General features: G+C 29.7%; 54 protein-coding genes (1 of these 54 running past the window's edge). 41 read left to right on the top strand and 13 right to left on the bottom strand.

Annotated elements, in window-relative coordinates; all coding sequences use genetic code 11:
- Window positions 1–40 carry the end of a C4-dicarboxylate transporter DcuC gene (dcuC, locus tag L8W64_RS01080; protein WP_263672667.1) on the top strand. 1,253 nt of this gene lie to the left of the window's left edge, so 40 of the gene's 1,293 nt are visible here — the last part of the coding sequence; its start codon lies off the left edge, out of view; it ends in the stop codon at window positions 38–40.
- 24 nt (window positions 41–64) lie between these two features.
- Here dcuC and pepT read toward each other — a convergent pair whose 3' ends face one another.
- On the bottom strand, window positions 65–1,291 hold the full coding sequence (pepT, locus tag L8W64_RS01075) for a peptidase T (protein WP_133319528.1): 1,227 nt from the start codon (window positions 1,289–1,291) through the stop codon (window positions 65–67).
- Window positions 1,292–1,447: 156 nt separating this feature from the next.
- On the opposite strand from pepT, the gene L8W64_RS01070 reads away from it, so the two are divergent.
- The 33 genes from L8W64_RS01070 (at window position 1,448) to serC (ending at window position 37,603) form a co-directional block, all read left to right on the top strand.
- Complete coding sequence (locus L8W64_RS01070) at window positions 1,448–2,254, top strand: cytolethal distending toxin subunit A/C (protein ID WP_133319529.1); 807 nt, start codon at window positions 1,448–1,450, stop codon at window positions 2,252–2,254.
- 2 nt (window positions 2,255–2,256) lie between these two features.
- The gene (locus L8W64_RS01065) at window positions 2,257–3,060 is read left to right on the top strand and encodes a cytolethal distending toxin subunit B family protein (protein WP_263672666.1); all 804 of its coding nucleotides are present in this window, start codon (window positions 2,257–2,259) and stop codon (window positions 3,058–3,060) included.
- Window positions 3,061–3,069: 9 nt separating this feature from the next.
- The gene (locus L8W64_RS01060) at window positions 3,070–3,642 is read left to right on the top strand and encodes a cytolethal distending toxin subunit A (RefSeq protein WP_133319530.1); all 573 of its coding nucleotides are present in this window, start codon (window positions 3,070–3,072) and stop codon (window positions 3,640–3,642) included.
- 108 nt (window positions 3,643–3,750) lie between these two features.
- Window positions 3,751–6,060 carry a site-specific DNA-methyltransferase gene (locus tag L8W64_RS01055; RefSeq protein WP_263672665.1) on the top strand — a complete coding sequence of 770 codons (2,310 nt, stop codon included), beginning with the start codon at window positions 3,751–3,753 and terminating at the stop codon, window positions 6,058–6,060.
- 96 nt (window positions 6,061–6,156) lie between these two features.
- The gene (locus L8W64_RS01050) at window positions 6,157–6,990 is read left to right on the top strand and encodes a hypothetical protein (RefSeq protein ID WP_263672663.1); all 834 of its coding nucleotides are present in this window, start codon (window positions 6,157–6,159) and stop codon (window positions 6,988–6,990) included.
- Window positions 6,971–7,207 (top strand): ABC-three component system middle component 6, encoded by a 237-nt coding sequence (locus L8W64_RS01045; protein WP_052797873.1) that lies wholly within the window; start codon window positions 6,971–6,973, stop codon window positions 7,205–7,207. The genes L8W64_RS01050 and L8W64_RS01045 overlap by 20 nt, the downstream gene beginning before the upstream one ends.
- Window positions 7,204–8,874 carry a DUF2326 domain-containing protein gene (locus L8W64_RS01040; protein WP_052797874.1) on the top strand — a complete coding sequence of 557 codons (1,671 nt, stop codon included), beginning with the start codon at window positions 7,204–7,206 and terminating at the stop codon, window positions 8,872–8,874. Before L8W64_RS01045 ends, L8W64_RS01040 begins: the two co-directional genes overlap by 4 nt.
- A gap of 123 nt (window positions 8,875–8,997) precedes the next feature.
- Window positions 8,998–11,844 carry a DEAD/DEAH box helicase family protein gene (locus L8W64_RS01035; RefSeq protein ID WP_263672662.1) on the top strand — a complete coding sequence of 949 codons (2,847 nt, stop codon included), beginning with the start codon at window positions 8,998–9,000 and terminating at the stop codon, window positions 11,842–11,844.
- Window positions 11,841–12,938, top strand: coding sequence for a lipid-A-disaccharide synthase (gene lpxB / locus L8W64_RS01030; protein WP_263672661.1), 1,098 nt, complete (start codon window positions 11,841–11,843; stop codon window positions 12,936–12,938). Before L8W64_RS01035 ends, lpxB begins: the two co-directional genes overlap by 4 nt.
- Before the next feature lie 9 nt (window positions 12,939–12,947).
- Complete coding sequence (gene greA / locus L8W64_RS01025; RefSeq protein ID WP_039619215.1) at window positions 12,948–13,433, top strand: transcription elongation factor GreA; 486 nt, start codon at window positions 12,948–12,950, stop codon at window positions 13,431–13,433.
- Window positions 13,433–15,169, top strand: a complete 1,737-nt coding sequence (locus tag L8W64_RS01020) for a phosphoethanolamine transferase (protein WP_263672659.1) — start codon at window positions 13,433–13,435, stop codon at window positions 15,167–15,169. Before greA ends, L8W64_RS01020 begins: the two co-directional genes overlap by 1 nt.
- Window positions 15,166–15,888: a UDP-2,3-diacylglucosamine diphosphatase gene (locus tag L8W64_RS01015; protein ID WP_263672657.1), complete on the top strand. Its 723-nt coding sequence runs from the start codon at window positions 15,166–15,168 to the stop codon at window positions 15,886–15,888. Before L8W64_RS01020 ends, L8W64_RS01015 begins: the two co-directional genes overlap by 4 nt.
- Entirely contained in the window at window positions 15,888–16,841 is a 954-nt protein-coding gene (locus L8W64_RS01010) for a chemotaxis protein (protein WP_133319535.1), read from the top strand. Before L8W64_RS01015 ends, L8W64_RS01010 begins: the two co-directional genes overlap by 1 nt.
- A gap of 2 nt (window positions 16,842–16,843) precedes the next feature.
- Window positions 16,844–19,150, top strand: coding sequence for a chemotaxis protein CheW (locus L8W64_RS01005; protein WP_220566582.1), 2,307 nt, complete (start codon window positions 16,844–16,846; stop codon window positions 19,148–19,150).
- A 4-nt stretch (window positions 19,151–19,154) separates the two neighbouring features.
- Window positions 19,155–19,673, top strand: coding sequence for a chemotaxis protein CheW (locus L8W64_RS01000; RefSeq protein ID WP_133319537.1), 519 nt, complete (start codon window positions 19,155–19,157; stop codon window positions 19,671–19,673).
- Window positions 19,673–20,299, top strand: coding sequence for a phosphoserine phosphatase SerB (gene serB / locus L8W64_RS00995; RefSeq protein WP_133319538.1), 627 nt, complete (start codon window positions 19,673–19,675; stop codon window positions 20,297–20,299). Before L8W64_RS01000 ends, serB begins: the two co-directional genes overlap by 1 nt.
- Window positions 20,296–21,267 carry a transaldolase gene (locus L8W64_RS00990; protein WP_263672655.1) on the top strand — a complete coding sequence of 324 codons (972 nt, stop codon included), beginning with the start codon at window positions 20,296–20,298 and terminating at the stop codon, window positions 21,265–21,267. Before serB ends, L8W64_RS00990 begins: the two co-directional genes overlap by 4 nt.
- A 46-nt stretch (window positions 21,268–21,313) precedes the next feature.
- Window positions 21,314–21,850 carry a 50S ribosomal protein L25/general stress protein Ctc gene (locus tag L8W64_RS00985; protein WP_133319540.1) on the top strand — a complete coding sequence of 179 codons (537 nt, stop codon included), beginning with the start codon at window positions 21,314–21,316 and terminating at the stop codon, window positions 21,848–21,850.
- A 1-nt stretch (window position 21,851) separates the two neighbouring features.
- Entirely contained in the window at window positions 21,852–22,391 is a 540-nt protein-coding gene (pth, locus tag L8W64_RS00980) for an aminoacyl-tRNA hydrolase (RefSeq protein ID WP_263665473.1), read from the top strand.
- Window positions 22,392–22,394: 3 nt separating this feature from the next.
- On the top strand, window positions 22,395–23,456 hold the full coding sequence (locus tag L8W64_RS00975) for an LptF/LptG family permease (protein WP_263659768.1): 1,062 nt from the start codon (window positions 22,395–22,397) through the stop codon (window positions 23,454–23,456).
- 17 nt (window positions 23,457–23,473) lie between these two features.
- Window positions 23,474–24,679 (top strand): diaminopimelate decarboxylase, encoded by a 1,206-nt coding sequence (gene lysA, locus L8W64_RS00970; RefSeq protein WP_263672653.1) that lies wholly within the window; start codon window positions 23,474–23,476, stop codon window positions 24,677–24,679.
- Window position 24,680: 1 nt separating this feature from the next.
- Window positions 24,681–25,442, top strand: coding sequence for an HAD-IIA family hydrolase (locus tag L8W64_RS00965; protein ID WP_263672652.1), 762 nt, complete (start codon window positions 24,681–24,683; stop codon window positions 25,440–25,442).
- Window positions 25,439–26,512 carry a prephenate dehydratase gene (gene pheA / locus L8W64_RS00960; protein WP_263659771.1) on the top strand — a complete coding sequence of 358 codons (1,074 nt, stop codon included), beginning with the start codon at window positions 25,439–25,441 and terminating at the stop codon, window positions 26,510–26,512. Before L8W64_RS00965 ends, pheA begins: the two co-directional genes overlap by 4 nt.
- A complete protein-coding gene (gene hisC / locus L8W64_RS00955; protein ID WP_263672650.1) occupies window positions 26,502–27,593 on the top strand; it encodes a histidinol-phosphate transaminase in 1,092 nt (363 codons plus the stop codon). Before pheA ends, hisC begins: the two co-directional genes overlap by 11 nt.
- 14 nt (window positions 27,594–27,607) lie before the next feature.
- On the top strand, window positions 27,608–29,293 hold the full coding sequence (gene fliF / locus L8W64_RS00950) for a flagellar basal-body MS-ring/collar protein FliF (protein ID WP_263672648.1): 1,686 nt from the start codon (window positions 27,608–27,610) through the stop codon (window positions 29,291–29,293).
- Window positions 29,293–30,321, top strand: a complete 1,029-nt coding sequence (gene fliG / locus L8W64_RS00945) for a flagellar motor switch protein FliG (RefSeq protein ID WP_039619192.1) — start codon at window positions 29,293–29,295, stop codon at window positions 30,319–30,321. The genes fliF and fliG overlap by 1 nt, the downstream gene beginning before the upstream one ends.
- Before the next feature lie 4 nt (window positions 30,322–30,325).
- Complete coding sequence (gene fliH / locus L8W64_RS00940; protein WP_220566592.1) at window positions 30,326–31,138, top strand: flagellar assembly protein FliH; 813 nt, start codon at window positions 30,326–30,328, stop codon at window positions 31,136–31,138.
- The gene (gene dxs / locus L8W64_RS00935) at window positions 31,135–32,964 is read left to right on the top strand and encodes a 1-deoxy-D-xylulose-5-phosphate synthase (RefSeq protein WP_220566593.1); all 1,830 of its coding nucleotides are present in this window, start codon (window positions 31,135–31,137) and stop codon (window positions 32,962–32,964) included. Before fliH ends, dxs begins: the two co-directional genes overlap by 4 nt.
- Window positions 32,965–33,045: 81 nt before the next feature.
- Window positions 33,046–33,459 (top strand): peroxide-responsive transcriptional repressor PerR, encoded by a 414-nt coding sequence (gene perR / locus L8W64_RS00930; protein ID WP_133319550.1) that lies wholly within the window; start codon window positions 33,046–33,048, stop codon window positions 33,457–33,459.
- A 1-nt stretch (window position 33,460) separates the two neighbouring features.
- Window positions 33,461–34,645: a hypothetical protein gene (locus L8W64_RS00925; protein ID WP_263672645.1), complete on the top strand. Its 1,185-nt coding sequence runs from the start codon at window positions 33,461–33,463 to the stop codon at window positions 34,643–34,645.
- 7 nt (window positions 34,646–34,652) lie between these two features.
- Window positions 34,653–35,354: a bifunctional demethylmenaquinone methyltransferase/2-methoxy-6-polyprenyl-1,4-benzoquinol methylase UbiE gene (gene ubiE / locus L8W64_RS00920; protein ID WP_263672643.1), complete on the top strand. Its 702-nt coding sequence runs from the start codon at window positions 34,653–34,655 to the stop codon at window positions 35,352–35,354.
- Window positions 35,351–36,514 carry an exodeoxyribonuclease VII large subunit gene (xseA, locus tag L8W64_RS00915; RefSeq protein ID WP_263672642.1) on the top strand — a complete coding sequence of 388 codons (1,164 nt, stop codon included), beginning with the start codon at window positions 35,351–35,353 and terminating at the stop codon, window positions 36,512–36,514. Before ubiE ends, xseA begins: the two co-directional genes overlap by 4 nt.
- 12 nt (window positions 36,515–36,526) lie before the next feature.
- Window positions 36,527–37,603, top strand: a complete 1,077-nt coding sequence (gene serC / locus L8W64_RS00910; protein ID WP_263672641.1) for a phosphoserine transaminase — start codon at window positions 36,527–36,529, stop codon at window positions 37,601–37,603.
- A gap of 60 nt (window positions 37,604–37,663) precedes the next feature.
- On the opposite strand, the gene kcuS is transcribed toward serC, so the two are convergent.
- From kcuS to L8W64_RS00895, 3 genes are all read right to left on the bottom strand, one after another.
- Window positions 37,664–37,855, bottom strand: a complete 192-nt coding sequence (gene kcuS / locus L8W64_RS00905; protein ID WP_133319555.1) for a KCU-star family selenoprotein — start codon at window positions 37,853–37,855, stop codon at window positions 37,664–37,666.
- Window positions 37,852–39,957, bottom strand: coding sequence for a carbon starvation CstA family protein (locus L8W64_RS00900; RefSeq protein WP_263672639.1), 2,106 nt, complete (start codon window positions 39,955–39,957; stop codon window positions 37,852–37,854). Before L8W64_RS00900 ends, kcuS begins: the two co-directional genes overlap by 4 nt.
- A gap of 146 nt (window positions 39,958–40,103) precedes the next feature.
- Window positions 40,104–40,817: a DUF4198 domain-containing protein gene (locus tag L8W64_RS00895; RefSeq protein ID WP_220566597.1), complete on the bottom strand. Its 714-nt coding sequence runs from the start codon at window positions 40,815–40,817 to the stop codon at window positions 40,104–40,106.
- Between the two features lie 158 nt (window positions 40,818–40,975).
- Here L8W64_RS00895 and uvrA point away from each other — a divergent pair, with 158 nt between their 5' ends.
- A complete protein-coding gene (gene uvrA, locus L8W64_RS00890; protein WP_263672637.1) occupies window positions 40,976–43,798 on the top strand; it encodes an excinuclease ABC subunit UvrA in 2,823 nt (940 codons plus the stop codon).
- A gap of 18 nt (window positions 43,799–43,816) precedes the next feature.
- Here uvrA and trpB read toward each other — a convergent pair whose 3' ends face one another.
- Window positions 43,817–44,992, bottom strand: coding sequence for a tryptophan synthase subunit beta (gene trpB, locus L8W64_RS00885; RefSeq protein WP_263661469.1), 1,176 nt, complete (start codon window positions 44,990–44,992; stop codon window positions 43,817–43,819).
- 275 nt (window positions 44,993–45,267) lie between these two features.
- Between trpB and L8W64_RS00880 the strand changes: the two genes are divergently transcribed.
- The gene (locus tag L8W64_RS00880) at window positions 45,268–45,711 is read left to right on the top strand and encodes a YqaA family protein (protein WP_263659782.1); all 444 of its coding nucleotides are present in this window, start codon (window positions 45,268–45,270) and stop codon (window positions 45,709–45,711) included.
- Here the strand turns inward: L8W64_RS00880 and L8W64_RS00875 are convergent.
- Both L8W64_RS00875 and L8W64_RS00870 read right to left on the bottom strand, forming a co-directional pair.
- Window positions 45,667–46,671 (bottom strand): nucleoside hydrolase, encoded by a 1,005-nt coding sequence (locus L8W64_RS00875; RefSeq protein ID WP_263672697.1) that lies wholly within the window; start codon window positions 46,669–46,671, stop codon window positions 45,667–45,669. The two genes, L8W64_RS00880 and L8W64_RS00875, sit on opposite strands and share 45 nt — an antisense overlap.
- On the bottom strand, window positions 46,671–48,026 hold the full coding sequence (locus L8W64_RS00870; RefSeq protein WP_087685416.1) for an MFS transporter: 1,356 nt from the start codon (window positions 48,024–48,026) through the stop codon (window positions 46,671–46,673). Before L8W64_RS00870 ends, L8W64_RS00875 begins: the two co-directional genes overlap by 1 nt.
- Window positions 48,027–48,153: 127 nt before the next feature.
- On the opposite strand from L8W64_RS00870, the gene polA reads away from it, so the two are divergent.
- Genes polA through motB form a run of 3 tightly spaced genes read left to right on the top strand, consistent with a single transcriptional unit; the run spans window position 48,154 to window position 52,323 of the window.
- Window positions 48,154–50,793 (top strand): DNA polymerase I, encoded by a 2,640-nt coding sequence (polA, locus tag L8W64_RS00865; RefSeq protein WP_263672636.1) that lies wholly within the window; start codon window positions 48,154–48,156, stop codon window positions 50,791–50,793.
- Window positions 50,794–50,805: 12 nt separating this feature from the next.
- Window positions 50,806–51,579: a flagellar motor stator protein MotA gene (motA, locus tag L8W64_RS00860; RefSeq protein WP_133319563.1), complete on the top strand. Its 774-nt coding sequence runs from the start codon at window positions 50,806–50,808 to the stop codon at window positions 51,577–51,579.
- Window positions 51,580–51,588: 9 nt separating this feature from the next.
- A complete protein-coding gene (gene motB, locus L8W64_RS00855; RefSeq protein WP_220566602.1) occupies window positions 51,589–52,323 on the top strand; it encodes a flagellar motor protein MotB in 735 nt (244 codons plus the stop codon).
- A gap of 18 nt (window positions 52,324–52,341) precedes the next feature.
- Here motB and L8W64_RS00850 read toward each other — a convergent pair whose 3' ends face one another.
- The 6 genes from L8W64_RS00850 to L8W64_RS00825 form a co-directional block, all read right to left on the bottom strand.
- Entirely contained in the window at window positions 52,342–53,325 is a 984-nt protein-coding gene (locus tag L8W64_RS00850; protein WP_263672634.1) for a beta-ketoacyl-ACP synthase III, read from the bottom strand.
- Window positions 53,312–54,301: a phosphate acyltransferase PlsX gene (gene plsX, locus L8W64_RS00845; RefSeq protein WP_263672632.1), complete on the bottom strand. Its 990-nt coding sequence runs from the start codon at window positions 54,299–54,301 to the stop codon at window positions 53,312–53,314. Before plsX ends, L8W64_RS00850 begins: the two co-directional genes overlap by 14 nt.
- A 5-nt stretch (window positions 54,302–54,306) precedes the next feature.
- Window positions 54,307–54,453, bottom strand: coding sequence for a 50S ribosomal protein L32 (rpmF, locus tag L8W64_RS00840; protein WP_012662034.1), 147 nt, complete (start codon window positions 54,451–54,453; stop codon window positions 54,307–54,309).
- A gap of 14 nt (window positions 54,454–54,467) precedes the next feature.
- A complete protein-coding gene (locus tag L8W64_RS00835) occupies window positions 54,468–54,821 on the bottom strand; it encodes a hypothetical protein (RefSeq protein ID WP_087699608.1) in 354 nt (117 codons plus the stop codon).
- A complete protein-coding gene (gene ndk, locus L8W64_RS00830; RefSeq protein WP_039642239.1) occupies window positions 54,821–55,234 on the bottom strand; it encodes a nucleoside-diphosphate kinase in 414 nt (137 codons plus the stop codon). Before ndk ends, L8W64_RS00835 begins: the two co-directional genes overlap by 1 nt.
- A gap of 156 nt (window positions 55,235–55,390) precedes the next feature.
- Window positions 55,391–55,675 carry a ferredoxin, 4Fe-4S gene (locus L8W64_RS00825; protein WP_039619165.1) on the bottom strand — a complete coding sequence of 95 codons (285 nt, stop codon included), beginning with the start codon at window positions 55,673–55,675 and terminating at the stop codon, window positions 55,391–55,393.
- A 186-nt stretch (window positions 55,676–55,861) separates the two neighbouring features.
- On the opposite strand from L8W64_RS00825, the gene L8W64_RS00820 reads away from it, so the two are divergent.
- Window positions 55,862–56,458, top strand: a complete 597-nt coding sequence (locus L8W64_RS00820; protein WP_133319569.1) for a peroxiredoxin — start codon at window positions 55,862–55,864, stop codon at window positions 56,456–56,458.
- A gap of 244 nt (window positions 56,459–56,702) precedes the next feature.
- On the top strand, window positions 56,703–57,671 hold a 969-nt coding region (locus L8W64_RS00815; protein ID WP_263672631.1), incomplete at its 3' end, for a cache domain-containing protein.

The following is a 57,671-nucleotide window of genomic DNA, read 5'->3' as shown; positions in this document are numbered from 1 at the left end:
TGTTGTTTCGGTGGTTGTAATTGCTTTTGTGTTATTATAAATTTAAGCCTTAAAAGGCTTAAATTTATTTTGCGGCTAGGATGATGATTTCTTGTATAACTTTGCTTGCCGCTTTTAAAGATTTAACAGGTAAATACTCATAAATAGAGTGAAAATTATGTGCTCCAGTAAAGATATTTGGACAAGGCAGGCCTTTTTCCGAAAGCACCGCTCCATCGTATCCTCCACGCATAGGAATGATTTTAGTTTTGATATTTAAATTTTCATAAGCTTGTAAAGCAAGTTTAATAGGCAAAGATTTGGTTGTTTTTAGACTATTAAAGACATTTTTATAACGATCGTTAAGCTTAATGTTAATTCTTTCTTCTCCATATAGCTTTTTAAAACTATCGTTTAAATCTTGTAAAAATTGCATTCTTTGTTTGTATTTTTCATCATCAAATTCTCTAATATCTATTTTTAAAATAGTTTTAGCGCTATTTCCCTTGAGTTCTTTAACCCAAAAATATCCTTCTTTATTTTCTGTGTATTCAGGTGCTTCTCCATTTGGAAGCATAGAGATAAATTTATGTGCTAAAAGTAAAGAATTAACTAATTTTCCTTTAGCACTCATAGGATGAGCAGATTTTCCTATAAATTCTACTTCACAATCTCCTGCATTCCAATTTTCATAAATAAACTCTCCTATCTCACAACAATCTAAACAATATCCAAAGTCAGCATTAATTTCTTTTATATCAAAAGCTTTTGCCCCTCTTAAACCTTGTTCTTCATCAGGTAAAAAGCAAGCATAAATATCACCATGCTTAATATCAGGATTTTTAACAAAAAATTCAAGCATATCCATAATAGCTGCAATAGCTGCTTTATCATCAGCTCCAAGCAAGCTTGTGCCATCAGTGTGGATAATATCATCTCCTATGTAGTTTTTAAGCTCTTTAAATTCACTTTCTTTCAAATAAAGATCTAAGTTTTTATTTAAGCATATATCCCCACCTTGATACTTAGTGATTTGTGCTTTGGTGTCATTAGTTTGTTCCATACTTGTATCTAAATGCGCAAAAAAGGCTATTTTAGGAGCATTTGGAGTGTTTGCTGGTAAAAGAGCTGTGGTGATGGTGTTTTCTCTTCTTTTGATATCTTTTAAACCTAGTTCTTGTAATTCTTTTTCAAGTAATTTTGCAAGCTCCATTTGATTAGGACTTGATGGCATAATGCCTTTGGCGCCATTTTCTCTACTTGTAGTGGTATTAATCTTAGTGTAATTTATAAATCTTTGTACAATATCCATAATTTTTCCTTTTTAGATTAAAATTAATAAAATTATAACAATTCATTTTTAAAATATTTGATCAATCTAAGAAGATTTTATTAAATGATATTTTCTATCAAAATTTATTTAAAATTATGATAATATATTTAAATTTATATTTTTTAAGGAGAGAATATGCAAAAACTTAGATTTATGATGATATTGAGCGTATTTATAACTTTTTTTGTTGGATGTTCTTCTAAAGAAATCAATCCTTTAGGGCGTTCTTTTGGAGAATTTAGCGATGGAGATCCTTTGAAAATAGGTAAAAATCCAACTCCACCGGCTAAACAAAAAACACCAACTTTAGTGGAAGGTAAGAAAATCCCAGCTATACCGCTTGAGCCACCTCTTATGAAAGTCAATACTTTTAAAGGAGATAATGCTGTAAAAGGACCATTACCAAGGCTTACATCAAGCAATGGATTTACTTCAAATGCTTTGTATGAAAATATAGGATTTGTAAGCGATTTTGTAACTATTATGAACCCAAATGGAGCTGCATTAACGGTTTGGGCTTTAAATCCAGGCAATTGGATATGGGGGTATAATTTATTTGATAGTAAATCTTTTGGTGATGCAAGAGTGTGGCAACTCATTGAATTTCCAAATAATACTGTGATGATTAAAAATGCAAAAACTTTAACTTGCTTAAATGCTTATGGTAATGGTATAGTACATTATCCTTGCGATCAGACAAATTTTGCACAATTTTGGAGATTATATCCTATGAGCAATGGTGCTTATCAAATTCAAAATTTTGCAACACAACAATGTATACAAACGACAGTTGGAAATGTAATGGAGGAATTTTATTTTGACTATTATAGTATTTATTTGACACCTTGTTTGAAATCAAAAGAAAAAAATTTAGATAGACAATGGAGCATTAGTGCGCCTGCTTTTCAAACAAGATCGCCTTATGCTTATACGGGAGAGTGATGATGAAAAAGATAGTATTTTTGATTTTTAGTTTTAATTTATTATTTGCTGCTTTGGAAAATTATAATAGTGGTACTTGGAATTTACAAGGTGCATCAGCTTCTACTGAAAGTAAGTGGAATATTAGTATAAGACAGCTTGTAACCGGTGCTAATCCTATGGATATTTTGGCTGTTCAAGAAGCAGGAGTTTTACCAAGCACTGCTATAATGACGCCAAGACAAGTTCAACCCGTGGGAGTTGGCATTCCTATTCATGAGTATGAGTGGAATTTGGGCTCATCAAGTCGTCCAAATTCAGTTTATATATACTACTCAAGAGTTGATGTTGGGGCAAATCGTGTAAATATGGCTATTGTGAGTAGAATGCAAGCTGATGAGGTAATAGTTTTACCACCTCCAACCGTTGCTTCAAGGCCTATTATAGGAATTCGTATAGGAAATGATGCGTTTTTTAGCATACACGCTTTATCAAGAGGTGGTAATGATGCAGGGGCTATTATAAGTGCTGTGGATATGCACTTTAGGAATATGCCACAGGTTAATTGGATGATTTTAGGGGATTTCAACAGACCTCCTGGGACTATTGTAAATTTAATTGATCCGGATTTAAGATCTCGCATTAATATAGTCGCACCTCCTTCTTTTACACAAACAGGTGGCAATACAATTGATTATGCGATTACGGGAAATTCAAGCACTACATCTTTATATAGTCCGCCTAGAATTCTTGCAATCTTAGCTGTAGCAGGACTTAGGACTTTTTTAGCTTCGGATCATTTTCCTGTAAATTTTAGAAGACCTTAGGAGAAGATGATGAGAAAAATTTGTATTTTATTTTGCTTTATTTTAAGTTTTTTAAAAGCTGAAGTTTTATTTGATGATTTAGAAGATTTTACACCTATGTTCGCGATAAGATCTTTAGAAACAGGAATTTCACTTAGTCCTTTTAGATATAGCTCTGAAAAACTAGAAGAGCAAAATTGGTTTTTAAAAGAGATAATTCTTAGCGATGCGTTAAAACAAAAAGATAGATATGCCGTGCAACGCCCTTTTGGCTATGTGCAGTTTATAAACCCTAGAGGTGCTGATGTGTGTTTAGCTGTCTTAAGTGAAAAATCTTTTGGAGTGAAATCTTGCAAGCAAGATTTACAAGATGGGCAAATGCAAACGGTTTTTTCTATCATGCCTACTACAAGTTCAGCTGTACAAATTAGATCTTTAACTCATGGCGGGGTAAAATGCATGAGTACCTTTTATGAAGCGCGCGTACCTATAGAAAATCGTTTTGGCTTAGATGATTGCACTGTAAATCCTTCTGTGCCGATAGAGTTAAAAGAGTTATTTTTCTTTGCTCCTGCTATTGTTGAAGCAACTCCGATTTATTAAATTTACTTGCTATTTTAGCAAGTAAATTTTACTTTTCTACGCAATATCTATTCATTTTTTTAAGTCAAAAAAAGATATTATTTTAACTTACAAATTTAAAGGTAAAGTATGGATTATAAAAAAGCATTTTATTCAAAATTAGAAGATTGTTATTTAGGTGCGAAAATCAAAAACTCGCAAAATCAAGCTAAAAATGGTTTTACAAATTTACTCGTTATAAAAGAAAAATATTTTCAAAAAATCAAAGACTATTTAGACACACAAAATCTTTATACAGATACTTATAATAAACTTTATAATTTTTTTAGCACTTATTTAAACGAAACAGGAACGCCGTTTTTTTACGATACACCTATGTATAAAAATATCTATGCAAGGGTATATTCAAACTCAAAAGACACAAGTCTTTTTTATAAAACACAAAATTTATACTATGTAAAATCAGATACTATTTACAATCCTTTAAGCTTGCAAAGTGAAGATAAAAAATATACTTTAAATTTTCTTACCGATGAGTATGAGCAAAATGCTGATAATAATAAAAGTAAAATCAATTTTTATTTGCAAAATATACAAGATGATAATATAAATATAAAAGTGATAAATTCTAAAAATAATGATGGCGCAAATGTATTTAAACAAAACTCAAGTGAATTTAGCGATGTTTTTTTAAAGACTTTAAAAAATGCACAAATAAACATAAAAGAAGAAGAGCTAAAAAAGCTTTTTAAAACTTATAAAAAACAAAATGAAGTAGATTTTTTTATCCATAAAAATGCGAAAGAATTTCTAAAAGAACAATTTGATTTGTGGTTGTTTTCTTATGTGAATGATAGCATTACTGATTGGACTAAAGAAAAGATAGATGAGATCAACACTTTAAAACAAATTGCTTTTGCTATTATCGACTTGATAGCTGACTTTGAAAACGAGTTAAAAGCTATATGGTTAAAGCCAAAATTTGCTAAAAATGCTCACTATGTATTTAGCTTAGATACTATTAAATCACACTCAAACAACGCTGATGAAATTTTAAACTCCATATATAAAGATGTAAATTTTAATGAGCAAATCGCAGAATGGAAAGAATTAAATTTCATAAATGATGAGTTTGATATAAAGTTTATAAACGATGAAAAATACAAATTCTTACCGCTCGATACAAAGTATTTAAGCGAGGAAAATTATTATAAACTTTTGCAAAGTTTTGAAAATTTAGATGAAATTTTAAACGGAGAGCTTGTAAAAGCAGATAATTTTCAAGCACTTAATTCTCTAATGCCAAAATACCAAGGCAAAATAGATTTAATTTACATAGATCCACCATTTAACACAGGAAGTGACTTTGATTACAAAGATAAATTTCAAGATAGCACTTGGCTTTCTTTGATGCATAATCGCTTGGAATTGGCAAAAGAATTTTTAAGCGATAAAGGAAGTTTTTATTTACATTTGGATTACAATGCAAATTATCGTGGTAGAGAACTTTTAAATGAAGTTTTTGGGGAAGAGAATTTTGTAAATGAAATTGTGTGGGATAAAGGTTTTAGAGGAACGGAATCTAAAAATAAGTATCAAATTTCACACGATATAATATTTTTTTATTCAAATATATTAAAGATTTGGAATCAGCCAAGAGATATTTATAAAGATAGTGATATGTCAAGATATAATAAAGAAGATGAAAACGGCAAATTTGCTTTAATTAAAAGAGTAAAAACTAGTGGTGAGGTTTATTACGGTAAAACATATTTTAATAGTGAGGGTAAGAAAGCAAATGATGTATTTGATATTCCTATTTTAGCTTCAACTGATACTCAAAGACTTGATTTTCAAACTCAAAAACCTGAAGCTTTACTTCAAAGAATAATAAAAGCAAGTAGTAATGAAAATTCCATAGTTTTTGATTATCATTTAGGGAGTGGCACTACAATAGCTACTGCACATAAACTAAAACGCAAATGGCTTGGAGTGGAAATGGGAGAGCATTTTTACAAAGTCATTATCCCAAGAATGAAAAAAATTTTAAATGGTTTTGTTTGTGGTATAAGCAAAGAAGTAGAATTTAAAGGTGGTGGTGCTTTTAGATACTATGAACTTGAAAGCTATGAAGAAAGTTTAGAAAATTGTGAGTATGAGCTTGATAAAAACTCACTTATAGATTATAGAAAATCACGCAAACTTATAAAAGCACTTAAAAAAGGCGAGAATATATGCCTTGATATGAAAGCTTATGATAAAGAATTTGATATATTTTTAACGATGTCAAATCTTTTAGGACTTCAAATCAAAAATATTTTTATAGATGAAAATGGCATAAAATCTTGTAAATTTGAAAACGATGAGATTGTAAATTTAGAAAATATAGACTTAATTAAATATCCAAAACTAAAAAATCTAATTTGGTGGGAGAAGTAGCAATATGACTAATTTAGATATAGAAAATAGATTTAAATTAGCAGTACATTATAAAAAACTACCGAATTTGAAAAATTTGTTATTGAAATTTATAGAATGAGATATCCATATATTCAAGATATTAAACCGCAGGGGCAAAAAGGAGATGGTGGCAATGATGGATATGTTCCTGGTGAGTTGGTTTTACAATGCTATGCACCAGAAAATATTAATGCCAAAACTACGATTGCAAAAATCCAAACTAATTTTGAAAGAGCTAAAAATTCTAATTGGAATTTTAAAGAATGGCATTTTGTTGTCAATGATGATTTTAAAGGTATTTTTCCAGAAATATCGCAAGCTATTGATAAGTTAAATGCACAAAATCAGCAAATAGAAATAAAACTAATAGATACAAAAATGCTTTTGAATCAAGTTTTGAACATCTCTAATACTGATAAGCATAAGGTTTATAATCTTTTGTATTATGAGTATGATGTTGTTAATTTTAATAATTTAGATGCATTGTTTAAAGCAGTTGATTTTATAGTACAAAATACTAAGTTACGGAAATTTGATGCTAATGATGCGTATATGAATTTTGCATTGGAAAAATTTAATACAAATGTGCAAGAAAAAATAAAAATTAATATAAAAAATGCTGATTTTATAAAATTATTTGGTACTTGTATAGGAAAATCACATGAAATTATCGAAGAATATAAAAATAAAATCGATAATTTTGAAGAAACTGGAAGAATTATAAAGGAAAAATTTATGTTTTTTAGAGAGAAATATGATGCAGAAGAATCTTTGAAAAAAACTATCGACTATTTTTGCGATAATAATTGTAAAATTGATCAAAATTCTAGGTTGGCTTTATGGATTGTAATTGCTTATTTCTTTGATATTTGTGACATAGGAGATAAATATGAATGTAATGGGAAATAAATTAACTAAAATAGAAGATTCTTTATTTGTAATTGGGGGATATATTTTAGAAATTCTTTTGCAAGAAAAAAAAGCTATAGATGATTTATATAGTGAGTTTAGTCGTATTTATCCTAAAAAAATTAGTTTTGAAACCTTTATGTATGCAATAGATTTTTTATATATGATTAAAAAATTAAGAATAATCAAAGAAGATATTTTGGAGATTATTATATGAAACTTTTAAGACTTAGTAGCAATTGTAGTACATTTCAACCTATTGACTTTAAAGATGGTTTGAATATTATAGTTGGAGAGAAAACAAAAAATAATAAAGAAACAAGCAATGGTGTCGGGAAAAGTCTTTCATTGCGATGTATAGATTTTTTATTTGGTAAAGATAAAAATGTTGACGAAATAAAAAATATTTTACAGCAAAAAGATATAGTTTTAAATTTATCGTTTTCGCAAAATGAAAAAATACATTTTGTAGAAAGAAGTTATGATAAGATTTTTTTTGATGAAAAAGAAATTAGCCTGAAAGAGTATACAGAAATACTTTATAAATTAAATTTGCAAAATATAATACCAAGTAGTGATTCTATTTTGAGTTTTAGGAATATATTTTCAAGGTTTTTCAGAATACAATCTTTTAAAAACCCTATAGAACAAATAGAAAAAGAAAAAGTTTTTCAAAATAATTATGTAAATGCTTTTTTATTAAAGTTAAATTTGGATTATTTAAATCAGAAATCCAAATTGAAGATAAAGCAAGAGGAAAATAATAAGATTATTCAGCAATTAAATGAATATGAACAAGAGAATAATAAAGAAAATGAATTGGAGTTACAAGAGAGACTTAAAGAGTTAACTAGCAACTTGTCAAATTTTAAGATTGCAGAAAATTATTATGATCTAGAGAAAAAACTCAATGACATTACTTATACCATTGAACAAATGCGAAACGAAAAACTATTTAAAGAAAGGCAATTAAAAAATAAACAAAAAATTATTGATTTAAATAAGCAGTTTGATATTGATATTGATAGAATTAGTAATGTTTATAGAGAGGTTCAGTTTTTCTTTGAAAAATCAACCATAGAGCATATTGAAGCTGTTAAAAAATTTCACGATGAGCTTTTTTATAATAGGAGAGCAAAAGCTGAACGAGATAAAAAGGCTTTGCAAATTGAAATTAGTATTTTAGCGGAAGATATTAAAAAAATGGACGATGAAAGATCTATTCTTTATAAAGAATTGGAAAACAAAGGTGCTTTAAATGAATATCAATCTTTATTAAAAGAAAAGGAAAAAATTATAGAGCAACTAGAAAAAACTCAAAGAATTAAAAAGTTGGTAGTTGATTTAAAACAAAAGCAAGCGGACATCAAGTTGGAAATAGATATTTTTAAGAGAGAGCTTTTAAATTTTGAAAATGAAATTGATATTCAGATAAATAAACTAGGACTTTTATTTAGAGAAATTTCATCTAATTTTTATACAAATAATAAAGGATATTTAGATATTAAAATTAATAATAGTTTTAAAACAGAGCGTTTGTATGATATTAATGCAAGGATAGATGCAGATAAAAGCAATGGTGTTAACAATATGAAAGTATTTATTTATGATATGTTAATTTATAAGTTGAATCCAAAATTGATTGGATTTGTGGGTCATGATAATCTTTTGTTTGATTCTATAGATGAAAGGCAGATTGCTATAGCTTTAAAATATGTAAACGATAATTTAGATCAATATATTTGTTCCATACATGATACAAAATTTAACGAAGCAAATAAATATGCAATTGAAAATAATTTTAATTTGGAAGAGCATGTTTGTGTTAAGCTTAGTGAAAAACACAAACTCTTTGGATTTGATTTTGGTAAACATGGTGAATGAAAGTGCAAAATAACATCATCCTTTATATCACTTGCAAGATAAGCGGTTGCAAGAATTTTCAGTATGTAAAAAATTCTTACATACTGAAAATGATAAAAACAATTAAAGCTTTAAAGGAAAATAATGGCTAAAGCAAAACAAAACACAAGAACACATTTATTGTTAAATAAATTTATCCATGATAAATCACTAGTGCAAAAGCTTGATGAAAGTTATGATTTTAGTAATTTTTCTCAAGCTATAAATTTACAATTTTATCAGCAAGAAAGTGTTAAAAATGCTTTAGCTATACTTTCTTTTTATATGAAAGATGAATTAAATTCACATGAATACAATCAAGAACGTAGAAAGCTTTTAGAATTTTATCAAGATGAAAGCGAGAATTTAAAATTACAAAAAGAACATATCGCAAGAGCTTCATTTTGGATGGCTACGGGAAGTGGTAAAACTATAGTTATGATTAAACTTATAGCTTTGATACATGAATTCATTAAAAATAATCAATTACCTAAAAAGCCTATCATGCTTTTAGCACCAAATGATAAGATTTTAAATCAATTCAAAGCAAATATAGCTAAATACAACAATCATCACAGCAATTTTATCAAAATAAAAGATTTAAAAGATTTTGAAAGCATAGAAAAAGAAGCTAGTTTGTTAAATGAAGCGGTGGTGTATTTTGCAAGAAGTGATTTACTTGAGAGTGAAGAAAATGTAGGCAAAGATAAAAAAGCAAAAAGATTAAACTATAAAAATTATCTTAATAAAGATGGTTGGTATATATTGTTAGATGAAGCTCATAGAGGCGATAGTAAAACATCACTAAGAAAAAACTATTATCATGAGCTTGCTAGAGGTTTTATCAAAGAAGGTGAATTTCCAAAAGGATTTGTTTTTAATTTTTCTGCTACCTTTGAAGATGAAATAGACTTTATAACTTGTGCTTATAATTATAATCTTCAAAAATTCAATCAAGAAGGATATGGTAAAAATATAGCAGTTTTAAATGAGAATTTAGATTTTAAAAGTGAAAATAACGAAGAAGCAAAAATTAAAACGATTTTAGAAAGTTTTATAATATTCAATGCGATTGTAAAATCAAAAGAAGAATTGTTTTTAAAAAGATCAGGCTTTAAATATCATAATCCTTTAATCATAGCAGTTTCTGATAAAGTAAATACTCAAGATGCGGGTATAAAAGCGTATTTTAAGGCAGTGTATAATGTATTAAAAAATAAAGTAGATATAGGCAATATAGCTTTAGAGCTTTATGAAAAACTTCAAAATCAAAATTTATATTTTGGTATAAATACCCTAAGCGATGATTTTTTAAAATATATAAAAAATGCAAATAATGATGAACTTAGAGAAAATATTTTTTATGCAAACGCAAACGCAAATTTAGAATGTTATAGCATTAAAGGGAATGACAAAGAATTAGCTTTTAAGAGTAAAAATTCAAACAAACCTTTCATGCTTTTAAATATTTCAAATGCAAAAGAATGGGAAAAAGATTTTTTACTTGAGCTTGGGGTAGAAAGCATAAGTGATATATCACAAAGTCATTTTGAAAACATCAATAGCTCACAATCTTCTATCAATATAATGTTAGGAAGTAAGGTTTTTTCAGAAGGTTGGGATAGCAATCGTGTAAATTTAATTTCTTTTATCAACATAGGAAGCATTAATGCTAAAAAATATGTTTTGCAAACTATAGGAAGAGGTGTCAGAATAGAACCTTTTTTAAATATAAGAAAGAGATTAAATGCTTTAAAAGAGATGTTTAAAATCGATGAGCGATGTATAAATTTAGCATGCGGTTTAGAAACTCTTTTTGTAATGGCAAGTGATAATGAAGCCATAAAAGCTATCATAGAGGGTATAGAATGTGAATTTATGGAAAGTAGACATTTAAAAGGATTTAAAGATATTAATTCAAAATTGTCGTTTAATTTACCTGTGCCAAAATATAAAAATGAAAATAAACTAAATAGTATCTATAGAATTTCAGAAAAAGAAGCAAAATCCTTAAAAGAATTTATAAATTCTTATGATGAAGATGTTTTGATTTTAGAGCAGTGTTTGTATAAAAATTTTAAATATTCCACATTAGAAGAATTTTATAAATTTAGCGATGGCAAAGAAAGTAAAATACAATTATCAGGAGATAGGGTAGAGTTTAATGAAAAAACAACATTAATAACAATCAATAGTGTGTTAAATTCTAATGCCAAAGTTTTGGATAAATTTGTAAAGCTAGAAGAAGAAATAACGCACTATAAAAATATACAAGCAAAGTTAGATTTTGAAACCGTTCAAAAAATTAATAAGACTATAAAAGATGTTTTAAACGCAAAAAGTGAAGATGAATTAAAAGCAGACTTTGAAAATAAAAAAATAAATTTAGATGAGCTAATGCAAGGTATAAAAGAAAGTCAAAAAAGCAAGGAGGTGCAAAACTATATAATTAGTGCAAAACTTAGCAAGCATTATTATAGCCCTTTAATCATTTACAATAAAAATGATAAAGAAAATAAGATTAATTTTGCCATTTCTAATAAAAGTGAAAAAGAATTTTTAGAAGATTTAGAAAGTAATTTAAATTTGTCTTTTTTTGAACAATATGAATGGTATTTTTCTAAATTGGTAGAAAATCAAGATGAAATTTATATCCCTTATTTTGATGAAGAACAACAAAAAGAAAGAAAATTTTATCCTGATTTTATATTTTGGTTAAAAAATAAACAAAGTGGAGATTTTTTTATATATTTTATAGATCCAAAAGGCTTAAAAATAGAAGATAATCCTAGATTTAAATTAAAAGGCTTTAAAGCAATATTTGAAAATAAAAATTTAAGTTATGAAGATAAAAGTATAAAAGTTAATTTGTTTTTTTATAATAAAAATTATACTTTTTCAGACGAATTAAAAGACTTTGTTAAATCTACAATAGAGGATATTTTCAAATGAAAACCTTTTTAGTTTGCGCCTTAGAGCCTTCAGCAAATTTACATTTAAAAGAAGTTTTAAAAGCTTATGAAAATGAGTATAAAGAATTTGATTTAGTGGGAATTTATGATGAGAATTTATGTGAAGAATTTAGTTTAAATTCGAAGCCACTTTATAGCTCACATGAGTTTAGTGCTATGGGTTTTATAGAGGTTTTGCCACTCATTTTAAAAGCCAAAAGAGCCATAAAAGAGCTAGTGAGTTTAAGTTTTGCTCAAAAAATTGATGCGATTTTATGTATAGATTCTCCTGCCTTTAACTTACCTTTTGCAAAGGCTTTAAAAAAAGCAAATTCCAAAGTAAAAAGAATTTATTATATTTTACCTCAAGTTTGGGCATGGAAAAAAGGACGCATTCCTATCATAGAAAGTCATTTTGATGTGCTAGCTTCTATTTTACCTTTTGATAGTGAGTTTTTTAGTAAAAGCACTTATGTGGGACATCCGCTTTTAGATGAGATAAAAGAGTTTAAAAATCAAGAAGATATAAATTCTATATTTTCAAAAAAAGATGATGAAAAAATCATCGCTTTCTTACCGGGCTCAAGAAAAAGTGAAATAAAGCGTTTGATGCCTATTTTTAGAGAGTTAAGCACTAAATTTAAAGGTAAAAAAATCCTTTGCGTACCCGAGTTTAATTTAAAAAGATTAGAAATTTACGGAGAAATGAGTAATTTTGAAATTCAAACTAACACCCCAAAGGTGCTAAAAAATGCTGATTTTGCTTTTATTTGTAGTGGCACAGCTACACTTGAAGCAGCTTTGGTTGGCACGCCTTTTGTGCTTGCTTATAAAGCTAAAGCTATTGATGTATTTATCGCAAGATGTTTTGTAAAACTCAAACATATAGGCCTTGCAAATATCTTTTTGGATTTTGCAGGAAAAAGCGAGCTTAATCCTGAATTTTTACAAGAGCAAGTGAATGTGGAAAATTTATATCAAGCTTATCTTAAATACGATTATAAGGCATTTTTTGATAAAGTAGATTTTTTAAAAGAATATTTGCAATTTGCAAGTGCAAAAAATTTAGCTAAAATACTTTATGAAATCAAATAAGGATAAATCATGCAAAAAGAACCTATGAGTAAATATGGCTATGAGAAATTAGAAAAAGAATTAGAACATTTAAAGAAAGTTGAACGCCCAAAAGTAGTAGAAGAAATAGACATAGCAAGAAGTCATGGAGATTTAAAAGAAAATGCAGAATATCACGCGGCTAGAGAAAAACAAGCTTTTATAGAAGGAAAGATTGCTGAACTTGGAGATTTGATCTCAAGAGCACAAATCATCGATCCATCTTCTTATGAGCATGATAGTGTGAAATTTGGCTCAACTGTTGTTGTAGAGGATTTAGAAAGTGAAAAACAAAGCACTTATACTTTGGTAGGGGTAAATGAAGGAAATTTAGAAAAAGGCTATATTTCCATTAGCTCACCTATTGCTAAAGCAATGCTTGGTAAAAAAGAAGGGGATGATTTTAAAGTGCGTTTGCCAAAAGGCGAGAGTGAATTTGAAATCATTTCTATAGAATACAAAGCTTTGGAATTTTAATGCAAAGAGAAAGATACTTTGATTTTATTATTAAATATTTTCCATATATATCTTTAATTTTTATTTTAGATGTAAGTATTTCATTGTGGTGGAGTTATTTAACCTTTGAAAGGGAAATTTATGAATGGATATTATTTAAGGCTATAAAAAATGTATTTATAGTGTTTATACTAGAAATTTTTATCATTCATATATTTTTTCTTTTTTTTAAAGAAAGAGCTAGATATATTGTATATTTTTTAGCAGTTTATGCTGTCATTGCTTTTATATTGCAAACCTATTTGTTGGTAAATTATTCTGCTAAATTTAACCCTATGTTTATAGATGTTTTTTTACAAATATCTCCAAAAGAAACATTAGAATTTATAGAAACCTATATTGACAAAAAATATTTTATTTTATGTCTCACTTTTATTGTCTTGATGGGTATATTTTTATATTTTTGTAAAAAAATAAAATTGAAACAATATGTAAAAGATAACACTATTAAAGTATTTCAAATAATATATATTTTAATAATTGTTGGTTTGTTTTTAGATTGTGCTAATAGATATTTTATGAAAAAACAAGGAATTAATTCGATTGATAAGATTAATTTTTCATTTTTTATTGATATTCCAGAACAATTTTTAAGATATTATGGCGAAAATGGCATTTGGGCTGATTATAATTTTTATTTAAAAAACTATGAGAAAATCGCAAATGATTATAAAAATAGCATAGCTTCTATATCTAAAAAAAGAATCCCTTATGTGGTTTTTATTGTAGGTGAAAGTACTCAAAGAAATTATATGAGTTTATATGGTTATGATTTAAAAACTACACCAAATTTAGATATTTTAGAAAAAAATGGAAACTTGATTAAATTTAGCGACACGATATCGCCTTTTGCAAGCACTCAAGCTTCATTAAGAAGGGTTATGAATTTCTCAAATATAGAAAATGAGAAAAATTGGTACGATAGAATAAATATAGTGGATTTGTATAATTTAGCGGGATATAAGAGTATGTTTATATCTAACCACGAACCATTATCAGGTCATACTAGTATAACTCGAGCTGTTGCTAGCAGAGCTAATAAAACTATATATTTGGATGAATTTACCACAGATGATAAAATTTTTACAAAACAACCAGATGGTGCAATGTTGCCATATATAAAAAATGCTAGTAATATTTATGATTTTTTTGTAGTTCAGCTAATGGGTACACATTTTAAGTATGACAGAAGATATGAGAAACAGTTTGCTAAATTTACAAGTAAAGACATAAAAAGAAATTTAGATGAGAAATTTAAAGTAAATATTGCTAACTATGCAAATGCAGTACTCTATAATGATTATTTTGTCAACGAAGTGTTTAGTTTTTTCAAAGACAAAGAGGCGATTATTGTTTATATTAGTGATCATGGAGAAAGTGTCTATGAATATAGAGATAGAGCGGAACATTTTGTAACTTCAAGATTCACTGCTGAAATTCCGTTCTTTTTTATAGTTAGTGATAAATTCAAACAAAATAACCCTGAATTAGTAGATAGAATAATAAAGGCTAAAAATAGACCATTTATGATAGATGATTTGATTCATACGATGGTAACCATTGGTGGTATTAAAGTCGAGGATTATGATCCCGCTAGAGATGTGTTAAGTGATGAATTTAATTCTAATAGAATTAGAATTTTTAATGGCGAAGTGGATTATGATAAAGTGTTAAAATACGAGAAAGCAAGATATTGATTTGTATAAAAGAAAATGCTATTTTTATTGCCGATGCGCATGAAAATAAAAATAGGCGTGGTTTTTGGGAGTTTTTGCAAGCCTTAAAAAATAAAAAAATTCAAACTCCACAGCTTTTTTTAATGGGTGATATATTTGATCTTTTAATTTATGAAGTAAAGGCCACGCATGATTTTGCAAAAGCTTATATAGACTTACTTGAAGAACTTGCGTATGAAATTGAAATCATTTATTTAGAAGGCAATCATGATTTTAATTTAGCTAAATTTTTTAAAAAAGTGAAAGTTTTTAGTATAAAACAACAACCCTTGCTTTGCGAATTTCAAGATAAAACCTTAGTAAAATTAGCCCATGGGGATATTTTTTTAAAACCTTTTTTGCAGTTTTGCTTAAAGAGTTTGAGAAATCATTATTTGCTACTTTTTTTAAATTTTTTAAATGTTATTAGTAAAGAAAGAATTACTCAAAAAATTCTAAAAAATCAAAACAAAAAACAACTTATTAGAAAAATTCCCCATTTTTCTGCTTTAGTAAAAGAGCGTTTAAAGCACTATAATATAGGCTTTGTAATAGAAGGTCATTATCATCAAGATGTATTTTTAAAAAATGAAGATATAAAATATCTAAATTTAGCTACTTTTGCATACAAGGAAAGTTTTTTTATAGTAAAATATGAGCCAGAAATCAGATTTCACAAAATAGAACTTAAGGAGGCATAATGTTTGATGAGAATGTCGTTAAAACAGGTTCAAATGAAATGGAACTTGTTGATTTTCGCATCTTTAAGCAAGGCCACGATAAAGTCTATGAGGGAATTTATGGTGTAAATGTTTCTAAGGTTAGAGAAATCATTAAAATTCCTTTTTTGACTGAAATTCCAGGAGTACCTGAATATGTAGAAGGTATTTTTGATCTTCGTGGCGTGGTGATTCCTGTAATCAACCTAGCAAAATGGATGCAAATTCAAGAACCAGAAATGACAAATATAAAACCTAGAGTTATCATTACTGAATTTAGTAATGTTTTAATCGGTTTTATTGTCCATGAGGCGAAAAGAATTCGTAGAATTAATTGGAAAAATATTGAGCCAGCTACTTTTGCAACAAGTGCGGGTAGTTTAGATAAGGGTAAAATTACTGGTGTAACTAAGATCGAAGGAGATGAGGTCTTACTTATCCTAGATTTAGAAAGTATAGTGCAAGAACTTGGAATTTATACCCCGCAAACTGATATTGACGATGATAAAATTCAAAAAATCGAAGGTATGGCTTTAGCACTTGATGATAGTTCAACTGCAAGAAAACTTGTTAAAGATTTACTAAATAAAATTGGTCTTAAAGTAATTGAAGCTAAAGATGGTGTTGAAGGTTTACATAAACTAGAAGAGCTTTATAGTACTTATGGCAGTGATTTAAATAAACATTTAAAAATTATTGTAAGTGATGTTGAAATGCCACAAATGGATGGATTCCATTTTGCAGCAAAAGTTAGAGATGATGAGAGATTTAAAAATATTCCTATCGTATTTAACTCTTCTTTATCAAATGAATTTATGAGTGATAAAGGTGTTAAAGAAGCAGGTGGAGATGGGTATTTAGTTAAATTTAATGCAAGTGATTTCTTTGCTGAAATTTCTCGTATCATAGCAAAACATGAAAAAGGTGAGGAGTAAAAATGGAAGATATTCAAGAAATACTTGAGGATTTTTTAGTTGAAGCCTTTGAATTAGTCGAGCAAATTGATCATGATTTGGTTGAATTAGAAGCAAATCCTGAAGATTTAGAACTATTAAATAGAATTTTCCGCGTTGCGCATACTGTTAAAGGATCATCAAGCTTTTTAAATTTTGATGTTTTAACAAAACTTACTCATCATATGGAAGATGTTTTAAATAAAGCAAGACATAATGAGCTTAAAATTACTCCTGAAGTAATGGATGTAGTTTTAGAATCTATTGATATGATGAAAACTTTATTAAATTCTATTAGAGATAATGGAAATGATACAGCAATCGGACTTGATATAGCTCCAATTTGTGCAAGATTAACCGCAATTTCAGAAGGAGAAAGTTTAGAATCAATTACTCCGGCTAAGGCTGAAGAGCCAAAAGAAGAAGTTAAAGAAGAGCCAAAAGCTGAAGAACCTGAAGTTGATGTAAATAAACTTAGTGATGATGAAGTTGAAGCTGAAATCGAAAGACTTTTAAAAGTAAGAAAAGCTGAAGATCAAGCAAGACGCGCTGAAAAGAAAAAAACTCAAGAATCAACTCCAACCCCAAGTAAGCCAGCTCCACAGGCACAAAATGCAGCAGCTGAGAAAAAGGTCCCTGCAGCAGGTGGTGGAAGCAGCGGTGCAAATATGGATCAAACAATTAGGGTTGAAGTTAAAAGACTTGATCATTTAATGAACTTAATTGGCGAGCTTGTATTAGGTAAAAACCGCTTGTTAAAAATTTATGATGATGTTGAAGAAAGATATGATGGAGAAAAATTCTTAGAAGAATTAAATCAAGTTGTTTCTCAACTTAGTATTGTCACTACAGATATTCAACTTGCGGTTATGAAAACAAGAATGCAACCTATTGCGAAAGTATTTAATAAATTCCCAAGAGTTGTGCGTGATTTAGGCCGTGAACTTGGTAAACAAATGGAGCTTGAAATTTCAGGGGAAGAAACTGAACTTGATAAGTCTATTGTAGAAGAAATTGGCGATCCTATTATGCATATGATTAGAAATTCTTGTGATCATGGTATAGAAGATCCAGCAACGCGTATAGCTAATGGTAAACCAGAAAAAGGAACGGTTAATCTTAAAGCATATAACGAAGGAAATCATATCGTTGTTGAAATTGCCGATGATGGTAAAGGTTTAGATGCTGATGTGTTAAAATCAAAAGCAATAGAGAAAAACTTAATCACAGAGCGTGAAGCTGATCAAATGAGTGATAAAGAAGCATTTGCATTGATTTTCAAACCAGGTTTTTCAACCGCTGCAAAAATCACCAATGTTTCAGGGCGTGGTGTTGGAATGGATGTTGTTAAAACTAATATTGAAAAATTAAATGGTGTGATTGAAATCGATAGTGAGCTTGGAAAAGGCACTGTGATGAAGCTTAAAATTCCACTTACTTTGGCGATTATTCAATCTTTACTTGTGGGAACTCAAGAAGAATTTTATGCTATTCCACTTGCAAGTGTTCTTGAAACAGTTAGAGTGCCAATTGATGATATTTATACCATTGAAGGTAAAAATGTACTTCGCTTAAGAGATGAGGTTTTATCTTTAGTAAGACTTTCAGATGTATTTGGCGTAAAACAAGTGCTTGAAAATACTGATCAAACTTATGTAGTTGTTATAGGTGTGGCAGAAAGTAAGCTTGGTATTATAGTAGATACTTTAGTAGGTCAAGAAGAAATTGTTATCAAGTCTATGGGTGAGTATTTGCAAAATATCCAAGGTATAGCAGGAGCAACTATCCGTGGTGATGGTAGAGTAACTTTGATTATCGATGTTGCTGCTATGATGGATATAGCTAAAGAAATTAAAGTTGATATTAAAGCACAAATTGAATCGCAATCTAAAAAAACAACTAAAGAAAAACCAAGTGATTATACAGTGCTTATAGTGGATGATTCTAAAATGGATAGAAATATCATGCAAAAATCATTAGAGCCACTAGGTGTAAGTATTATAGAAGCAACTAATGGTGTTGAAGCATTAAATACAATTAAATCAGGCGAGCATGATATTGATGCTGTGTTGATTGATATTGAAATGCCAAGAATGGATGGTTATACCTTAGCAGGTGAAATTAGAAAATATTCTAAATATAAAAACCTCCCACTTGTTGCAGTAACTTCAAGAACTAGTAAATCAGACCGCTTAAGAGGTGTGGAAGTAGGAATGACTGAGTATATTACTAAGCCTTACTCTCCAGAGTACTTAGAAAATGTAGTTAGAAAAAATTTAAAACTAGGATAAGAAGATGAATGATAAATTAAACCAGGTTTTGCAAAAACAACAAGCGCAAATTGCAGAACCTGATGTAGATAAAGAAGAGGATATTATTCAGCTTGTTGGTTTCGTGGTAGGAGATGAGGAATACGCTATTCCAATTCTTAATATCCAAGAAATTATTAAACCTATAGAATATACTAGGGTTCCAAGTGTACCTGATTATGTTTTAGGTGTATTTAATATGAGGGGTAATGTTATGCCTTTGATTGATCTTGCTAAAAGATTTAATCAAGGTAGTTCTAAAATGACTCCTCAAACAAGATATATTGTTTTAAAAGGTATAGCAAATGGCAATCAAACTCCTGCAGGTAATGCAGGTTTTGTGATAGATAGATTAACAGAAGCTATTAAAATTCACAGAAGTAGGATTGATCCACCACCTGAAACTTTACTAAAAGAAAAAGGTATGATTTTTGGTATAGGCAAAAGAGAAGAAAATATCTTGACTATATTGAAAGCTGAAGCTTTATTAAAGCGTGAGTTTTAATGATAAAGCTTTGTGCCTTTGACTTTGATTCTACGCTAATGGATGGGGAAACTATCGATATTTTAGCGCAAGAATATAATGTTGGTGATGCTGTAAAAGCAATCACCAACAAAGCAATGAATGGTGAGCTTGATTTTTTTGAAAGCTTAAGTGCTAGAGTAGCTTTGCTTGAAGGTATGCCTATAGAGCAGGTAAAGAAATGCTGTGAAAATTTACCTTTGATGAATGGCGCTAAAGAATTATGTGAATATTTAAAAAGTAAGAATATAAAAATAATCGTTTTTAGTGGTGGATTTCATGAAGGAATTGATTTAATACAAAATAAACTTCATTTTGATTTTGGTTTTGCTAACTTTTTACATAGTAAAAATGGTTTTTTAACAGGAAAAGTTGGCGGAGAAATTATGTTTAATAACTCAAAAGGTATTATACTACAAAGACTTAAGAAATTTTTAAATTTAAAAACAGAAGAAATTATGTGTGTAGGCGATGGAGCTAATGATATTTCTATGTTTAAAGAATGTGGATTAAAAATAGCTTTTTGTGCCAAAGAAATTTTAAAATCTCATGCAGATATTTGTATAGATAAGAAAGATTTAAAAGAAATAATAAAGGTAATACAATGAAAAAATTTTCACTATGGTGTGATTTTATAGAAAATGAATTTTTAGATCATGAATTTTTAGATTTAATTTACTCAAAAACAATCAATGGTGCTACCTCAAATCCTGCTATTTTTAAAAATGCGATTTTAAACTCAGCTATTTATAAAGAAAAAATCAAAAAATCAAATCTTAAAGATAAAAAAGCTTTATATGAGTATCTTGCGATAGAAGATATAGCTAAGGCTGCGGATAAATTAGCTATTAATTATTCTGAAAATAATGATGGTTTTATTAGTATTGAAATTGATCCAAGATTAAAAGATAATACTAGCCTATCTTTGGCCGAAGCAAAAAGATTATACATGCAAATTGCAAAAGAAAATGTGATGATGAAAATTCCTGCTACAGAAGCTTCTTATGAAGTAATGCAAGAATTAATGAAAAATGGTATTAATGTTAACGCTACTTTGATTTTTGATTTTGAGCAAACTAAAAAATGCTTTGAAGCTTTAAATTTAGGTTTAAAAGAATTTAGAAAAAATAATACCACAGCTAAAAAAGAGCCTCGAGCAGTTATTAGTATTTTTGTAAGCCGTTTTGATAGATTATTAAATAATCAAGTTTTAGATAAAAATTATATAGGAATTCTTACTGCAACAAAGGCTTATAATTATATCATTAAACAAAATGAAACAAATATTAGAGCTTTATTTGCAAGTACAGGTGTTAAGGGTGATGATTTAGAAAAAGATTATTATATTAAAGAATTACTCTATGATAAAGCTATTAATACTGCACCACTAGATGCTATTAAGGCTTTTAAAGGTAAGAAAATTATATTTAAAGAGCCTTTAAAAGATGAGTGTATAGAGAAAAAATTAAATGCAAATATTTCAAAAGATGCTTTAAGTAAAGCTTGTAAAGATTTGCTTGATGATGGTTTGGAGCAATTTTGCATAGCTTATGAAGATATTTTAAAATCTTTATAAACTTATTTGGCTATAATTAGCGTTTATTTTTTTAGAAAGGAAACAGATGTTAGAAGGTATCGTTAGAGAGAGTATCGGTAGAAAAGCTGCTAAAGCTTTAAAAAGAGATGGTTATCTAATCGCAAACATCTACGGAAAAGGATTAGAAAACATCAATGCTGCTTTTAAAGTAAATGAATTTATTAAAGAAGTACGCAAAAAAACTACTTTAGCTTTTGATGTAAAAGTAGCAGATAAAGTATTAAATGTTGTAGTAGTTGATTATCAAAAAGATCCTGTAACTGCAGAATTAAAACACGTAGATTTAAAAGTAGCACAAAAAGGTGTTATTTCTAAATATATGGTTCCTGTAAAGATCGTAGGAACAGCTATGGGTCTTAAAAATAAAGGTGTTTTAATCCAATCAAAAAGAAGATTGAAAGTAAAATGTGCAGCTGAAAACTTACCAAATTATTTTGAATTAGATGTAACTAAACTTGATGTTGGTGATGCACTTTTAATCCGCGATGTAGTTGTGCCTGAGGGTGTAACTATGGTTGATGCTGATAGAGTAGCTGTAGTTGGCGTAGAAAAAGCAAGATAAAATGACCTTAGTCGTAGGACTTGGTAATATAGGAGAACAATACGCCCAAACCCGTCACAATGTAGGGTTTATGCTAATTGATTTAATTTTGAAAGATTTGCAAACAACAAAGCTTTCAAATGCCAAATTTAAAGGAGAGCTTTTTAAAGGCTCTTCTACTTTTTTTTTAAAACCTTCCACTTATATGAATTTATCAGGAGAAAGTGTAAAAGCTGTTAGTGAATATTATAAATGTGATAGAATCATTGTAATCCATGATGATATAGATTTAAATTTGGGTGCATTGAAATTTAAAATGGGTGGATCAAGCGGTGGACATAATGGGCTTAAAAGTATAGATAATCTTTGTGGCAATGCTTATGAGAGGGTACGCATAGGAGTAGGAAAAGAACAAGATGTAATTTCTCATGTTTTGGGAAAATTTAAACAAGAAGAACAAGAAAGTTTAACTAAGGTTTTAGAACATAGCAAAAAAGCTTTACTTGAGCTTTTAAATTCTGATATAGAAAAAATCGCTTCAAAATATTCTTTAAAAAGTTAAACGATGAGTATATTTTTTCGCTATATTTCATCTTTGTATTTAAAATCATTTTTTATTTTATTTTTTTCTTTGACTTTTTTCTTCGTAGCGATTGATTTTTTACTCAATTTCAATAGACTGCCAAAAAGTGCAAATTTAGAGCTTTTGTATATATTTTTCTTAACATGTTCAGCAGCTTCTTATATACTACCTTTAGCTATAGTCCTTGCTTTGGTTTTATGTATTTTTAATATGATACGCTCAAATGAATTTGTTAGCTTATATGCTTTGGGTTTAAGTAAAAATCAAGTGATTTTTTATCCTTTTTTATGGGCTATGTTTTTTTGTTGTGTTTATGTAGGACTTAATTTTAGTGCCTTTGCTTATGCAGATGAATATAAAAGTAATATTCTCAAGCGTGGCGTTGTAGATAGAGAGGGTGGGGAAGTTTTGATTAAATATAATGATAAATTTATTTATATACAAAAAACAAGTTCTCAAACCTTATATAATGTAAAAATCTTTGATGTAAAAAATTTAGACATTCAAAGCACAATCCATGCAAAAACTGCTAAATTTGATGGAGATTCTTGGAACTTAAATGACGCTAAAGCTACTAATGTACCACAAAATTTGATTGTTTCAAAAGAGGGTTTAAGCGTAGAAGAATTTAAAAATATCAAAGGCTTAGAAGATTTTTCTCCAAAAATCTTAGAAAGAATTTCTTTAGTAGAGAGCAATCCTTCTTATTCTATTTTAGACGCGCTAGAAAGTATGGCAATTTTTGCAAAACAAAATATTTCTACTAATACACTTAGAACAAGTTTATATTCTTTAGTTCTTACACCATTTTTTGCGCCATTTTTAATGCTTATTGTGTATTATTATTTTCCTTTAACAGCAAGATTTTTTAATCTCGCACTTTTAGCTTTTGTGTTTTTTGTGTGCATACTTTTAGTTTGGGGTTTGTTGTTTTTATTAACAAGATTGAGTGAAAATGAAATTTTACTTCCAGAGCTTGGTATAATGCTACCAGTATTTATTTTAATAAGTATAGGAAGTTTTTATTATTTTAAACACAAATAACTACAAGTGAGGTTTTTATGGATTATTTAAAACTAGCAAAGGAATACAACACACCATTTTATATTTATGATTTTGATAAAATTAAAGAGCGTTTTACAATGTTAAAAGATGCTTTTAAGGCAAGAAAATCACAAATTTTTTATGCAGTCAAAGCAAATTCTAATTTAAGTGTTTTAAAGCTTTTAGCTTCTTTAGATAGTGGGTTTGATTGTGTTAGTGCGGGTGAGATTTATAGAGCTTTAAAAGCAGGGGCTAAAAATTATAAAATTATTTTTAGCGGGGTAGGTAAAAGTGCTGATGAATTAAAATATGCTTTAGAGCAAAACATACTTTATGTAAATTTAGAAAGTTATGAAGAAATGCTTCTTTTGGAGCAAATTGCTAAAGAAAATCAAAAGATAGCTCGTATAAGTATAAGGGTAAATCCAAATGTAGATGCTAAAACACATCCTTATATTTCTACAGGTTTGCATGAAAATAAATTTGGTGTAGATATAGAAAGTGCTAAAAAAATGTATCTTTATGCTAAAAACTCACAATTTTTAGAGCCAGTTGGAGTGCATTTTCACATAGGTTCACAAATTCTTGATATAAGTAGTATCCATGAGGCCTCAGCGATTGTTGCAAAATTAGTAAAAGAACTTTTAGCTTTGAAAATTAATATTAAATTCTTTGATATAGGCGGGGGTTTAGGAGTTTGTTATAAAGATGAACAAGAGCCAAATTTATATGATTATGCTCAAGGAATTTTAGCAAGTTTGCAAGGTCTTGATGTGTGTATAGGTATGGAACCTGGCAGGTTTTTGGTAGCAAATGCAGGCGAGTTTGTTACTAAAGTTTTATATGAAAAATTTAATGATAAAAAGCGTTTTGTGATTATTGATGGGGCGATGAATGATTTATTGCGTCCAAGTTTATATAGTGCTTATCATGAAATCAAGCTTTTGAGTGAAAATAAAGAAGAAAGCCTTTGTGATATTGTTGGTGGGGTTTGTGAGAGTGGAGATTTTTTAGCTAAAGATAGAAAACTAGCTAAAACAAAAGCAGGAGATTTGATCATAGTTAAAAGTGCAGGTGCATATGGTTTTAGCATGAGTAGTAATTACAATACTCGCAATAGAGTATGTGAGCTAGCTTGTGAAAATGGCAAGGTAAGAATGATTAGAAAAAGAGAAAGTTATGAGGATCAAATTGCTTTAGAGCTTGATTTTTTAAAGGATTAAAATGTTGTTTTTAGATGTGCAAGGAACTTTGATTTCAGATCATGATAAAAGTCCTATAAATGGTGCTTTAGAACTCATTAAATCTTTAAATAAAGAAAAAATTCCTTATGTGATTATTACTAATAATACCAAAAGATTAGATTTTTTAAATTATTTGCAAAATTTGGGTTTTGAAATTAATGAAAAGGTTTATATTGATCCTTTTTGTGTTTTAAAAGATTATTTAAAACCTTGTAAAATAGCAGCTTTTGGGGCAAAAGAATTTTTAGATTCACTTCAAGAGTTAGGTTATGAGCTTGATTATAAAAATCCAAAAGCATTTTTGCTAGCAAGTTATGATGATTTTAAATTTCAAGATTTTGCTAATATGATAGAGTATATTAAAGATGGCGTGCAAACTATAGCAATGCATGAGGGTAGTATTTATAAGAAAAACTCAAGGCTTTATCCAGGTGTTGGAAGTATCATGTCTATGCTTAAAAATGCATGCGAGTTTGATTATAAAGTGATAGGAAAACCTAGCAAGGCTTTTTATAAAAGTGCTTTAAATTTATTAAAACAGCAAGATTGTAATGTGAGTTTTAAAAAGACTTTGATTATTAGTGATGATTTTAAAGGCGATTTGCTTGGTGCTTATGAGCTTGGTATGCAAACAGGCTTAGTTTTAAGTGGTAAAATTTCTAACACTCAAGGTCTTGATACAACTAAACTTAATTTTGTATATGATAGTATTAAGGATTACTACATATCGAGGTTTAAATGAAAGATATAGAAAAATTACGCAATAAAATCGATACTATCGATGATAAAATTTTGGCTTTGCTTAATGAAAGAATGCTTCATGTTAAAGATATAGGAGTTATTAAACAAAATTTAGGTGGGAGTATTTATAGACCTGAGCGTGAAAGAGCTATTATAAATAGACTTAAAAATTATAATCATGGTTTATTAGATCAAAATGCAATCGAAGCAATTTACCAAGAAATTTTTGCTGTATCAAGAAATTTAGAAATGCCTCAAAGCATAGCTTATTTAGGGCCTGAAGGAAGTTATACGCATCAAGTAGCAAGAACGCGTTTTGGTGCTATGAGTCGTTATACTCCACTTGCAAATATAGAAGATGTTTTTAAAGAATTAGCTCACAAAGAAGCAAAATATGGAGTAGTACCTATAGAAAATAATACAGCAGGTGCAGTGGGTGTGACGCTTGATTGTCTTGGAAAATATGAAGATGTAAAGATTTTTGCTGAAATTTATATGGACATTCATCATTCTTTTGTAAGTATGAGTGAAAATTTAAAAGATATTAAACGCATATATTCTCATCCACAAGGCTATAATCAATGTAGAAATTTTTTAGAAAGTCATGATTTAAGTGAAGTAGAATTTGTAGCAAGCAAATCTACAGCTCATGCGGCTTACTTAGCTTCGCAAGATGTTACTTCAGCTGCGATTTGCTCTAAAATTGCAGCAAAACTTTATAATGTACCTATATTATTTGAAACGATTGAGGATAATTTGGCAAATCGCACTAGGTTTTTGATTTTAAGTGATATAAAAATACCTCAAATGCCTCATTGTAAAACTTCTATCTTAGCACTTGCTGCACACAAACCAGGTGGGCTTAGCGATTTGTTGTATGAGTTTAAAAAAGAGGGGATAAATTTAACAAAACTTGAATCACGCCCTATAAAAACAAGAGAATTTGTGCATAGTTTTTATATAGATTTTGAAGGACATATTGATGATGAAAATGTCCAAAGAGTATTAAAAAAAGCTGAGCATATAAAATGGCTTGGATCATATTTATCAGGAGAAAGCAATGAAATTTAATCCTTTTTTAGAGGCTATTAAAACTTATGAAAGTGGCAAGGATATGGATTTAGTTGCTAAAGAATATGGTTTAAAAGAAGTTATTAAACTAGCAAGTAATGAAAATCCTTATGGCACAAGCAAAAAAGCCAAAGAAGCCATCATAAATAATGCACATTTAGCTCATTTATATCCTGATGATACTATGAGTGAATTAAAACAAGCTCTAGCGCAAAAATATGATATTTTAAAAGAAAATCTCATTATAGGTAGTGGGAGTGATCAAATCATAGAATATATAGTATATGCAAAACTTGATCATTCTAAGGCTTATTTGCAATGTGGGGTTAGTTTTGCTATGTATGAAATTTATGCAAAACAACTAGGAGTTAAGGTTTATAAAACTCCAAGTTTAACCCATGATTTAAATGAGTTATATGAGTTATATCAAAAGCATAAAAATGAAATCAAAGTAATTTTTTTATGCTTACCTAACAATCCTTTGGGTGAGTGTTTAGACGCAAGTGAGGTTTTTGAGTTTTTAGAGAAAATTGATAAAGATTGTTTGGTGGCCATCGATGGAGCTTATAATGAATTTGCTTCATTTAAAGATAGCAAAAAGCATATTAATCCTAAAGAATTAATCCATAAATTTCAAAATGCAGTATATCTAGGAACCTTTTCTAAGCTTTATGGTTTGGGCGGTATGAGAGTGGGTTATGGTATAGCTTGCAAGGAAATTATCAATACATTTTATAAATTACGAGCACCTTTTAATGTGACTAATTTGAGTTTAAAAGCTGCTGTTGCTGCATTAGATGATGATGAGTTTGTGCAAAAAACCTTAGAAAATAATTTTTCACAAATGAAACTTTATGAAGATTTTGCTAAAAATTATAAAATTCGATACATTCCAAGCTATACAAATTTTATTACCTATTTTTTTGATGAAAAAAATAGCACAGATTTATCTGAAAAACTGCTTAAAAACGGTATAATAATAAGAAATTTACAAAGTTATAGTTTAAATGCTGTGCGTATAAGTATAGGTACAGAGTATGAAAATTCAAGGTTTTTTGAAGAGTTTTCTAAAAATTTTTAGTTTGTAGGAAATAAATGGATTATAAAACTATACTGCACCAAGTAGGTCAGCTTTATCAAAATTTAAGTTTAAGACAGCGTATTATTATTGCTACTTCTATTGTTGTTGTAGTTGGATTTTTAGTATTTTTAACCCTTTTTAGAAGTGGCTCTACAGTAGCTAGCGAAGCTGGATATTCAGTATTATTTGAAAATGCTAATACTAGTGATTCGGCGATGATAGTAACTCAACTTGAAAAAAGTGGAGTTCCTTATATTTTGCGTAATGAAGGAACGATTTTAGTTCCTAATGAACAAGTATATAAACAGCGTTTAGCTATTGCTTCTGCAGGATTATTGCCAAAAGATAATAAAGTAGGCTTTGAGCTTTTTGATAAACAAGAATTTGGAGCCACAGAAGCTGAGCAAAAGGTAAAATACCAAAGAGCATTAGAAGGTGAGCTTGCTAGAACGATTGAAAGTTTAGAGCCTATTCATAGTGCTACGGTTCATATTGCTTTTGCTAAAGATACACTTTTTACCCAACAACAAGTTCCACCAACTGCTTCAGTAGCTTTGACTATAAAAGAAGGTTTAAAGCTTAATAAAAAGCAAATTATGGGGATTAAAAACCTAATCGCTTCTTCAGTAACAAAACTTACTCCAGAAAATGTAAAAATCATGGATCAAAAAGGTATTCCTTTAGATGATGAGGGTGCTTTTGAAAGTGATTTAATTGCTGCTCAAATTAAATATAAAAGAGATCAAGAATATGAATTAGAGCAAAAAATTGTTGCTTCTATTGCTCCATTTGCAGGTGGCTATGATAGGGTAGTAGCAAAGGTTAGTATTGATTATGATTTTTCTAAAGAAGAATCACAAAGTGAAGTATATGATCCAAATACCGTTGTGCGTAGTGAGCAAACCTTGGAAGAGCATAGAGAAGGCTATAAAGATAAAGAAATTCAAGGTGTACCAGGTGCTGTTTCAAACATCGGTCCTGTGGAAGGTTTGGATGATAAAGGTGCGCGCGAGGTTTATACTAAAAATCAAACTACAACTAATAATGAAATTTCTAAAAAAATTACCAACACCACTAAGCAATTTGCAACCATTAAAAGAATTTCTGCAGCCGTTGCGGTAGATGGAAAGTATAAAGTAATTACTGATGATCAAGGAAATGTTACTAATGAATATATTCCTTTGAGTGATAAAGAAATTAAAGCGATTGAAAATCTTACTAAAGGTGCCATAGGATTTAATCTTGCTAGAGGTGATGCGGTTGAAGTAAATAATTTGGAATTTCATAGAACAGCTAAAGTTGAAAATAAGGTTCAAACTTTTTATTCAAGATTTGTTGAGCCTTTTATTCCACCTGTTAAGTATGTATTTGCCGCGATTTTGCTTTTTATCTTTTACAAAAAAGTTATTGTGCCATTTTCTCAAAAAATGCTTGCAGATATTAGACTTGAAGAAGAGATGGAAGGTAAGGATGGGCAGATTATTGATGAGGCTGAAGATGCTATTGAAAAATTCAATGCTGCTCGTAGAAAAGTTGAAGAACAGCTTGGTTTTGGAGATAGTTTTGATGAGGATGCATTACAATATGATGTTTTACTTGAAAAATTAAGAGCAGTAGCTAATGAAAAAGGCGAAGAAGTGGCATTATTGTTGCAAAAACTTGTTGAAAATGAAGCCGAATTTGGTGAGAAGGATATCTAATGATAAAGCTTAGCGAAGAACAAAAAATGGTCTATGATGACCTTTCTATGCCAGAAAAGGTCGCCATATTTTTAATCCAACTTGGAGAAGATGTAACGACAGTTTTATTTTCTCATATGGATATTAATGTCATCACTGAAATTTCTCGCTATATTGCTTTAGCAAAAAATGTTGATAAGCCAGTTGCTACTGCAGTGCTTGAGGAATTTTATACTTTACTGCAATCAAATCAATACTTAAAAAGTGGTGGTTTGGAATATGCAAAAGAAATTTTATTTAGAACTTTTGGTCCTGAAATTGCCAATAAAATTTTGGAAAAACTTACCAAAAGTATGGAAAATAATCAAAATTTTGCTTATCTTTCACAAATTAAACCACAACAACTTGCAGACTTTATTATTAAAGAACACCCGCAAACTATAGCTTTGATTTTAGCTCATATGGATACTACTCAAGCTGCTGAAACTTTGGAATATTTTAGCGATGAATTAAGAGCTGAAGTTGTAATAAGAATGGCAAATCTTGGAGATATATCTCCTTCAATTATCAAAAGAGTATCTGCTGTGCTTGAAAGTAAGCTTGAAAGTCTTACTTCTTATAAAGTTGAAGTGGGTGGTCCAAGAGCAGTTGCTGAAGTGCTTAATCGCTTGGGTCAAAAAGCCTCTAAAACAACACTTTCTTATATTGAGCAAAGTGATGAAAAACTTGCTACAACCATTAAAGATTTAATGTTTACCTTTGATGATATTTCTCAACTTAGTACTAATGCGATTAGAGAAGTTTTAAAAGCTGCTGACAAGCGTGATTTGATGATAGGTTTAAAGGGTGCAAGCGAGGATTTAAAACAAAAATTTATGTCCAATATGTCTACGCGTGCTGCTGAAGCTTTTGTAGAAGAAATGGGCTTTTTGGGTGCTGTGCGTGTTAAAGATGTAGAAGAAGCACAAAGAAAAGTTGTAGAAGTGGTGCAAAAACTTGCAGAACAAGGTCTTATCCAAGTGGGTGAGGCTGATGAGATGATAGAGTAAGATTATGGCAAAATTAACCAATGTAATTTCACCTGAAAATATTTCTGCTCATGTAGTTGAGGGTTATCATTTTAAAGTTATGAGTGAAATGCCCTCTAGTGAAGAACAAAAACAAGAAGAAATTCAAACTATAAATCAAGTCTCTCCTGTCCAAAACACACAACAAGCAGTAGAAAATCAAACAATAGAAGCTACTCCACAAGCCCCACAACCACAAATTCAACCTGATTTTGTTGAAGATTTACTTAAAAAAACTGATGAAATGTCAGGAAATATCATTAAGTTGCAAATGCAGATAGAAAGCCAAGAGGCTGAATTTAACAATCGTTTAAACACAGAATTAGAACATGCAAAGGAAAAATTTACTAAAGAAGGTTATGAACAAGCACAAAAGAATTTTGAAAGTGAATTAGAAGCCTTGAAGGAAAAATACTTAAAAAGCGTAGAAAAGCTTGAAAATACAGTGCAAAATTTAAATGAGTTTTTATCTAAAAATGAAAAAGAATTAGCCGATACAGCTGTAATTATTGCAAAAGAAGTGATTGCAAAAGAGCTCGAAGAAAATTCATCACTTATAGCATTAAATTTAGCAAAAGAACTTATGAGTGAACTTAAAAATGCTACTAAGATAGAATTAAAGTTAAGTCCTGATGATTTTGAATATGTAAAAACACACTTGCAAGAACAAAGCAATATTAAATTTAGTCTTGATGATGCGATTAATAAGGGAAGTATTTTAATATTAAGTGATGCGGGTAATATAGAGTCAAACCTTAACAATCGTTTGCAAAAAATCAAAAACATGGTTAATGAATGATAGATTTAAATAACTTAAATATTAAAAATATGCAAATTAAAGAACTGGAAAATTTAGCTAGTAATTTGCGTGAAGTTATCATAGATACAGTGAGTAAAAATGGTGGACATTTAAGTTCAAATTTAGGTGTAGTTGAGCTTAGCATAGGAATGCATTATGTTTTTGATGTGCGAAAAGATCCTTTTATTTTTGATGTTTCACACCAATCTTATCCACATAAGCTTTTAAGTGGTAAGATAGATAATTTTCATACTTTAAGACAATTTAATGGCTTGAGTGGATATACAAAGCCTGATGAGGGGGATTATTTTGTAGCAGGACATTCAAGCACTTCTATATCTTTAGCAGTTGGAGCTTGTAAGGCTATAAGATTAAAAAAAGAAGATCGTTTGCCTGTTGTATTAATAGGCGATGGAGCGTTAAGTGCAGGTATGGCTTATGAAGCTTTAAACGAGCTTGGTGATAGAGAATATCCTTGTGTGATTATTTTAAATGATAATGAAATGAGTATTTCAAGGCCAATTGGAGCTATTTCAAAATACCTTTCTCAAGCAATGGCAACGCAGTTTTATCAAAAGTTTAAAAAACGCATAGAAAATCTTTTAGAGTATTTTCCTCAAGGCGCATCTTATATGGCAAAGCGTTTTGAAGAGGGTTTAAGACTTATTACACCTGGACTCTTATTTGAAGAATTAGGACTTGAATATATAGGGCCTATTGATGGACATAATTTAAATGAAGTTATTAATGCGTTAAATCAAGCTAAAGCTATGAATAAACCTTGTGTAGTGCATGCGCAAACTATCAAAGGCAAAGGTTATACATTAGCTGAAGGTAAAAATGCTAAATGGCATGGAGTAGGTGCTTTTGATAGAAGTAGCGGAGAGAGTTTAAAGGCTAATATGAACAAAAAAAGTGCGACAGAAATTTTTTCAAATACACTTTTAAATTTAGCTCAAAAATATGAAAATATAGTAGGTGTAACTGCTGCTATGCCAAGTGGAACTGGAATAGATAAGCTAATGGAAAAATATCCTGAGCGTTTTTGGGATGTAGCAATTGCAGAACAACATGCAGTTACTTCTATGGCAGCTATGGCTAAAGAAGGTTTTAAGCCTTTTATAGCGATTTATAGCACTTTTATGCAAAGAGCTTATGATCAAGTTATCCATGATTGTGCTATTATGAATTTAAATGTAGTTATTGCTATGGATAGAGCTGGCGTAGTAGGAGAAGATGGGGAAACTCATCAAGGTGCTTTTGATGTTAGTTTTTTAAGTGCTATACCAAATATTACTTTAGCGGCTCCAAGAGATGAGGCTATGATGGAAAGAATTATGGAGTATGCTTATTTTCATCAAGGTGTTTTTGCTTTTCGTTATCCTAGAGGTAATTTTTTATTAGATGAAAATTTTAATCCATGTGAGATAAAACTTGCAAAAGCTCAAATTTTATCTAAAGTGCAAAGCGATAAAGTATTTTTAGGTTTTGGTCAGGGTGTGGCTAAGGCAAAACTAGCTTTAGATAAACTTGGTTTAGATTATGCAAGCTTAATAGATTTGATTTTTGCAAAACCTTTAGATGAAGAGCTTTTAAAAGAATTGGCAAAAGATACAAAAACTTGGTTTGTTTTTTCAGATAGTGCTAAGATAGGTGGAGTGGGAAGTTTGATTACAACTTTCTTGCAAAAAGAAAACCTTTATCATATAAAACTAGTAAGTTTTGAATTTGAAGATCAATTTATAACTCATGGTAAAACAAATGAAGTAGAAAAATTTCTAGAAATTGATGTTGAATCTTTGTGTAAAAAGATTAAAATTTATTAAAAGATAAAAAATATCCTTTAATATAATCATTTTTTTATAAAAAAAGCGTTATACTATATAAAAAATATCGGAGAATTAATAATGGAACTTATTCAATTGCTTAAAAATTGTGATTTAAAAGCTACTCCTCAAAGACTTTGTATTTTAAAAATTTTAAAACGCCATGAACATCCTAATATAGAATCTTTATATGAAAGCATTAAGGAAGAATATCCTTCTATCTCTTTAGCTACAGTGTATAAAAATTTAAATACTTTAAAAGAACAAGGTTTGGTTGTAGAAATCAACACTCCAAATCAAAAAACTTGTTATGATATTTATGAATATCCTCATATACATGTAATTTGTAGCAAATGCAATCATATAGAAGATGTGTGTTATGAAGATAGTGGGATAAATAAATACCAAGAAGATCTTGAGAAAAAAATTGGCAATATCATTGATTATCTTGGCGTATTTGCTTATGTGAATGGTTGTAAAGCTTGTAAAAAATAAAATGGTTTGTGAAGTCCAAAGACGCTTTTTACTCAAAAATGATGACTTTATAAAAATTTTAAAAGAAGAAAAAATTATATATTCTAAGGATAAAATACGCGTTTTCTTTACGCGTATAAGTCCTTTTTGTGATGTTAAATATAAAAAATTTAATAAAAATTATTATCGATTTTCACTTTATAAACTGCATGATATTTTAGATAAAAAAAATCATAAACTTTCTAAAAAAGAATTTAAACAGCAAAGTAAAAAAATTATAGGAAGTGTTATTAAGAAAACTAGAATTAGTTTTGAGATTAATAGTGCTCGATTTTTACTTTATAAGTTTAAAAATAATCTGCAAGATTTGGTCATTTTGAAAGTTGTTTTTCCTACTTTTGAAAAAGCAAAGCAATTTAATTTACCTCACTTTTTTAAAAGCTATAAAGAGATTTCAGATGATGAAAATTTCTACAGCAAAAATTTAGCATTATATGGAGATTTTTCTAAAATTTTTGATAGTGTTAGATGTATTAAAATTTTAGATAAGCAAGAAGATATTAGCTTACATTTTCCAAATCAAATTCAAAGTTTTGAAGCGGGTAAAATCTTACTTTTTGTGCTTTTAAAAAGATTAAAAAATGACAGATTGAATTTTTTACAAAAATTAAATTTTGAAAGTTTTGAGCAATTTTTTGTAAGTCTTAGGCAAATATGCATTTTCTTTGAGCTTTTTAGCACTCTTTTTGAAAAGAGTATTCAAAATAAACTTCAAAATTATATTTTAAATTTGGAAAAACAAATTTGTAATGATAAAATTTGTAAATTTGAATTAGAAAAATATATTTTTATTTTAAGTGATGAAAAAATCAATGATATTTTTCTTGATATGGATTTTATTTTAAAGAATGATTGTAGTTTTTATCAAGGAGAGAAAAATCAAATTTTAAAGTCTTTAGTGGCTTTTAAACTAAGAAAAGAATTAGTTTTTTTAAAGAAAAAAATTGTAAAATCTCAAACAAATCATGAAGAAGAATTAGAAAGAATAAAATTTTTATTATGCTATTTTGCAACTATGTTTGAAGAAAAAAGTATTGAAAAACTAAAAAATTATTTTGAACATAATCATTTAGAACAAATTTCATATGATGAAAATACAATAAAACAAATTGAAAAAAGCATTAAAAAATTAAAAATATATAGTTAGGAAAAACATGCAAAAACAAGAAAAAATAGTTAAAATGTTTGATGATATAGCACCAACTTATGATAAGGCTAATAGAATTTTAAGTTTTGGAAGTGATGTGAATTGGAGAAAAAAAGCTTGTTTAGATGTTTTTAAATTTTCTAACAATGAACTTGATATTATCGATGTGGCTTGTGGTACAGGCGATATGATTATAGAATGGCAAAATCAAGCCTTAAGGACAAATAAAAATATCATTAGTATAAAAGGGGTTGATCCAAGTGTAGGCATGCTTGAAGTGGCTAAGAAAAAAATTCCTGATGCGACTTTTGTGCAAGCAAAAGCACAAGAACTTCCACTCGAAAATGAAAGTGCAGACATCATAAGTATAAGTTATGGCATACGCAATGTGGTAGATAGAAAAGAAGCTATAAAAGAATTTGCAAGAGTGTTGAAAAAGGATGGGATTTTACTTGTGCTTGAATTTACTAAAAGAGAGCAGGGTGGTTTTATAGCTGCTTGTAGAGATTTTTACTTAAAAAATATTTTACCAAAAGTGGGTGGATTTATCAGTAAAAATTATAGTGCTTATGAGTATTTACCAAATTCGATAGAAGATTTTTTAAGCAAAGAAGAATTTATTAAAGAATTGAGTGAGTATTTTGAAATGCTAGAGTATAAAAGCTTTAGTTTTGGTGTTTGTTCTATGTTTATTGCAAGAAAAAAATGAAAGTTTCAGAACTTAATTTAAAAGCTAAAAGTTTATTAGAATTTCATCTTGATGATATAGAGCTTAGTGGAGAAATTTCTAAAATTACCATTCATAGTTCAGGACATTGGTATTTTGACTTAAAAGATGAAAAATCAAGTATAGCTTGTGTGATGTTTAAAGGCTTTAATCAATTTGTTCAAGCTAAACCTAAAGTTGGCGATATGCTTGATCTTAGAGGCTATGTGAGTTTATATGAAACAAGTGGCAGGTATCAATTTATTGCCAAAAGTATGCAAAAAACAAGTCTTGGAGATTTAGAAGCTAAATTTTTAGCTCTAAAAGAAAAGCTTGAAAAAGAAGGTTTGTTTGATACAAATGCTAAAAAAAGCATTGTTAAATTTCCTAAAAAAATAGGCATAATTACTTCTTTTACTTCAGCTGCTTTGCAAGATATGTTAAAGCTAATTTCACAAAAAGAATACAATCTTTGCAAAATAACTATTTTTAATGCCCTTACCCAAGGACAAAGTGCCCCAAATTCTTTAATAAATGCTTTAAAAAAAGCCAATGAGTATAATTTAGATGCGATTATTTTGGCAAGAGGTGGTGGAAGCAGAGAAGATTTGTTTTGTTTTAACGATGAAGAACTTGCAAGATGTATTTTTTCTTTAAAAACGCCTATTGTTTCTGCTATTGGACATGAGATTGATTATGTTATTAGTGATTTTGTAGCAGATTTAAGAGCACCAACTCCAAGTGCAGCTATTGATATGATTTTTCCAAATAAACTAAGCTTAGAACAAGGACTTGATGAGCTTGCTATGCGTTTTAAAAACCAAATGTTAAATCATCTTAAGTTTTATCAAAACAAAATCGATCACTTGCAAAATTTAGCCAAAGCTAAGTCTTTAGAAAATGCTTTTTTTCTTAGAAAACAAAAGCTTGATTTTTTACAAAGCCAACTAAAGAGTGTTTTAAATTTAAAATTATTAAATTATGAAAATAAGCTTGATAATTTTGAGGAACTTTTAACTCAGCAAAAAAAATTCTTTGATAAAAGTAAAAATTTGATAAATTTACAAAAAGATGGCAAAAATATCTCTCTTGAAAAGCTAAAAAAAGGGGATATTATAAAGCTTTGCTCAATAAATGAGAGTAAAGAAGCTCAAATACTATAAAAAGGAGATAAAATGAGAGTGATGAATTTTAGTGCAGGTCCTTCAAACCTGCCTGATGAGGTTTTAAAAGAAGCTAGGGAGCATTTGTTTGATTATTATGGTAAAGGCTTTTCTATTATGGAAGTTTCTCATCGTGGAAAGGTTTTTGAAGAAGTGCATTTTGAAGCTATCAAAATGGCAAAAGAACTTTATGGTGTAAATGATGATTATGAAGTGCTTTTAATGCAAGGTGGGGCTAGTTTGCAATTTGCTATGATACCTATGAATTTATATATGGGTGGAGTTTGTGAATTTGCTAATACGGGAGTTTGGACTAAAAAGGCTATTAAAGAAGCTGAAATTTTAGGAGTAAATACAAAAATAGTAGCAAGCACTCAAGAAAGTGAGTTTGATCATATCCCACAATTTGAATTTAGCGATAATGCAGATTATGCTTACATATGCTCTAATAATACTATTTATGGAACCCAATATAAAAGCTATCCAAAGACTAAAAGTCCTTTGATAATTGATGCTTCTAGTGATTTTTTCTCTAAAAAGATAGATTTTTCTAATATTGCTATGCTTTTTGGTGGAGTGCAAAAAAATGCAGGAATTTCAGGGCTTGCTTGTGCTTTTGTGCGTAAAGATATGATAGAGCGTAGCAAAAACAAAAATATACCTAGTATGTTAAAATATAGCGTTTATGCTGAAAATAATTCTTTATTTAATACTCCAGCAACCTTTGCTATATATATGTTTAATCTTGAAATGAAATGGCTTTTAAATCAAGGTGGATTAGACAAAATCAATGAGCAAAATATACAAAAAGCCAAAATTTTATACGATGTGATTGATGAGAGTAATGGTTTTTATAAAGGTCATGCCAAAAAAGAGGATAGATCATTAATGAATGTTAGTTTTAATATAGCTTATGATAAAAACTTAGAGCCAGTTTTTGTAAAAGAAGCTGAAGAAAATGGTATGATAGGGCTTAAAGGACATAAAATTTTAGGTGGAATTCGTGCTAGTATTTATAATTCTATCAGCATTGAAAAGGTTCAAAAGTTAAGTGAATTTATGAAAGCTTTTGCAAAAAAACATGCTTGATTTTTGGTGATTTTCACCAAAAATCATTTGTATAGTAAAAACTTTACTCTTTAATATTTATCAGCATTTTCCTAAGCCACTATTGTATTTTTTTTCAAGAAAATCTTTGAAAAATTCTTTTCTACTTTTACAAGGTGCTTTAGGATGTTTTTCTCTCATATGTTCAAGATATTTATCATAGCTTGCAACTCCAACTAAGGGATGAAAAAACCTTTCGGATTTTTCATACCATAATTTAAGTTTTTTTATCATGTTTTTTCCTTTTTTAATGCTATATAAGGGCTTTCTTTTAAAGGAATGTTTAATTTTTTGATAAAAATTCCAAAACAAGAAAGTATAACAAGCAAAGTGGTAATCATGAAAAACACACATAAAATTGCATTTATTAAATTGGAGTTTTTAGCTTGAGATGCTAATTTTATATCTTTTTTGATTTGCTCGATTATTGCTTCATCTTGTGTTTGAGAAAGTTTTAAATTAAATTCTTGTATTTTTTGTGTATTTATTTGTACAGCAGCAACATGACTTATAGCATTATGGATTGGATCTCCTTCTTTGTAAGGAAGAATTTTTTGAATACCTCCATAAAGTGTTGCGATTAAAACAAAACAAGCAGGTATGAGAGTAATCCAAGTATATCTTGCCTTCCCCATTTTAAATAAAATCGCACTTGCTAAAAGCAATGCCATGCCAGCAAGCATTTGATTACTCACTCCAAAAAGTGGCCATAATGAGTAAATTCCACCTTTTGGATCTATCGCTCCTTGATAGAGAAAATACCCCCATCCACCAACACTTAAAGCTGTTGCAAAAATTCCTGCTAAGGTATTATTGATATTTCCTAAAGGTTTATAAACATTACCCAATATATCTTGAGCCATAAATCTACAAGCTCTTGTCCCAGCATCAACTGCAGTTAAAATAAACAAGGCTTCAAATAAAATAGCAAAGTGATACCAAAAGCCCATTAAATTCACTCCACCAAATAATTCATGTAAAATCAAAGCAACACCTACAGCAAATGTTGGTGCTCCACCAGTTCTTGATAATATGCTTTGTTCGCCTATATTTGTAGTTAAAGTAGTGATTTCTTCAGGAGTTATTTTAAAACCCCAGCTAGAAATAGCAGCAGCTGCATTTGCAACATCTACACCTATAGTAGCAGCAGGCGCATTGATGGCAAAGTAAAGACCAGGGTGTAAAATACAAGCACAAATTAAAGCCATGATAGCCACAGCACTTTCCATAAGCATAGAGCCATATCCAACAGCTAATGCATGAGTTTCATTTTCAAGCATTTTAGGAGTTGTGCCACTTGAAATTAATGCATGAAAACCACTAATAGCTCCGCATGCAATGGTAATAAATAAAAATGGAAAAATTGCTCCAGCAAATACAGGCCCACTTCCATCTAAATATTGAGAATTAATTTTTGGCATTTGAAGATCAGGCGCTACAAATACAATAGCTAAAGCCATAACCACAATAACACCGATTTTTAAAAAAGTTGATAAATAATCTCTTGGAGCAAGTAAAAACCAAACAGGTAAAATTGCAGCTATAAAACCATAAGCCATCATAATAAGTGCTAAAGTTGGTGCATCAAAGGTAAATATTTTCGCCCAATAAGGATCAGCAGCTATTTCACTTCCATAATGTATGGCTAATATGAGCAATATAAAACCTATAATAGAAGCTTCACCAACCCTACCAGGTCTTAAAAATCTCATATAAATTCCCATAAAAACAGCAATAGGAATGGTCATTGCGATGGTAAATAATCCCCATGGAGATTCTGCTAAAGCTTTTACAACAACCATAGCTAAAATCGCAATAATTATAAGCATAATTCCAAATATAGCAATCATTGCTATTGCGCCGATAAATTGTCCTAATTCATCTTTTATCATCTCTCCTAAAGATTTTCCATTACGACGCGTAGATATAAATAAAACTACAAAATCATGTACCGCACCTGCTAAAACACCGCCTATTAATATCCAAAGCATAGAGGGTAAATAACCCATTTGTGCAGCAAGTATAGGACCTACCAAAGGACCAGCTCCTGCGATAGCGGCAAAATGATGTCCAAAAAGTACAATTTTATTTGTAGGGACAAAATCACATCCGTCATTTTTAACCATAGCAGGAGTTGCTCTGTTTTTATCTAGCTCTAATACCTTATAGGCAATATATCTACCATAAAATCTATACCCTATGATATAAATACATAAAGCAGCAATAACAAGATAAATCGCTGAAATACTTTCGCCATTTTGGAGTGCTAATATGCCAAAACAAACAGCACCGACAATGGCAACAAAAAACCATAATATTTTGTTAGTAATATTCATTTAATTCCTTTGCTTTAGTGAATTTATTTAGTGTATCGTAGAATTATATTTTATTGCTATATAGGATAAATAAAAAATTAATATATTACAAAATGTAACATATTTCTTAGTCAATTAAATTAATTTTATTGACTAAGAATTTGAAATTATTTAGATTTAAAACTTAGTGTCGCTGTCAATTGTAGAGTATCGCCATATCTGTCTAGATTGTATGGTAATTTGATGTTTGCAGCTATTATTTGTAAACCATCTTTTGGTTTTGTGAGTGTGATTGTTGCTATACCTTTTTCATTTGTTGCTATGTTGTCGATATCATCATTTTGATCTTCAAATTCAACTCCTTTTACGGGTTTTCCATCTAGTAAAACTTGGAGTTTTAATTTATCTCCTTCATGTAGTGTTAAAGGATTTTGTAAAGGAACTATTTCAAATTTTAATCCTAATGGTTTTTTTGAACCTTCATCCCAAGAAAAAATACTTTTTCCCATTTTGAAAATTTTTCTTGTTTGAGTGACTTCATTTGCACCAGTAATATCTGTAATATCAGATCTTTTTTGTGCATAATGTTTTCCATCTTTTGTAAATGTGTAATATCCAAAATCATAATTAACACTTGCAACAGCAGGTTTTCCCTCAATAAATATTTTGTTATTTTCGTAGTCATAGCCAGCTTTTAAATTTTTTCCTTGAGAATCTTTTGCACTTATACCAAAAACCCTATCAGGTTGATATTGTCCCCAGTGATCATCAGCCCAAAAACCTACTTCATATCCATTGCTAGTTTGCATAGGAAAGAATTGATGAGCTAAAGCAGAACTTGCTATAAAAAAACTCAAAAACACCATTTTTGAAAATTTCATTTTTTCTCCTTTAAAATAATTTTGATAATCATTATATATATTTTTATTTATATAAAACTTAAGGATGTATTTTAATTTTTCCTTTATAAAAAAGAAAAATATTTTAATTTTTCTTATGTTAAAATCATAAATTTATTTTTAAATATTTAGGAAAAGTTATGAATGATACTATTAATATAATTGGTGCTAAAGAGAATAATCTTAAAAATATCAACCTAGAAATTCCTAAAAATAAGCTTATAGTTTTTACAGGACTTAGTGGAAGTGGTAAATCCACCTTGGCTTTTGGTACACTTTATGCAGAAGGACAACGCCGCTATATTGAGAGTTTAAGTGCTTATGCAAGGCAGTTTTTAGATAAAGTGGGTAAGCCAAATGTTGATAAAATAGAAGGTTTAACTCCTGCTATTGCTATTGATCAAAAAACAACTTCTAAAAATCCTCGATCAACTGTTGGGACTATTACTGAAATTTATGATTATTTAAGACTTTTATATGCAAGGATTGGCTCACAACATTGTCATCAATGTGGCCAAAAAATCTCATCTATGAGTGCAGCAGATATCGTAGGTGAAATCTTAAAGCTTCCAAAAGGGGCAAAAATCATCATTTATGCTCCTTTGATCAAAGAAAAAAAGGGAACTTTTGCAGATCTTTTGGAAAATTTAGTCGCAAAAGGCTATGTTAGAGCACAAATTGATGGGGTTTTAACGCGTCTTGATGAGGATATTGAGCTTGCTAAAACTAAAAAACATACAATAAAGCTTGTGATAGATAGACTCCAAGTGCAAGATGATATGTTGGCAAGACTTGCAAGCGATATAGAAAAAGGTCTTAGCGAGAGCTTTGGTGAAGTGGAAATTGAAGTTTTAAATAATGAAGAATTAAACATAGCAAAACATTTTCATTATAGTGAGCATAATGCTTGTTTTGATTGTAAAATTTCTTTTCCTTTGCTTGAGCCTTTGAGTTTTTCTTTTAATTCTCCAAAAGGTGCTTGTCCAAGTTGTGATGGTCTTGGTATAAGATATACGCTGGATATGAAAAAGCTTATCAATGAAGAATTAAGCTTAGAAGCAGGAGCTGTAAAGCTATTATATGGGTTTAATAAAAGTTATTATTATAAGTTTTTAATGGCCTTTTGCGAGCAAAATGCTATAAGGATAAAAATTCCATATAATGAGCTAAGTGAAGAAGAAAAGCGTTTAGTGCTTTATGGTAATGCCAAGGAAATTAACTTTTTATGGAAAAGACATCGCTTAAATCGCAAATTTGAAGGCGCGGTTAAATATGCCTATGAAATGCTAAAAGATGAAAAAGATTTAAGCGAGTATATGAGCGAAAAAACTTGTAAAGATTGCAATGGTCATCGTTTAAGAGCTGAAAGTTTAGCTGTAAAAGTTGCTGAAAAAAATTTGGGTGAAATTTTAGATATGAGTATAGAAAATACCACTGCATTTTTTTCAAAAGAAGCTAATTTTGCATATTTGAGTGAGCAAGAAAGATTGATAGCTAAGCCTATTTTTAAAGAAATTAATGAAAGATTGTTTTTTCTTTATGATGTAGGACTTGGGTATTTATCCTTAGGGCGTGATGCAAGAACAATTAGTGGAGGTGAAGCTCAAAGAATTCGTATAGCATCTCAAATTGGTAGTGGTTTAAGTGGGGTGATGTATGTTTTAGACGAGCCTAGCATTGGTTTGCATGAGCGAGATACAGCAAAACTCATTAAAACTTTAAGAAATCTTCAGCAAAAGGGTAATACTTTAATCGTGGTTGAGCATGATAAAATGACAATAGAAGAAGCAGATTTTATCGTAGATATTGGTCCAAATGCTGGTAAATTTGGTGGTGAAGTTGTATTTAGTGGAACTTATAAAGAATTATTAAAAAGTAAAAGCCAAACTGCCCTTTATATGAGTGGTAAAAAGCAAATTGCCCATCAAAAACACAGAGAACAAAAAGATTTTATTAGTTTAAAAGATGTGAGTATTAATAATATTCAAAATTTAAGTGTAGATTTTCCATTGCATAATTTAGTAGCAATTACAGGTGTTTCAGGAAGTGGTAAAAGCTCGCTAATCTTGCAAACTTTGCTTCCATTTGCAAAAGAAGAGCTTAACCGTGCTAAAAAAGTTAAAAAACTAAGTGGGGCTAAGATAGAAGGTTTGGAAAAACTTGATAAGGTAATTTATCTTGATCAAAGTCCTATAGGAAGGACTCCTCGTTCAAATCCCGCTACTTATACAGGTGCTATGGATGAAATTCGTAATCTTTTTGCAGCTACCAAAGAAGCTAAAATGCGAGGTTATAAAGCAGGGCGTTTTTCTTTTAATGTTAAAGGTGGAAGATGTGAAAAGTGTAGTGGCGATGGTGAGATTAAAATCGAAATGCACTTTTTGCCTGATGTGATGGTAACTTGTGATGTTTGCAATGGTAAAAGATATAATGATGCAACTTTAGAGATTAAATATAAAGGTAAAAGCATAGCTGATGTTTTAAATATGAGTATTATTGAAGCAAGTGAGTTTTTTACTTCTGTGCCAAAGATAAAACAAAAGCTTGATACTTTGGTAAAAGTTGGGCTTGATTATCTTACCTTAGGACAAAATGCAACTACTTTAAGTGGTGGGGAGGCTCAGCGTATTAAGTTAGCTAAAGAATTAAGCAGAAGCGATACAGGAAAAACTCTTTATATTTTAGATGAACCTACAACAGGACTTCATTTTGAAGATGTTAATAAACTTATTGTAGTTTTGCAACATTTAGTTGATCTTGGAAATAGTGTGTTTGTGATAGAGCATAATTTAGATGTGATTAAAAATGCTGATTATATCATCGATATGGGACCTGAAGGTGGAGTTAAAGGTGGTAAGGTTATAGCTAAAGGTAGCGTTGAAGAGCTTGCTAAAAATCATAAAAAAAGTGGTTCTTATACAGGGTATTATCTAAATTTAGAGCTAAAAAGCATAAAAAAATAAATTGGTTGAAGTTATTCTTCAACCATAAATTTCACCTTTTTTATATTCATAAATACTTTGCATATCTTTATCTCCTCTTCCTGAAAGATTTACAACTATCACACTTTTTTTCTTTAAAGTCGGACAAAGTTTTTCTAAATAAGCTAATGCATGTGAGCTTTCAATAGCGGGTATAATACCTTCTTCTTTACATAATAATTTTAAAGCATTAATACACTCATCATCACTAATAGCATGATAACTTGCTCTTTTACTTTCTTGCAAATATGCGTGCAAAGGCCCTATGCCAGGGTAATCAAGCCCAGCAGAAATACTAAAAGTATGAGCAATATTGCCTTTATCATCTTGTAAAACTTTAGTTTTCATACCATGGATAATACCTTCTTCGCCTTTAGTAAGTGTGGCTGCATGATAAGGTGTATCTTTTCCTAAACCTGCTGCTTCAACACCTATGAGCTTAACTTTTTCATCTTTTAAAAATGCATGAAAAATTCCAGCAGCATTGCTACCGCCTCCAGCTGCTGCTATGATATAATCTACTTTTTTATTTAATTTTCTAAGTTGCATTTTGCATTCTTTACCTATAATACTTTGAAAATGCGTAACAATTTGTGGATAAGGATAAGGCCCCACTGCACTTCCTACTACATAAAATACTTCTTTGGTATTTTTAACCCAAAACTTTAAAGCCTCATCTACCGCATCACTTAAAGTTTTACTTCCACTTTCTACCGCATGAACTTTTGCTCCTAAAAGCTCCATTTTATAGACATTTAAGGCTTGTCTTTTTACATCAATAGCTCCCATAAATATCTCACACTCAAGTCCTAAAAGTGCTGCTGCAGTAGCTGTTGCAAGCCCGTGTTGTCCTGCTCCAGTTTCTGCAATAATTTTTTTCTTATTCATTTTCTTTGCCATTAAGGCTTGAGCTATGGCATTGTTGATCTTATGAGCTCCTGTGTGAGTTAAGTCTTCTCTTTTTAAATAAATTTCATGATTATAAAGCTTGCTTAAATTTTTAGCATGGTATAAAGGCGTAGGTCTTCCCACATAATTAGCTAAGAGTTCTTTTAATTCTGTGTTAAAATCTTTATCTTTTTTGAGTTTTAAAAAAGCTTTTTCTACTTCATCTAATGCTATTTTTACTTCATTTGGCACAAATTGCCCACCAAATTTTCCATAATATTTTTTCATAGTATTTCCTTAAAATGATTAATAATTTAAAATCAAAAAATGATCAACTAAAACTAAAAATGTAAAATAAAAATGATTGAAAATGTAGTAGCAGGCTTAACGCCAAGAAAAAGAAGCTTTGTTAAATGAGTATTCTAAATTTAGTTTAGAAAATTTTTTCCTTTCCATAGTTTTTCCTTTTAAAAAATTGCCAAATGACTTTACATTCTAAGATAATTATTATTAAAAATTCTTTAAAATGATAGTTTATAAAATAAATACTAAGAAAATTTATAATGTTTGATTTTTTATATAATGATATAAGTTATATAGGGCTTTTTATAGTATGTTTTCTCTCTAGCACACTTTTGCCTATGGCTAGTGAGGCTTTTGTGCTTGCTTTTGTGAAATTAGATTTTAATGCTTATATGGTTTTATTTATAGCAAGCTTGGGGAATACTTTGGGTAGTTTAAGTACTTATGCATTAGCTTATTTTGGAGAGAGTCAAATTTTGGAAAAATATTTTAAAAACTCTTTATGTAAATTAGAAAAAATCAATGCAAACTTTAAAAAATTTGGCTCTTTGTATGCTTTTTTTACTTTTTTACCCATAGTGGGAGATCTTTTTGCACTAGGGCTTGGATTTGCTAAGTATTCTTTTTTAAAAGCAAGTATTTTTATAGCCTTGGGTAAATTAAGTCGTTATGCTTTTGTAATTTTCATAGCAAATTCCATTTAAAAGCCTTGATTTTAAAAGATTTAAAAGTCTAGCATTATCAACATCTTTTAAAACTTTTATGGTGTTTTTTAATTCATGATTTTTTATAGGCATTTTTGCATCTTTAAAACACCTTATCGTGCTTCCTCTAGCAAAAGTACTATCACAAATGACATCTACTAAATACTCATCAAAATTTGCTAAATTTGGATCAAGCATATAAGCAATAGTTAATGCATCGTGTATCCATGTGCCATTTGTGCCTCTTGTTTTGCTTGCAAAATCAATCCAAACTCTTAAAGTCTGCACTAAAAAATCACAAAGAGGATTTTGATTTTCTAAAGCATTTAAATCTTCATGTGTGAGCATAGTTTGCATTGTTGCATTATAAGGAACAAGTGTGATTTTAGCTCTTGAGTTTAAAACTATACTAGCAGCTTCAGGATCAAAACCAAAATTCGTATCTTTGATATGATAAGGCATATCAAAACTTCCACCCATGATAAAAATTTCTTTTACATTTTTATCAAAGTCTTTGAAAAGCTTCATAGCTATGGCTATATTTGTTAAAGGCCCTATAGCGCAAATTGAAATTTCACCTGGGTTTTGCATAATAAGCTCACCCATTTTCATACAAGCATTTGGGTTTATGTTTTCTAGGATTTTTATAGGTTTTATATGATCCCAAAGATGAGTAAGCTTAAACTCTTCTACGCCTTTATCTAGTCTTTGTCTCCAAAAATGACTATCTTCACATAAAGCTTCATGAGCACCTAAATACAAAGGTATATATAGATTAAGCTTATTTAATAAATCTTTAGCAACACTATAAGCGGTTAAAGCTTGCACATTACCACTTAAAGTGCTAATCATTTCAAGTTTGATTTCTTTGGAGGCTAAAATAAGTCCAAGGGCTAAACCATCATCAGTATTAGCCCCTGCTATTCCATTGCCTATATCAGTATCTAAAATAAGGCGTATCATATCGCATCTTCTATTAAATTTAAATCCCTGCCTCTAGTTTCTGGTGCAAAGAAAGTTGTTATAAAACCAATTCCTGCGGTGATAACAAAATACAAGGCTATTGGCCACCAAGTGCCATAATAAGCAAGCAAAGCTGAAGCTATCATAGGAGCGGTTCCTCCTGAAAGTATAGAGCCAAATTCTTTTGCTAGTGCCATTTTGGTATAGCGATTTTTTGCTCCAAAAAGCTCCACACCCCACGCAGCTTGCACGCCAAAAATTCCTAAAGATGCCAAAGACATACCTACAATGATAGTTAAAATTACAATAATTTCATTTTTACTATCAAGTAGCATAAAAGCAGGGAAAGCATAAAGCATTAAAAGCAAGCAAAAGGTTCTATAAGTAATACGCCTTCCAAATTTATCACTTAAATATCCTGCTAAAGGTATAACCAAAAATCCCACCAAAGAAGCGATAACAACAGCAGTTGTGGCTACTGATTTATCAAGAAGTAAAATTTTAGTTACATAACCTACTATAAAGCCTTGTGCAAGATAAGATGGTCCATTTTCTCCTATCCTTATACCCACCATAGTCCAAAATGCACGACTTTTCTGCCAAAAAGTTCTTTCATCTTTTTTCATATGTGCTTCATTTTCATGACGAATTTTTAGCATTAATTCTTTTTGTTTTTCAAAAACAGGAGTTTCTTTTACATTTAAACGCATATAAACAGCAAAAAGTGCTATAAAAATACTTCCTATAAAAGGAATTCTCCATCCCCATTCTTTAAAACTAGCATCATCCATACTTGTAACTAAAAGCCATACAAAAGCCGCAAGTAAGGTTCCGCTGTTTGATCCAAGTGCTATAACAGAAGAGATTAAACCTCTATGTTTGCTAGGAGCATATTCTCCAAGCATGACAGTCCCACCTGAAAGCTCAGCACCTGCTCCAAAGCCTTGCATAAAACGCAAGATAACCAAACATATAGGAGCCCAAATTCCAATTACTGCATAACTTGGTATAAAACCAATTAAAGTAGTTGAAATACCCATTAATGCAATGGTGCTCATTAATACATTTTTTCTTCCGTATTTATCTCCTAAATATCCAAAAAATAAAGCTCCAATAGGTCTAGCAATAAAACCTATACCATAAGTAACAAAACTAAGCAATAATGCTATAACAGGAGTTTGTTCAGGAAAGAAAACTTCTGAAAAAACAGTAGCTGCAGCTAAGCCATAAAGTGCAAAATCTGCATATTCCATGGCAGTTCCTAGCCAGCATGAAAACACAGCCTTTTTAAATGCCTTTTTTCCTTGTGGAGTTTGAAAATTTTCATCCGCGATTGATTTTGTTTGCAAGATTAAACCTTTGTTTTAAATTTAAAATATAATTGTAACTAAAATGCTTAAAATGGAAATTTAATACTTTTTACCGACTTTTAAATAATTTTGGGCGATAATTATTATTATTTTTTAATATAGGAAAAAAATGAAAACTTTAACAATAATTGATACTTTTGGCTTTTTCTTTAGACTTTTTTATGCTTTAAAGGGTTTGAAAAATTCAAAAGGTGAGCCTAGTAATATGATTAGTGGTTTTGCTAATTTTATTTATAGTTTGAAAAATGAACATCCTAGTGATATGATTATTTTTGCTCTTGATAGTAAAGGAAAAACTTTTAGAAGTGAAATTGATCCAAATTATAAAATCAATCGCACTCCACCTCCGCCTGATTTATTAGCTCAAATTCCAATTTGCATTCAAATGATAGAAAAAATGGGTTTTTCAAGTTTTTCTTGCGAAGGATATGAGGCTGATGATATCATCGCATCTTTAGTTAAAGAGTGTGAAAGTAAGGATATTTTTATAAGAATTATCACTCAAGATAAAGATTTGTATCAACTTATAAAAGATGATAAAGTTAGTATTTATAGCCCTATTTCAAAAAATGATTATAATGAAGCAGGGTGTTTGGAAAAATATGGGGTAAAACCTAGCCAAATAAGAGATTTTTTAGCTCTATGTGGAGATAGTTCAGATAATATCCCAGGGGTAAAAGGAATTGGTGCTAAGGGTGCTAAGAATTTACTTGATGAGTTTGAAAGTATTGAGGGAATTTATGAAAACTTAACACTAGTGCGTAATGAGAGAAGTCGTAATTTGTTGCTTGAAGGCAAAGAAAATGCTTTTTTAAGCAAAAAACTTGCTTCTTTGTATGAAAATTTAGATGTAAAAGATATGCTTTTAAATTGTGAGTATCCAAAAGATGAGCCTTTGCTTAAGATTATGGATATTTTAGAGCATTATGAATTAAATGCTTTGTTAAAAAAACTACGCACTAATCCTACTAATAAAGATAAAAATTTAGGATTTAATGCAAGATTAATTTTAGATGAGAAAGAATTATTTGAAATTTTAGAAAAAATTGATGATCAAAGTATTGTTGCTTTTGACACCGAAACTACGGGCTTGGATACTAAAGAAGCTAAGATAGTAGGGTTTAGTTTTTGTTTTCATGAAAGTGAAGCCTTTTATGTGCCACTTGCACATGATTATTTAGGAGTTTGTAAGCAAATTTCTATGCAAGTAGCTAAAAAGGGTATAGAAAAAATATATCAAAGCACGGTTATAGGCCATAATCTTAAATATGACTTTGAAATCATAAAAAATAATTTTAATTTACTTCCTCCAAAAAACTATGCTGATACTATGATACTTGCATGGCTTAAAGAGCCAAGTTTGCGTGTAAATATGGATGATTTGGCAAAAAGATTGTTTACTTATGAGACTTTACATTTTGAAGACTTGGTAAAAAAAGGAGAAAGCTTTGCAGGAGTGGATGTAGAAAAAGCTTGTAAATATGCTGCTGAAGATGCTTATATTACTTTAAGATTTTATTTGTATTTTTTAAAAAATTTAGAAAAGCCTTTGTTTGAACTTGCACAAAAAAGTGAGTTTGAATTTATCAAAGTGCTTATTATGATGGAAAATAATGGCATTAAACTTGATACTCAAAAGCTTGAAAACTTAATGCAAAGTTTTAATCAAGATATTAAAATACTAAGTGAAAAAATATATGATTTAGCGGGTGAAAAATTTAATATTAACTCTCCTAAACAAGTAGGGGATATTTTATTTGAAAAATTAAAATTACCAAGTGGTAAAAAAGGTAAGACAGGTTATTCTACTGATGAAAAGGTTTTAAATGCTATTTTAGATGAACATTTGATTGTAAAAGAAATTTTAGCTTACAGAGAGCTTGCAAAATTAGTTTCTACTTATTGTGAACCTTTGTTAAAATTAGCTAAAAAAGATGAAAATTCAAGAATTTATTCAAGTTTTTTGCAAACAGGAACAGCTACTGGACGCCTTTCATCAAAAGATCCAAATTTGCAAAATATCCCTGCACATGGTCAATATGCTAAGGATTATAAATCTTGCTTTATTGCAAAAGAAGGATTTAGTTTTATCTCACTTGATTATTCACAAATTGAGCTTAGAATGCTAGCACATTTTAGTGAAGATGAGAAATTATTAGAAGCGTTTTCAAACGATGAGGATATTCATGCAAAAACTGCTATTATGATTTTTGACCATAGTGATTATGAGACAAGAAGTATTGCTAAAAGTATAAATTTTGGTCTTATTTATGGTATGGGTTATAAGACTTTGAGTCAAAATTTAAAAATAGAAGCAAAGTTGGCTAAAGAATATATTGAAAAATATTTTGAGAATTTTACTAGTATTAAAACTTATTTTGAAAAGGTAAAAAATGAAGCTAAGCAAAATGGCTTTATAAGTACTTTGCTAGGTCGTAAGCGTTATTTTGATTTTGAAAATGCAAAGCCTATGCAAATTGCAATGCATGAAAGAGAGAGTATTAACTCTATACTTCAAGGTTCAGCTGCCGATATAATAAAATTGGCAATGATAGAAATAAGTAGAAATTTGGATGAAAACAAACGCTTAATTTTGCAAATTCATGATGAGCTTATTTTTGAAGTAAAAGATGAACTTTGTGAGGATTTTGCAAAAAAAGCTAGTGATATTATGGAAAATATTGTAAAATTAAAAGTTAAATTAAAAACTTCATCAAGTATTGCCAAAAATTGGGGTATATTAAAATAAGGAGAATGTTTAATGGATCTTTCAACCATACTTGGGATGGTATTAGCTGTTGTTAGTATTTCTGTAGGGGATATTTTAGAGGGTGGTAACCCTTTGCATGTTTTACACTTAGCGTCTTTTATTATCGTGGTGCCTACAGCAGCTTTTTGCGCAATGACTTCTACACATAAAAAAATTGTTAAAGGTGCATATAAGGAATTAAAGGTAGTTTTTAAAGGTTCGGGGGTAAATTTAAGTCAAAGAATAGCTGAGCTTGTAGAATACTCTGTTATAGCAAGAAGAGATGGACTTTTGGCTTTAGAGTCAAAAACTAATGAAATTGACAATGAGTTCTTAAAAGAAGCTATGATGATGATGGTAGATGGTAAGAGCGTAGAAGAAATTAAAGAAAGTATGGAAATTCAAGTAGAAGAAATGGAAGAATATTATAAAGAATGTGCAGAATATTGGATACGCTTTGGTGAAACTTGTCCTACTATGGGGCTTGTTGGTGCTGTTTTTGGATTGATTTTGGCACTTAAACTACTCGATGATCCACAGGCTATGGCAGCGGGTATTTCAGGAGCTTTTACAGCAACTGTTACGGGAATTTTTGGAGCTTATGCTTTATTTGGGCCTTGGGGTAATAAAATGAAAGCTAATTCACATGATTTAATTAAGGAAAGAATAGTTATTTCTCACGCTATTGTAAGCATTGCAGAAGGAGCTAATCCAAGAGATTTGGAGGCAAAGTTATTTAACTATTTAAGTCATGATGAGCCTAGAATTTCTCAATTTGATAAATAAGAGTTAAAAATGGGAAAAAAACATAAATGTCCAGAATGTCCAGCAGGTGAAAAATGGGCAGTGCCTTATGCAGACTTTTTAAGTTTGCTTTTGGCACTTTTTATTGCTCTTTGGGCGATTTCTGAAAGTAATCCTGCAAAAACTGAAGCCTTGAAAACTGAATTTGTTAAAATTTTTGAATTCACTGCTTCTAGTCCTTTAGAAAAAGAAAGTGAAGTGCATAATAAATATAGTGCACCTTCAAATGCAAATGTAGAAGAGCTTGAAAAACTTAAGAAATTAAGTATTACTCAACAAGAAAATATAGAAAAATTAAAAGCAGCATTAGATCAAAGAGAAAATAATATAGTTTTAAATTTACCAGCTAGAGTTGAATTTGCTAGGGGTAGTATTCAGATTGATTCTGCTGATGTACAAGATTTTTTAAAGCGTATTAGTGAAGTGCTTAAGAAAATGCCAAAGCAAGCTCAAATAGAACTTAGAGGTTATACTGATGCAAGCGATAGGGATCCTAAGAGAAATTTTGATTTAGCTAGTAAAAGATCTCAAGTTGTAGCCGATTATTTAATAGCTAAAGGAATCGATCCAACTCAACTTATAGTTGTAAGTTTTGGTGATAATTATCCTTTAAGTGCAAATAAAGAAGATGAAATAAATAATAGGGTAGAGTTTTATATTCGTGTAGATTCTTCAGACAATCAAGTTAGAAAGTCAGTATTAGATCAAATAGAAACTTTTAAATAACAAATAAGCTTTATAAACTTATTTGTTATTTTCTCCGCCAAAACGAAGCAATGCTGAACCCCAAGTAAATCCACCACCAAAAGCATCAAGCAATATTAGTGAGCCTTGTTTTAAACGACCTTGTTCATAAGCATCATTCATTGCCATAGGTATTGAGGCTGCTGAAGTATTGCCGTATTTTTGCACTGTAACTACGCATTGTTCATCTGTAAAATTTAATTTTTCTTGCACGGCTTTAATAATTCTTAAATTAGCTTGATGAGGTATAAAAAGATCAATTTCTTCACTTTTTATATTATTTTTTGTAAGAATATCAACAACATCGTTACTTAGAGTATTTACTGCAATTTTAAATACTTCGTTTCCTTTCATTTGCATAGAAAGAGGAGAGCAAATGCTACTTTTTTGAGATCTTTGAGTTATTAATAAATCTCCAAACTCCCCATCACTTGCTGTATGAGTATCTATAATCGGATAATTATCATCTAAAGATACAATTCCAGCACCAGCTCCATCGCCAAATAAAACACAAATACTTCTATCTGTATAGTCTATAATAGAGCTAATTTTTTCAGCTCCAATAATTAAAACATTTTTCTTTGTTTTGCTTTCAACCATAGATTTAGCAAGTTCTAAAAGATAAATAAACCCTGAACATGCTGCAGAAATGTCAAAAGCAGTGATGTTTTTTAATCCAAGATTATGAGCAATTTTACATGCAGTTGATGGCATAGTAAAGCAATCAGGACTTAAAGTAGCAACAATAATAGCATCTATGTCTTGAGGTTTTAAATTCGCTCTTTGTATAGCTTTGATAGCTGCTTTAGTACCAAGATTACTCGTGTTTTCATCATCATTTGCTATGCGTCTTTGCTCTATTCCTGTTCTTCTTAATATCCACTCATCACTAGTTTGCACCATAGATTCTAATTCTTTATTGCTAAGTATTTTTTCGGGAATGTAAGAAGCTATACTTTTTAATGAAGCTTTAGTTGATTTCATAATTGGCAAGTTCTTTTTCTATAGTTTGATTTATATTTGATTGTGTAAAATTTAATGCTTGAAAAATAGCATTTTTGATAGCTTTTGGACCGCTTTTACCATGACTTATAATGACACATTCTTTCACACCTAGAAGTGGAGCCCCGCCATATTCTTCATAATCAATGTGGGTTTTTAATTCATTAAAAGCAGGTTTTGCTAAAAGATAGCCAAGTTTTGCTAAAAAAGATTTTTGAATTTCTTGTTTTAAAAGTTTTGTAATAACACTTGCTACACCTTCGCCGGTTTTAAGTAAGATATTTCCATTAAAACCATCGCATACTAATACATCTATCGTGTCATTAAATATATCTCTTCCTTCAGCATTTCCGACAAAATTTGGAAGTTGCTTTAAAAGTTGATGGGTTTCTTTAGTAAGCTCATTTCCTTTGCATTCTTCTTCACCATTTGAAAGCAAAGCAACTCTAGGCTTAGCAATTTTTAAAATTTCTTTAGCATAGGCTTCACCCATAATGGCAAATTGAAACAAATGCTCGCTTTTGCAATCAACATTTGCACCAACATCTAACACTAATGTTCTTGAATGGATATTTGGCATTAAAGTGGCTATTGCAGGTCTAGCGATATTGGCTAATCTTCCAAGTCTTAAAGTAGCCAAACTCATAGTAGCTCCACTATGTCCAGCTGACACAACAGCTTTTGCTTTTTGATTTCTTACTAAATCTATGGCTTTGTAGATTGTACTATCTTTTCGTTTTAATGCATCTGTAGAATTTTCTTCCATAGCAAATACATCAAAAGCCTCTTCATATTCTATATATGAGTTTAATTCTTGAGGGATTAAGGTTTTAAGCTTTTGAGGATCTCCTACTAAGATGGCTTTAAATTTTCGCTCTTTTAGAGCTTGAATTACACCTTCTATAATAGGCTTTTCCCCAAAATCACCACCCATTGCATCAATAGCAATGCTCGTCATTGTTCTTAATATTCCTTAGTTACAGGATTTACACGATGAGGCATTTTGTAGCTACCATCTTTATCCTTAATAGGCATAGGTAGGGTAACTTTGTAATGAGTTCTGCGTTTTGCTGCGCGAGTTTTGCTCACTCTTCTCTTAGGTACTGCCATTTTTTACTCCTTTATTAATTTAAACATTTATTACAATAAAAATAATCACTTAAGTAAGATTGTAATTCACTTGTAGCAAGCTCTATTAAGTCAATATGAGAGTCAAAAAACTCCATAGTATCACTTAAAGTATTATTTTCATCTTTAAAAATTCCATCGCTTGCAAAAAGCTCTATATTTTGATCGATTTCAAGTTCCATTTCATCACCACATCGATCGCAATTTCTATAAGTAAATCCTTTAAAATTAGCTGTTATTTTAGCTAATTTTGGATTAACTTTTGTAATAGTTCCTTCAAAAACTATATTATCAAGATCTAGTTTAAAAGGATAAGCTACAGAGCTAAGTTTTGCAAAGGCAATTTTCATTATAAAATTTCAGTTTTTGAAAAGAAAAATTCTATTTCAATTTTTGCATTTTCCAAGCTATCGCTTCCATGAACCGCGTTTGCATCAATACTATCTGCAAAATCTGCTCTGATAGTACCAGGAGCCGCTTCTTTTGGATTTGTAGCACCCATTAATTCTCTGTTTTTTAACACAGCATTTTCGCCTTCTAAAACAGAAACCACAACCGGACCACTGATCATAAATTCAACTAAGTCTTTAAAAAATGGTCTATCTTTGTGTACAGCATAAAATTCTTGTGCTTCTTTTTCTGAAAGCTGTATTTTTTTTGTAGCCGCTATTCTTAGACCATTGCTTTCAAAGCGTGTTAAAATTTGACCAATAACGCCTTTTTTTACTGCATCAGGTTTAATAATAGAAAGTGTTTTTTCCAAAATCGTCCCCTTAATTTAGATAAGTTTTATGTTTATAAAAGAGCTAATTATATCAAAAAATGCTTTAAATTTATATAAAAATTGTAATTTTGAGTTATAAAATGAAGAAGCTACAAGCATCTTAAATACTAGAAAGATGCTTGTATTGGGTATTAATTAAGCAAATACCGGAGTTGAGCCATCTCTTAAATCGCTTCCGATATTATCACGACTTGGTTGACCACTAACTACATCGCTCCATACAATACAGCCATCAGTTGGACATGCACTTGCACATGCTGGCTGATCATTATGTCCTACACATTCAACACATTTATCAGCATAAACATAATATCTATCTTCGCCCTCAGGGTTATTTGCATCATCTACGATTGCACTTACTGGGCATTCATCTATACAAGAACCACATGCTATACAAATATCAGTAATTTTAACTGCCATTTTTTACTCCTTAAATATTAAAAGTTTAATATAAGATTATCAAAATTGTCTTAATTTTATTCTTAAAATCTTTTAATTTTGATAATAAAATTAATTTACATACAAATTTACACAATTAATAAATTTTTAAATTTACAAATGATATTATTTTGTTACAAATAAAATTTATTAATTAGGAGATAAACGATGATAGTAACTAAAAAAGCTATTGATTTTACAGCACCTGCTGTATTAGGTAATAATGAAATAGTTGGAGATTTTAATCTTTATAAAAATATAGGACCAAAAGGTGCAGTAGTATTTTTCTATCCAAAAGATTTTACTTTTGTTTGCCCTTCTGAAATTATTGCTTTTGATAAAAGATATCAAGATTTTAAAGATAGAGGTATTGAAGTAATTGGTGTATCTTGCGATAACGAATTCTCTCACTTTGCTTGGAAAAATATGCCTGTAAATCAAGGTGGTATAGGTCAAGTTAAATTTCCTTTAGTAGCTGACTTAACAAAACAAATTGCTAGAAATTTTGATGTTTTATTTGAAGAAGCAGTTGCTTTAAGAGGTTCTTTCTTGCTTGATGCTGATGGAACAATCCGCCATGCAGTTATAAATGACTTACCACTTGGAAGAAACATTGATGAAATGATTAGAATGGTTGATACTATGCTATTTACTAATGAACATGGTGAAGTTTGCCCAGCTGGTTGGAATAAAGGCGATGAAGGTATGAAGGCTGACCCTAAAGGTGTTGCTGATTATCTAAGTAAAAACGAAAATAAATTATAATTTTTTAAGCTGAAAGTTTTTCTTTCAGCTTAGCATAAATTGTGTTATAAAGTTACAATACTCTCAAAATATACTGATTAATATACATTTTTGATAAATGCTTTTAAAATATTATAACTAGGACATCATGTAATAAATAATTTACTTTTTATTTTATATATTTATTATTTTGTTGTCATTTTATTGTATTAATAGCATGATAATCGTTGTATAAAAATTTACTACAAAATTTTAAGGAGCTGTTATGGTTTTTTCATTTTCTAAGAGCTTATCTTCAAAGCTTATATGGATAATGTGTGTAGGTGTAGTTTCTATTGTAATACTGATTAACTTAGTCAGTTATTTTAATTCAAAAAATAGTACTTTTGATTTACTAACAGAAATGCAAATAAACAATATGATGGATACAAATGCTCTGTATGATTTTTATGGAACAACTAAAAGATTAGCTATAGAATCTTTAGCAGAGCAATTTTCTAGTAATTTAAATATGCCTTCAGAACAAATTATGCAAAATCTCAAACTAGCTGCAAAAACTTCTGGGTTTGAGCTAGTTTATGTTGGTTTTGAAGATAGTGGCAAAAATTATCAATCAGATGGTCAAGTACTTGATTTATCAAAAGGTTATGATACTAAAAATAGAGGTTGGTATAAAGAAGCTAAAGCAGCTGGAAAATTTATAACAACTGATCCATATAAATCTGTAACAACAGGAGAAATAGGAATTACTTATGCCATTCCTGTTTATGCTAATGGAAAACTCTTAGCGGTAGTTGGAGGTGACTATAATTTACATACTTTTTCTAAAGATGTTTTAGCTATAGGGCATTCTCAAAGCTCCTATGCAGCAGTATATGATAAAGAAGGTATGGTAATTTTCCACGAAGATAAAGATAAAATGCTTACTAAAACTGACTTAAGTATTAATATAGCAAATGCTATTAAAGCAGAGCCTGATTTAATTGATCCAAGTAAAGAAGATACCTTATTTTATGCTAAAGATGGTGCAGGTAAAACACAAGTTGCAACTTGTAATCAAACTTTAAATCCAAAATACATTGTATGTTCTATTACAGATGAATCTGTATATACTGATGCAGTTAATAAAGTTTTATTCCAACAAGTTATTATTGCATTAATAGCTATTATTGTAGCTTTAATCTTAGTAAGATTTGCTATTATTAAAAACTTAAAACCTATAGCAGTTATAACT

This window comes from Campylobacter sp. IFREMER_LSEM_CL1097, assembly GCF_025772225.1.
GTDB lineage: Bacteria > Campylobacterota > Campylobacteria > Campylobacterales > Campylobacteraceae > Campylobacter_D > Campylobacter_D lari_D.
The sequence above is the reverse complement of the archived record's forward strand: the minus strand, read 5'-3'. Positions and strand labels throughout refer to the sequence as shown.

Excerpts from the sequence above, each read along its gene's own strand:
- pepT (WP_133319528.1), bottom strand. The coding sequence starts at position 1,291 with ATGGATATTGTACAAAGATTTATAAATTACACTAAGATTAATACCACT.
- L8W64_RS01070 (WP_133319529.1), top strand. The coding sequence starts at position 1,448 with ATGCAAAAACTTAGATTTATGATGATATTGAGCGTATTTATAACTTTT.
- L8W64_RS01065 (WP_263672666.1), top strand. The coding sequence starts at position 2,257 with ATGAAAAAGATAGTATTTTTGATTTTTAGTTTTAATTTATTATTTGCT.
- L8W64_RS01060 (WP_133319530.1), top strand. The coding sequence starts at position 3,070 with ATGAGAAAAATTTGTATTTTATTTTGCTTTATTTTAAGTTTTTTAAAA.
- L8W64_RS01055 (WP_263672665.1), top strand. The coding sequence starts at position 3,751 with ATGGATTATAAAAAAGCATTTTATTCAAAATTAGAAGATTGTTATTTA.
- L8W64_RS01050 (WP_263672663.1), top strand. The coding sequence starts at position 6,157 with ATGAGATATCCATATATTCAAGATATTAAACCGCAGGGGCAAAAAGGA.
- L8W64_RS01045 (WP_052797873.1), top strand. The coding sequence starts at position 6,971 with ATGAATGTAATGGGAAATAAATTAACTAAAATAGAAGATTCTTTATTT.
- L8W64_RS01040 (WP_052797874.1), top strand. The coding sequence starts at position 7,204 with ATGAAACTTTTAAGACTTAGTAGCAATTGTAGTACATTTCAACCTATT.
- L8W64_RS01035 (WP_263672662.1), top strand. The coding sequence starts at position 8,998 with ATGGCTAAAGCAAAACAAAACACAAGAACACATTTATTGTTAAATAAA.
- lpxB (WP_263672661.1), top strand. The coding sequence starts at position 11,841 with ATGAAAACCTTTTTAGTTTGCGCCTTAGAGCCTTCAGCAAATTTACAT.
- greA (WP_039619215.1), top strand. The coding sequence starts at position 12,948 with ATGCAAAAAGAACCTATGAGTAAATATGGCTATGAGAAATTAGAAAAA.
- L8W64_RS01020 (WP_263672659.1), top strand. The coding sequence starts at position 13,433 with ATGCAAAGAGAAAGATACTTTGATTTTATTATTAAATATTTTCCATAT.
- L8W64_RS01010 (WP_133319535.1), top strand. The coding sequence starts at position 15,888 with ATGTTTGATGAGAATGTCGTTAAAACAGGTTCAAATGAAATGGAACTT.
- L8W64_RS01005 (WP_220566582.1), top strand. The coding sequence starts at position 16,844 with ATGGAAGATATTCAAGAAATACTTGAGGATTTTTTAGTTGAAGCCTTT.
- L8W64_RS01000 (WP_133319537.1), top strand. The coding sequence starts at position 19,155 with ATGAATGATAAATTAAACCAGGTTTTGCAAAAACAACAAGCGCAAATT.
- serB (WP_133319538.1), top strand. The coding sequence starts at position 19,673 with ATGATAAAGCTTTGTGCCTTTGACTTTGATTCTACGCTAATGGATGGG.
- L8W64_RS00990 (WP_263672655.1), top strand. The coding sequence starts at position 20,296 with ATGAAAAAATTTTCACTATGGTGTGATTTTATAGAAAATGAATTTTTA.
- L8W64_RS00985 (WP_133319540.1), top strand. The coding sequence starts at position 21,314 with ATGTTAGAAGGTATCGTTAGAGAGAGTATCGGTAGAAAAGCTGCTAAA.
- pth (WP_263665473.1), top strand. The coding sequence starts at position 21,852 with ATGACCTTAGTCGTAGGACTTGGTAATATAGGAGAACAATACGCCCAA.
- L8W64_RS00975 (WP_263659768.1), top strand. The coding sequence starts at position 22,395 with ATGAGTATATTTTTTCGCTATATTTCATCTTTGTATTTAAAATCATTT.
- lysA (WP_263672653.1), top strand. The coding sequence starts at position 23,474 with ATGGATTATTTAAAACTAGCAAAGGAATACAACACACCATTTTATATT.
- L8W64_RS00965 (WP_263672652.1), top strand. The coding sequence starts at position 24,681 with ATGTTGTTTTTAGATGTGCAAGGAACTTTGATTTCAGATCATGATAAA.
- pheA (WP_263659771.1), top strand. The coding sequence starts at position 25,439 with ATGAAAGATATAGAAAAATTACGCAATAAAATCGATACTATCGATGAT.
- hisC (WP_263672650.1), top strand. The coding sequence starts at position 26,502 with ATGAAATTTAATCCTTTTTTAGAGGCTATTAAAACTTATGAAAGTGGC.
- fliF (WP_263672648.1), top strand. The coding sequence starts at position 27,608 with ATGGATTATAAAACTATACTGCACCAAGTAGGTCAGCTTTATCAAAAT.
- fliG (WP_039619192.1), top strand. The coding sequence starts at position 29,293 with ATGATAAAGCTTAGCGAAGAACAAAAAATGGTCTATGATGACCTTTCT.
- fliH (WP_220566592.1), top strand. The coding sequence starts at position 30,326 with ATGGCAAAATTAACCAATGTAATTTCACCTGAAAATATTTCTGCTCAT.
- dxs (WP_220566593.1), top strand. The coding sequence starts at position 31,135 with ATGATAGATTTAAATAACTTAAATATTAAAAATATGCAAATTAAAGAA.
- perR (WP_133319550.1), top strand. The coding sequence starts at position 33,046 with ATGGAACTTATTCAATTGCTTAAAAATTGTGATTTAAAAGCTACTCCT.
- L8W64_RS00925 (WP_263672645.1), top strand. The coding sequence starts at position 33,461 with ATGGTTTGTGAAGTCCAAAGACGCTTTTTACTCAAAAATGATGACTTT.
- ubiE (WP_263672643.1), top strand. The coding sequence starts at position 34,653 with ATGCAAAAACAAGAAAAAATAGTTAAAATGTTTGATGATATAGCACCA.
- xseA (WP_263672642.1), top strand. The coding sequence starts at position 35,351 with ATGAAAGTTTCAGAACTTAATTTAAAAGCTAAAAGTTTATTAGAATTT.
- serC (WP_263672641.1), top strand. The coding sequence starts at position 36,527 with ATGAGAGTGATGAATTTTAGTGCAGGTCCTTCAAACCTGCCTGATGAG.
- kcuS (WP_133319555.1), bottom strand. The coding sequence starts at position 37,855 with ATGATAAAAAAACTTAAATTATGGTATGAAAAATCCGAAAGGTTTTTT.
- L8W64_RS00900 (WP_263672639.1), bottom strand. The coding sequence starts at position 39,957 with ATGAATATTACTAACAAAATATTATGGTTTTTTGTTGCCATTGTCGGT.
- L8W64_RS00895 (WP_220566597.1), bottom strand. The coding sequence starts at position 40,817 with ATGAAATTTTCAAAAATGGTGTTTTTGAGTTTTTTTATAGCAAGTTCT.
- uvrA (WP_263672637.1), top strand. The coding sequence starts at position 40,976 with ATGAATGATACTATTAATATAATTGGTGCTAAAGAGAATAATCTTAAA.
- trpB (WP_263661469.1), bottom strand. The coding sequence starts at position 44,992 with ATGAAAAAATATTATGGAAAATTTGGTGGGCAATTTGTGCCAAATGAA.
- L8W64_RS00880 (WP_263659782.1), top strand. The coding sequence starts at position 45,268 with ATGTTTGATTTTTTATATAATGATATAAGTTATATAGGGCTTTTTATA.
- polA (WP_263672636.1), top strand. The coding sequence starts at position 48,154 with ATGAAAACTTTAACAATAATTGATACTTTTGGCTTTTTCTTTAGACTT.
- motA (WP_133319563.1), top strand. The coding sequence starts at position 50,806 with ATGGATCTTTCAACCATACTTGGGATGGTATTAGCTGTTGTTAGTATT.
- motB (WP_220566602.1), top strand. The coding sequence starts at position 51,589 with ATGGGAAAAAAACATAAATGTCCAGAATGTCCAGCAGGTGAAAAATGG.
- L8W64_RS00850 (WP_263672634.1), bottom strand. The coding sequence starts at position 53,325 with ATGAAATCAACTAAAGCTTCATTAAAAAGTATAGCTTCTTACATTCCC.
- plsX (WP_263672632.1), bottom strand. The coding sequence starts at position 54,301 with ATGACGAGCATTGCTATTGATGCAATGGGTGGTGATTTTGGGGAAAAG.
- rpmF (WP_012662034.1), bottom strand. The coding sequence starts at position 54,453 with ATGGCAGTACCTAAGAGAAGAGTGAGCAAAACTCGCGCAGCAAAACGC.
- L8W64_RS00835 (WP_087699608.1), bottom strand. The coding sequence starts at position 54,821 with ATGAAAATTGCCTTTGCAAAACTTAGCTCTGTAGCTTATCCTTTTAAA.
- L8W64_RS00825 (WP_039619165.1), bottom strand. The coding sequence starts at position 55,675 with ATGGCAGTTAAAATTACTGATATTTGTATAGCATGTGGTTCTTGTATA.
- L8W64_RS00820 (WP_133319569.1), top strand. The coding sequence starts at position 55,862 with ATGATAGTAACTAAAAAAGCTATTGATTTTACAGCACCTGCTGTATTA.